The following is a 57,671-nucleotide window of genomic DNA, read 5'->3' as shown; positions in this document are numbered from 1 at the left end:
GTGTGTTGGTTTTTGCGGGTTCATCTAATTTATTATTGTTTGATTGAACCTTTTCATTCTCCGTGTTATTGCTCGTATCTACTGTGGTAGCATCAACGTTAGTTGCTTGAATTGACAATATTGACAACGTTGCACTTATTAATAACATATATTTTGTTTTCATCAATAAACCCTCTCTGTATTTCTACCTATAAATACTAGATAGTAGTTTTTAAAGAATATTTAAAATGACTAAACCATTGTATATATTCAAACCAATTACAAAAATAACAACTATTCGATATAACTTAAGAACAAATTTATTAGAAACTGTTCCACTGATTGTTGATCCAATATAACCGCCTAAAATGGCAGAAACGATTATAAATGGTACTAATTTCAAGTCCAACGGCAATGAACTAAGTTTAGGAGTCATTGATGCTAACTTCATAAATTGAGAGAAGAAAATCGATGCAATTGAATAAACGGCTGACTTTTTAGCATCAAAATTAAATAAAAATATCAATAATGCAACATTGATAGGTCCACCACCAATTCCCAAAAAGGTTGAAAGTGTCCCCAGAAATACACCACTTAGTAAAAACAAAACAGCCCTTTTTTTGGAATCGAATTGTAATCCACTTTTTTTGGAATAAAACAGTGCCAGAATCAAACTGATTACTACGATAATAATCTGTATTAAATTAACTTTGCTATCATTTTTTATCACAGAAGCTAGGGTCATAAACAACCAATCACCAAGTTTGCCACCAAATAATGATCCAATCGACAAATAAAGTATTTCAATCCAATTAATATCAATTGTTTCCTTTCTAGCATTTTTTAACGTCGAAACAATTGACATTACGAATACTGCCAGGCTTGAATAAAAATTAATTGCTACTAGTGGTTCATTACTAAGCGCATCTAAAACTGGTTTAATGATGACTCCACCACCCATACCTGATATTGCACCAATCGTATTAGAAAAAATGATAACTAAAACATAAAGAATTATTTTTCCCATAGCATAAATCTCCATAAAAAAAGCACCCTAATTATCGAATTTAAATTCAAAAATGAGCAGAGCGCCAAATATTAAAATTTCAACGACTATCTTCGTTTAACTAATGCCTTTAATCTTGTGAATGTTTCTTTTATTATCCTCAAATATTATCTTTGCCGAATCATAATCTATATCTAGTTTAAACATGACCAAACCTATGGCAATATTTCTATGCGCATCCTTAAATAGCTTTTCTGCATCTTCTCGTTTGATATTTAATATTTCCTCAATGATATTAATTGATCTAGCGATAAGTTTTTCATTGGTGGGCTGAACATTTATCATCAAATTTTCATAAACATAGCCTGCTTTGATCATTATCCCTGTAGAAATCATATTCAGAACCATTTTTTGCGATGATCCAGCCTTCATTCTAGTAGATCCAGAAATAGGTTCTGGCCCAACCATTGGTGCAATAGCAATATCACTTATTCGTGACATTTCACTATCATTATTACAAATTACTGCAATGGTCAATGCTCCAATCTTTTTAGCATATTCAATAGCTGAAACAGCATAAGGCGTCCTTCCACTAGCTGAAAGGCTAATTACAATGTCTTTATTATTCAACTTAACTTGTTTTAAATCCTCAACAGCCAATTCCTTGGAATCCTCTGCACCTTCAACTGCGGCAAACATGGCCTTTTGTCCACCTGCTAGAATCCCAAAAGCTCTTGTTGGTGGTACTCCGTAGGTTGGCGTTAATTCAATCGCATCCAAGGCACCTAATCTTCCGGACGTACCCGCCCCAATATAAATTAGTCGTCCCCCATCGTTATATTTAATGGAGGCTTTTTCGATTGCCTCACCAATCGAATCAGTTACTTCACTAATAGCCTTAGGAATACTAAAATCTTCACGATTAATGGTAGCAGCAATCTCATACCCATCCATTGTTCCAATATTTGTTGTATTCGAATTACGGGATTCTGTTTTTAGATGGATTACCTTTTCTACATCCATTGAACTTCACCTACTTATCCTTCAATTTATTAACTAATTGATTCGTCCGTATTGCTGAATCTTTCATCATCCCAAAACGCTCTTGCATGATGCTAATAAATAACAAATCAGCTACGTACATTGTCGAAAGCTTCGAAGCAATTGCGGCAACTCTAATTGTCCTCTCGTTATCAGGTACACCTAAAACAACGTTACTGGAATTGATTAAGTTTGAATCTGTCCTTGTAATTGAAATTACTGGTATTTTATTTTCAAAGGCATATTCCGTTCCCACGGCAACTTCTTTTGTTTTCCCAGAATATGAAATAGCAATAACAACATCATCCTTGGTAGCACTTGTCAAAAACTCAAGATTCATGTGTGAATCTGTTTCATAAAAAGTTTTAATTCCATAACGATTAAATTTATGATAGAGATCGTATGCAATCAATCCTGACGTCCCTACGCCGAGAATGTAGATATTATTTGCTGCATTAATTAACTTAACTGATTTATCAATATCAGCAATTTTTAACATTGCATAAGACTTTTGGACACTCGATGCATAAACCTGTTCCAATTTTTCAGACATAACTTTAGTTGAATCATTTCTATCAATAACTGCATCGACTATTACTTTACCTGATGACAATTGACTGGCAATTGCTATTTTTAAGTCAGCAAAAGTATCTAATCCTTGTTGCTGTGCAAATCTGACAACCGTTGCTGTTGATACATCTGCTTTTTCTCCAACTTCCTTTGACGTTAAACTAATGATATCGTTTGGATTTTTGAGAATAAAGTCTGCTAGTTTCTTTTGTTGTTTACTCAAAGATTTATATTGCTGTTCTATTTTTTCTAAGATCACTGTAACCACCGCCTATTATTTTAAGAAAGCTTCAATAGAAACATCACTTTCACCTGGTAACATTTGTGCGGTAATTTGTACTCCATTATCAAGCAAATGTTTAATATCATTAATATCTTCGTCCGTTAATGCGACTGACTTTTTAATGGCCTTTGATCCAGGCTTAGCTGATATATTTCCAACATTGAATTTTTCAAGTTCAATTCCGCCATCAATTAATGTTCTCATATCTTGAATATTTCGTGTAATTAAAAATGCATTATCTTCATCATATTTACCATTTTTAATATTTTCAATACCCTTTCTAACTGATAATATAGAAAGTTTAACCCCAGTTGGTTTAGCTAACTTTAGAGCACCAATTTGCATCTTATCATGTACTACCTTGTCATTAACAACAATGATACGACTTGCTCCAATTAAGTTTGTCCAAACTGTCGCTACTTGTCCGTGAATCAGTCTTTCATCAACTCTTGCATGAATAATGCCCATAATAATATCCTCCTAAATAAATTACATTCCAAAAATGCGTTTCAAATTACCTAATACCATCCCTAAAGCAATTAATACAAAAATCAATCTTGTTGAATTCATCTTCTTTTTTCCTAATAACCAATATGAAAACATAACAATTGCTAACGGAACGAGTGAAGGAAGTATTTGATTCAACATGTCATCAATATTCAAGGTCACCTTACCCATTTGATATTTAAGATCCAATGAATAATTAATGACTGAAGGAATCAGAGCTCCAACTACCGTCAAGCCAAGGATAGATGCCCCTTCTGTCAAAATCTTCATTCTACCAGCAAACTCCGTGGCCAATTTAGTTCCTTGTTGATATCCTATCCATGTGAACTTATACCTTACCCAAAGAATTGCCGCTCCAGCAATAATTGGTAATAACAGACCTAAAGCAGATCCTGAAAGAGCCATATATGATGCAATTGAAAACACAATAGCTCTGTATATTGCTAAGAAAATCGTATCCCCTACTCCAGCAAATGGTCCCATCAAACCAGTTTTCAGACCAACAATTGCTTCTGGATCTGACATCCCCGTTTTCTCTTCAATACCCATATCAGCTCCAATAATCAAATGCGACATTGGTTGACTTGTATTAAAGAAACCTAATTGAGTCTTTAAAGCTGTTTTCATTTGTTCTTTATCGTCTTTATACAATCTCTTTAATGCTGGCATAATAACCCAAGAATATCCTAGTCCTTGCATACGTTCATAATTCCACCCCCATTGAAGTCCAAACAGATTACGCCAATATACTTTTTTTATGTCCTTATCAGTTAATTTATTCATCAATTTCTACCTCGTCATCATCAGAATCATCATTTTCACTACTATCTGTTCCAGATGTTGTTACGGGACTTGTTGGTTTGTTTTTAAAAATGACATAAATTGCAGCCATAGCCAAGCCAACAAGCGCGGAACCAAGAATTGAGAAGTTCTTACCACCGTATGCCATCATTACAAAACCAATAATGAAGAATGGGAAATATTTTTTAATTGGTAAGTACCGCATTAAGATTGCAATTCCCATTGCCGGAAGAATTAAGCCAGCCGTTTTAAGACCATCCATGAACCAAGCTGGAATAAAACTGTTGATGGCCGAAACAACGCTTTGACCAAAGAATAATCCTATTGCAACGGGCAGTATTCTTGAAAGAATCCAAGGAATCGTACCCCAAATATTTTGTAATTCAACTTTTCTATAATTACCTTCTTCAGCAAAACGATCAGCTCTGTGTTGGAAGAATGTATTTGCCATACGAGCCAAAATATCCGTTTGGGTCAGTAGTAAACCAATTGGCACCGCTAAACCAATACCATATGATGCTCCTTTATTGGCTAAAATTGCATATGCCGTACCCATAACTGAACCTGTTAAGAAATCTGGAACTGTTGCTCCGCCAAATGTTGCGACTCCTAATGTCATTAGTTGTAAGGTGGCTCCAACCATCAATCCAGTTTTTAAATCGCCCATAACTAATCCTGTAATTGCTCCACCAAACAGTGGTGAGTATGGTCCTAACTGTAATGAAATCTGATCCAATACAGCCAACGCTACATAAACACATAAAACAATAATAATGCCAAAAGAAACTGTCATAATATGTATCTCCTTTTCATTTTTTGTAAACGTTTTCTACAAAATGAATTATAACCTCACTTTAAATTAAATGCAACATTTTTTCATATTGTTTATATTAAGAACAAAAAATGAAACATTCGTACATTTATACTTTGAAATAATAATTTTAATAATCAAAAAAGCACCCTTTAAATTTGGATTACTCCAATCTAAAGGGTGCTTTATATTAGTTACTATTATTTCTTTTCAGAATTCAATTTAATAATTTCAAGGACAACATCAACAGCTTTTTCCATTGCTTCTTCAGAAACATATTCGAAGCGTCCATGCATATTTTCGCCACCAGCAAACAAGTTTGGTGTTGGTAGACCCATGAAGGAAATTGTTGAACCATCTGTACCACCACGAACAGGAGCTTCATCAGGTTCAATATTAAGATTCTTCATAGCTTGTTCAGCAATCTTAACAACGTCCATATGATCTTTCATAACATCGATCATGTTGTAATATTGATCAGCCATATCGATTTTAACAGTACCTTCACCGTACTTAGCATTTAATTGTTTAACGATTTCAGTGACCTTGTTCTTACGATCTTCCAAACCAGAACGTTCAAAGTCACGGATGATATATGACATATCAGTATGATCAATTGAACCGGCTTGATCACATAACAAGAAGAATCCTTGGCGACCATCAGTCCTTTCTGGCACTTCGTCAGCTGGTAAAGCACTTTGGAACTCATTAGCAATCAATAACGAGTTGATCATAATATTCTTAGCACCTGAAGGATGAACATCCTTACCAGTAATATGAACTTTTAAACCAGCAGCGGAAAATGTTTCGTATTCAAGTTGACCAACAGGTCCACCATCAACTGTGTAAGCAAAATCAGCTCCGAAGTCTTTAACATCAAAGTTCTTAGCACCAGTACCAATTTCTTCATCTGGTCCCAAACCAATCTTGATCTTACCATGTTTGATTTCTGGATGAGCTAGCAAGTACTCCATGGTTGTGATAATCTCAGAAACACCTGATTTATCATCAGAACCTAAAAGCGTATCGCCACTGGCAGTAATTAAAGTTTGACCAGCATAGTTTTTCAATGAAGGGAAAATAGCTGGGTCAAGAGTATATTGACCATCGGCATCAAGTTTAATAACACTCTTGCCATCATAATTTTCAACAATCTTGGGCTTGATATTTTCTGAATTAAAATCAGCTGTATCAATATGTGAGATCAATCCTAAAACTGGAACATCATAATCTAAATTAGAAGGCAATTCAGCTGTTAAATATGAATCAACTTTACGAATTTTAACGTCTTTCAAGCCAATTTCATTTAATTCATCAACCAACTTCTTGAGAAAAACAGTTTGTCTTTCAGTTGAAGGAATTGTGGTTGAATTCTCGTCTGAACGAGTATTCTGCTTAACATATCCCAAGAAACGAGGAATCAATTTTTCATATTTTATTGACATTTTTATACTCTCCCTATAAAAAATTATATGGTTCTGTATCTACATCCGATTGTACTATATCTAAGTCCCATTTACTGGACTTTTTCCAATCATTTAATAGATCAGCCATTTCTTTTATAAAGATTGCTTCAACATGGTGCCCAGGATCAACTACATTCAAGCCATTAGCCATCATATCGTGCGCTGTATGATAATAAACGTCACCTGTAATAAAGGTATCCGCTCCGGCTTTTAAGACCTCAGGATAGAATTTACCAGCGTCTCCACCAATAATCGCTACTTTAGAGACCTTTTGGCCAAGATCTGACTTAACATAACGCAAGTTCTTCAAATGATAAGCATCACGAACCATCTTAGCAAAATCAACCAATTCCATTGGTTCCTTTAAATCACCCATTCGACCAATCGAATAATCATCGTCTTCATCCAAAAAACGCACGTTTTGTAGACCCAATTCTTCCATCAACCAATCATTCATCCCCCCATGAGCTTTATCAAGGTTGGTATGACTAGCATAAACTGAAATATTATTAGCTAACAAATCACGATACATCTTATTTTGTGGTGAAGCCAAATCTAAATTATGAGCTGCATGGAACATCACTGGATGATGTGCCAAAATCAAATCAACTTTTTTATCAATAGCTTCAGTAACCACATTGGGACGAACATCTAAAGTGGTCATTACTCGATGGACTGTCTGTTTTCGGTCACCTATTTGAAAACCAGTGGGATCACCGTCCATTTTAATTGATAATGGAGCAAATTCTTCCATTCGATTAATAATATCTTGAACATTAACTATCATAGTAACGTCTCCTCAATATATTTAATAGATTGGTTCATTGCATCAATTTTTAACTGATCGACCTTTTTAGCATGCAACATATTAGCAGTTGCTTTGTGGTAACCATCTAACTTATGTTGCCATTTAGCGACAAAAGTTGGTGTTTTCTTTTGCATCAAAACTGGGCCCATCAAAAATTCAGGTTCAGTCAAAGAAATTGGTTCAGTGACTTTGTTAGCCTTAATGATTTCATAGACGTGATGATCTTCAGCAATAATATCTTCATCGACTATTTGAAAATTATTCTCAACTAACCAATGACGCACAAGGGGTTCGCCAATATTAGGTTGTAAAATCAGCGTTTTAACATTTGATAATTGTTCAACGGTTGCTCGAGTCAAAATACTTTGAATTAAAATTCCACCCATACCAGCAATCACTACCGTATCAATCTGATCGTTAGCTTCGATAACAGCTAAACCATCACCTAGACGAACATCAATTTTGTTACTGAGCCCAAACTTTTCCACGTCCTCTTTCGAACGTGACATTGGTCCTTTAGCAACTTCACCAGCAATTGCATATAGAGCAACTTTTTGCTCAATTAATTCAACTGGTAAGTAGGCATGATCCGATCCAATATCAGCTACTCTAGAATTATTATCAACCATTTGGTAAACGGCTTGTAATCTTTTTGAAAGTAAAGTCACTTTAACCTCTATTCTGCAACCTTAGCTACAGTCTTTTTGTCTAAATCTGTCATATATTCACGTGTCATAGGCATAGCTGAACCACTAGGTCCATTTGTTAGTAAGAATTGAATTACATCAATGTTACCACTTTCAAATGATGCGGCACAGGCTTGAAGATACAAGTCCCACATACGGACAAAACGATCACCATACATCTCATAAACTTGATCTTTAACCTTATTGAAATTACGATCCCAAATTTCAACTGTCTTTTGATAATGACGACGTAATGGTTCAATGTCATCAATTTGTAGTTTAGCATCCATAATATGACCAACATTTTCTTGAAGATCAGGAATGTAACCACCTGGGAAGATATATTTAACTAACCAAGCATCGACACCAACACCGTAATGCTGACCAGTAATACCATGGATCAAAGCATTACCATTTGGTTTTAAGAGATCCTTAACTGTTTGGAAGTAACCAGGCAAGTTTTCCTTACCAACGTGTTCGAACATCCCTACAGAAACAACGTGATCGAATTTTTCGTTAACTTCACGATAATCTTCAAGCATAACTTCCATCTGGTCAGTTAAATTTTCATCTTGGATCTTTTGGTTAACAAAATCATATTGTTCTTGACTAAGAGTAACACCCTTAGCTTTTAAACCATACTCTTTAGCAGCAGTGAACATCATTGTTCCCCAACCACAACCGATATCAAGAATAGTTTCGCCAGGTTTAGTATTTAATTTATTCAAAATATGATGAACCTTGTTCATTTGAGCTTCTTCCAAAGTATCTTCAGGAGTTCTGAAATAAGCACATGAATAAGTCATTGTATCGTCAAGCCATAATTTATAAAAGTTATTACCAATATCATAGTGTTCTTGAATTTCTTTTTTATTTCCTTCTTCAGTGTGACTGAACTTAGGAATATATTTTTTTAATTTCAAACTGGACATAAAACTTTCTGATTGAGTATAAGCAGAAGTAATCAATTTTTGAATTGAACCTTCAATTTCAATCTTCTTGTCCATATATGCTTCACCCAATGTTAGAGTGGCATGTTTTACAAGTTCAGAAACAGGAACTTTCTCATTAAACTTAATCGTTATATCAGATTTTCCTTCTGGTCCATAAGTCTTCTCTTTACCGTCCCAAAAAACTACCTTAATCGGAATAGTGAATGAGCGTGAAAATATTTCGTCGTAAATCTTTTTATCTAACATAACATCCTCCAAAAAAATAGATATATTAATTGTAAATCAAATTCTGAAAAAATATAAACGAAAAAGCTTAATTTTCAGAAACATATTTATAAATATGTCTTGTTTTCTAACAATCAACGGCTTTTAACATGAAAAAGAGGACCACCCATGGGCAATCCTCAATTTTTTTACTATATTATTCAAGAAAATCTTTAAGTTGTTTAGATCTTGATGGATGACGTAGCTTTCTCAAAGCTTTGGCCTCAATCTGACGAATTCTCTCACGAGTAACGCCAAAGACTTTACCAACTTCTTCAAGTGTTCTAGTACGTCCGTCATCTAATCCGAAACGAAGACGTAGAACATTTTCTTCACGATCAGTTAATGTATCCAAAACATTTTCAAGTTGTTCCTTCAACAATTCATATGAGGCATGATCTTCAGGACTAGTTGCATCAGAATCTTCAATGAAGTCACCTAAGTGAGAGTCATCCTCTTCACCAATAGGTGTTTCCAATGAAACTGGTTCTTGAGCAATCTTCAAGATATCACGGACTTTACCAGTAGGCATATCCATTTCGGCACCGATTTCTTCAGGAAGTGGTTCACGACCAAGATCTTGAAGTAATTGACGTTGAATTCTGATCAATTTGTTGATAGTTTCAACCATGTGAACAGGGATACGAATAGTTCTAGCTTGATCGGCAATAGCACGAGTAATAGCCTGTCTGATCCACCAGGTTGCATAAGTTGAGAACTTAAATCCTAGTCGATAATCAAACTTTTCAACGGCCTTCATTAGACCCATGTTACCTTCTTGAATTAAATCCAAGAATTGCATACCACGTCCAACGTATCTCTTAGCAATTGAAACAACCAAACGAAGGTTAGCTTCAGCTAAAGCTTGTTTAGCAACTTCATCACCTTGTTCGATCTTCAAAGCAAGATCAACTTCTTGTTGAGCATTAAGCAATGGAACCCGACCAATTTCCTTCAAATACATCCGAACTGGATCATTTACTTTGATATCAGTAGCGGCTGCAGTAGCTTTTTTAGCCTTAGTAGCTGCCTTACTTGCTTCTTTCTTTTCTTTCAAAAGTGCAAGTTTACTAGGATTACCTTTATCATCAACAACACCGATACCGACATCTTCAAGTTCACTAACAAAGTTAGTTAAAGCATCACCCTTAAGTTTATAAGGCTTGATGATTTTTTCTTGAAGATCATCTTCAGTAATCTTACCGGTCTTTTTAAGATCTTTGATAAGTTTTTTTGTAGCAGTTTTTAATTCTTTTGATACTGCTGGTTTTCTTGTAGCCATATATTATTCCTCCAGTATGCTTAATTGCTAAGGATTCTTCGAACCTCAACCAATTGCTTGAGTAAATCTAATTGCAATTTATTATCACCGACCACTGCTGCCTTCTTCAATTGTTCATTGATATCAGCCAATTGCGACTCCAAATCAGAATTTTTAATATTGTTGATATAGTCTTCAATTTCTTGATCACTATATTCATCAGGCATATTCATCATTTCTAATTCAGCCAACAAATTTTTATCGTCATTATCTAAAACATTCATGAAATCGGAGACATTAACTTCATCATTAATATCTTCTTGCTCCACATATGCTAATAATGCATCAAATATTCGCTGATAATCCTGATGAACAAAACGAAAACCGTCACCCTTCAAATTCACTCTGACTTCTGGATAGTTGATTGCCCAATACAGCAAGTATCGTTCCGATTTCTCCAAACGATTGTATTTAGGCTTAACTGTCGCCGTAACTTGTTGCAAGGCTTTCTGTTGAACATCTTTATAGTTATTAGCCGGTTTCTGAATTGCTTCTTGACGACGCAGTGCATCTAATTCTTTATTGATAGCTTCCTTAGAGACTTGCATTTCGTCAGCCACTCGGCCAACATACATATCGATTTCAACTGGTGATTGTAATTTCACAATTTCATGCAAAGATTGATTCAAAAATTCTAACTGATCATGTTCATTATTTAAGTTATAGTTACGCTTAAAGTAATTCAAAATAAAGGAAATTGGCGTTTGCACACCGTTATTCGTTAAATTTTGAAATTTTTCAGCCCCTTCACTCCGGATATATTCATCAGGATCCTTTTTATCAGGAATACTGATAACACCATAAGTGAAACGATCATCGGTCAACTGTGTCAAAGCACGATATGTGGCTTCAACTCCCGGATCATCACCATCATAACAGACATTGATTTTATCCGTTAAGCGGCTCAAGACGTACAGTTGTTGATCGGTCAAACTAGTACCCATAGATGCAACACCATTGGTCACACCGGCTTTATAAGCACTAATAACATCCATAAATCCTTCAAATAAAATCACATTACTTTTTTCACGGATTTCTCTTTTGGCATTGTTTAAATTAAACAATGTTTTACCCTTATTAAAAATTGGCGTTTCTGGACTATTAAGATATTTGGCTGTTGAAGCCTCCTTATCCAAAATCCGACCAGAAAAAGCAATGATATTTCCTGACTCATCAGTAATTGGAATCATTACTCGATCCCGAAAACGATCAAATAACTCACCCTCCTGATTTTCAGCGAACAGACCTGACTTACGTAGGACATCTTCACTGATATCACGATCTTTGAAGAATTGTAATAATAAATTATTATTATTAGGTGCATAACCAATGCCAAAGGTATCAATCAAATCATCACCAAGATCACGATCATTCAAGTACTTTAGAGCTTGCGTACCATTTTCAGTCTTCATCAAAATGTGACTGTAAAGCTTTGCCGCATCAGCATACATCTTTAATAATGTTCGACTGTCAGAATTTTCGTATTGAGTATTCTTGGATTCGTATTGATCTGGAACTGAAATATTACCCATCTGTGCAACTTCAATTACGGCTTCTGGAAAACTTTTATTCTCCATCTCCATAATGAACTTATAAACATTACCACCACGACCACAACTAAAGCAGTGAAAAATCTGCTTGTCCTCTGCGATTGAAAACGAAGGAGTTCGTTCTTCATGAAACGGACAGAGTCCAAACAAGTTCTTACCAGACTTCTTTAATTGCACGTACTTACTAATAACATCAACAATATTAGTCTTTGAGGTAACTTCATCAATGAATTCCTGCGGAATTCGAGTTGCCATGGCCGTCACCTCCTCATAGAATGTTTATAAAAATAGAAAACATAATCTAACACATCCAATTAAGGAACACAAACATGTTGAATTATTCCACCAGTGACGATAGAAATAAAAAAGTAACCCCGCCAAAAGTGCAGACTGGGGTCACTGGTCACTTGTCAACTTTTAATTATACACACTATTTTTTAAAAGTCACGCATATTACAATTAAATTTTAAATATTTTATTTCAAAATTCAATTTAGTATTTAATGCTTTAATTGGACATTCTAATTATTGAGCTCAGCAACTAAAACAGAAAAATCCTCTGTATTTAATTAACTTAACAGACTCTATTATCCGTATTGCTAATTAATACAAAGGATCTATTTTTTATTATTAATTATCACGATCCTGTATGGCTACACTAGCATCACCATAGTAACCATTTTCTATTTTAGCCGCTATAGCCCTTTTATAACCTTGGGAATAAGCATCAAATATTTGTTCTACAGTATCATCTTTAGAAAATTCCACATTAACAGTCACATCTATATCATCAGTATAAGAAAACCACATTGTCTTATGAGATGTTACATCATCATTTACATAAAACTGTGATCGACTATCTAAATGATCAACGTTATCCAAAACCTTTGACAAATATCCATCCATCAATTTGAAATAAATATCTGCCCCAGTGACTCCCTGTAATTGGACGCCACCCTTTTGATAAGTGATATATTCATCGCCAACACTATCTATATTCTTGATGAAATATTCATAACACGCTTCTCTACTAGCCAACACATTCTGATCTGCCATTACTTATTCTCTCATTTCCTTATTTCTAGTTATTTCATCATAATTAAAAAGAAATAATCGCATATTCCAATAGTTATGATACCCCTTTATTCAAATAGTAAAAGAATTTTGAATAAAATCATTATTTTAAAATATTCAACGATTGATACAAAAAAACGTTTTAACCACTTGTTGTAAATGGTCAAAACGTTTTTTAATTCAATTATTATTATTTAGTAACAATCTTCGAAAGATCACCCAGGTTAGCAATCAAATGGTTAGCAATAACCAATTGTGTCAAACGATTATTCTTAACAGCTTCGTTCTTATCCATGATCATATTCTCATCGAAATATGAATCAATTGTAGGACGTAATGCAGCCAATTGATTGAATAATTCTTCTGCACTATCATCACTGACTTTAGCAACACCAGCTTTAAGAGCCTTTTCTGAAGGATTTTCAAATAATGAATCATCAACTGCTAAGTCATCTGAGTAACCAAACTTAGCTTTCTTAGACAAGTTAACAATCCGTCCAAGTGCCTCCATGATAACTTTGAAATCATCATCTTTAGTATGATTTTGAAGAACCTGTGCGACATCGATCATAGCGATTGGATCAGCGTTTGACCCTGAAGCAACGACATCAACGATATCATTCTTGATACCCTTCTTGTTCAACAATTGACGAACACGATCAATCATGAAATCATCAATAGCTTTTTCATTCTTAGCCAAATCAAGTTTAGCTGGAACGGTCAAGTTAGTCTTCAAGTAATCTTGTAAATCATTCAGATTTAATGACCATTGATATTGATCGAGAATTCTAACGATACCATAAGCTTGACGGCGCAATGCATATGGATCATTTGAACCACTAGGAATAAGGTCAACTGCATAGAAAGTAACTAATGAATCGATCTTATCAGCAATAGCTAAGGCAGCACCGACTTTACTTGCAGGGACATCCCCTTCAGCAGAAATTGGCATGTAATGTTCACGAACAGCATGGGCTACAGCTTCAGTTTCACCCATAATTTCGGCATATTTTTCACCCATAACACCTTGTAATTCAGGGAACTCATCAACCATGTTAGTTACAAGGTCAAATTTGTAAATGTCACTGGCACGAAGTAAGTCCTTCGTTTCAGTAGCATCTAGTTTGAATAATTTAGCTAAGTGTTCAGCAATTTGGTGAACTCGAGCCATTTTTTCAAACATTGTTCCAATCTTAACGTGGAAGTTAACTGACTTCAATTTTTCAACATAATCAGCAATAGTCTTCTTCTGATCTTCTTTAAAGAAGAAATCAGCATCTTCTAGACGGGCTACAAGAACTTTTTCATTACCACGAACCACATTTTCAATATGTTCAGTATTTCCATTTCTAACTCCAATAAAGTAAGGAGCTAGTTTGCCAGCTTGATCACGAACATAGAAATATCTTTGGTTATCTTTCATTGAAGTGATCAACACTTCCTCGGGAATTTCCAAATATTTCTTGTCAAATGAACCATAGAAGGTAGTTGGATATTCAACTAAATTATTAACTTCTTCAAGTAGATCAGGATCAACATCAATATCCCAGTCATTATCTTTAGAAATTTTATCGATCTGATCAGCAATGACTTGTTTTCTTTCTTTAGCATCAACGATTACGAATTGTGATTTTAATTTTTCAACGTAGTTTTTAGCATCATCAATTTCAATATCTTGGCCTAAGAATCTGTGTCCACGAGTCATACGACCAGAAGTGACATCAAGAATTTTAACCGGAACTTCCTCACTGTCAAGCAATGAAACTAACCAGTGGATTGGTCTGATATATTCGAAATCGTATGAACCCCAGCGCATTCTAGTTGGAAAAGTAATTGATTTGATAACCTCATCCATGTGGCTCAATACAGCTTCAACCTTTTGACCGTCTTCATGCTTTTGAATATAAGCATATTCAACACCCTTTAATTCTTCAAAGAAAATATCATCAGGAGTCATCTTTTGTCCACGGGCAAAACCTTGAGCAGCCTTGGTCCAGTTACCATCAGCATCTTGAGCAATCTTTTTGGAAGGTCCTTTAGCTTTAACATCGATATCAGTTTGTTTTTCAGCAATATCTTTAACAAGAATCGTTAAACGGCGAGGAGTAGAGAATTTTTCAACTGAATCAAAAGAAATACGATTTTCTTTCAAATACTTTTCAGCCTTTTGAGCTAATTGGTCAACACTCTTTGTAACAACATGAGCTGGCATTTCTTCCAAACCAATTTCTAGTAAGTAATTTTTAGTCATTTTCATTCTCCTTTACCGCTTTACTGTTGGCCAAAAGTGGGAAACCACGTTTCTTTCTTTCGTCAACAAAGGCCTTAGCAACCTTGTGGGCCATCTTTCTAATTCGTGATAAGAAAGCAGCACGTTCAGTAACTGAAACAGCACCACGGGCATCAAGTAAATTAAATGTATGTGAACATTTCAAAATGTAATCATACGCTGGATGAACCAACCCAAGATCCATCAAACGATTAGCTTCGGCTTCATATTCATCAAAAAACTTAAATAACATATCTTGGTTACTCTCTTCAAATGAATACTTTGAATGTTCATATTCAGGTTCCTTGAAAATATCACCATAAAGAACGCCGTCGCCCCATTCAAGATCATAAACTGAATTAACATCTTGGATATATGATGCTAGACGTTCAACACCGTATGTAATTTCACTTGTCGTTGGGTGACATTGAAGTCCTCCGACTTGTTGGAAGTATGTGAATTGTGAAACTTCCATACCATCAAGCCAAACTTCCCAACCAACACCAGCACAACCCATTGATGGGTTTTCCCAGTTATCCTCAACGAAACGAATATCATGTTCCAGTGGTTCAATTCCTAAAGCACGAAGTGAATCTAGATAATATTCTTGAATGTTTTCAGGAGCTGGTTTCATAACAACTTGGAATTGGTGATGTTGGTACAAACGGTTAGGGTTTTCACCATAACGACCATCAGCTGGACGTCTTGAAGGTTCAACGTAAGCCGCATTCCAAGGTTCTGGTCCGATAGCACGAAGGAATGTATAAGGACTCATCGTTCCGGCACCCTTTTCTGTATCGTAAGCTTGCATCAACATGCAACCTTTATCACCCCAAAATTTTTGAAGTGTGAGAATCATATTTTGTATATTTAACTTCTTAACCATTGTTTCTCCCTTCAGGCAAAAGCACAAAAAAATCCCTTGCAGTGTACACTTAGGCACTTTCTGCAAGGGACGAGTATTCGCGGTTCCACCCTAATTCAGGACTTACGCCCTGCTCTTTTATATTCAAATGAATAATACGCCATAAATCTAATCGAAGCTTTCACTATTCTCCGTCGCTGTTTCAACATTAATCAATATAACCATTTTTTGATAAATTGTCAATTGACTATATATGCCAACGTTTCATCTTATCGATAAAAGTTTTACTTTTAGGATAATAACCAACAGTCCCCAGATAAATGGCATCAATTGCATGTTGAATCAAATCTTTGTTATTCTCTTTGATCTCAATTTTACCAACCTGATCAAAGCTGATTTTACTAAACAATCGCAAGAAATAAACAATTCTTTTGGGTATATGCAATCGATGAATGTCATCATCAAAATGTTTCGAACAAATCAGTCCTCCTAAGAGAACTGAAAAATCAAACACACCTTCAGTTTCGCCACCAACAACGCAGGAGTCCATATTGGGAGCAACCCCAAAGGCCTCTAACAGCTGCATCTGCATAATATTAACGATAATTTGCGCATCGTAGCCATTGTCAATATATAACAAGGCTTTAAAGAGTTTACGATACCAATAATCTGGTACTGGATCATCAATAAAAGCCTCATGCAACAAATCAAACAAAAATGTGGCATAAGCATTCAATTCAATATCTTTAACGATCTCATCAAACTGCTTGATATTACTGGCTGAATTCAAATATGATAATCCATCATTTTTAATAATCCCAGAATATTCACCGTAAGAAAAAGTTATCACCGAACCTGATATTTTGGATTTTGCTGTTTGAGTACTTCTCACTAAGAATGTTTTAAAGCCATATTCTTTTGTCAGAATCGTCACCAAAGCATCCCTTTCCTTATATCGTTGTCTTCTGACAACAATACCAAAGAAATTAGTTGGTGTTTGGGCCATTAACTATTTAAATCCTTAGCTGAATAACCTGCACTAGCTAGGAAGGCTGGATCATCACGCCAATTTTTCTTAACACGAACCCAAAGTTTTAGATTGATTTTTTCACCAAGCAAATGTTCGATTTTAATACGTGAACCGATACCGATATTCTTCAGCATTGAACCGCCACGACCAATAACGATAGGTTTTTGACTATCACGTTCAACATAGATATTAGCTTCCACTTGAAGTTTGCCGGCTTCACTACGTTGATTCATTGATTCAACTACCACCGCAATTGAATGAGGAATTTCATCACGAGTATCCTCCAAGATTCTTTCACGAATCAATTCACCAACAATAAAGTATTCAGGGTGATCAGTAATTTGATCATCATCGTAGTATTTAGGACCTTCTGGCAAATCTTTTGTCAAGGTATTCATTAAATCATCAACATTGATTCCAAGTGAAGCTGAAATAGGAATAACTTCAGCGAAGTCCATCAAATCTTTATATTCATCAATTTGAGGGGCAATATCGTCGGGACTGATCAAATCAATTTTGTTAAGAATCAGAAATACTGGTGCCTTAACTTTTTTTAGTTCTTCAATAATAAATTTATCACCAGGGCCTGATTTTTCACCCGCCTCAGTCATAAATAGTACGGCGTCAACTTCTTTAAGTGCAGAAATAGCAGCCTTATCCATGTATTGATCCAAATCATTATGTGGCTTGTGAATACCAGGTGTATCCAAGAAAATAATCTGACGGTCATCGTCAGTAAAAATCCCCTGAATTTTATTACGTGTTGTTTGGGGTTTTGGTGATGTAATAGCAATTTGCTCCTGGATGATACGATTCATAAATGTTGATTTACCAACATTAGGTCGTCCAATAATTGCTACAAATCCCGATTTAAAAGTTTTATTATCCATAATTACTCCATGTCCTCATCACTGAATGCTAGTGGCAAAATTTCTTTAAAGCTAAATTCTTTGTAGTCATTCTGACTATTTGTTAAAAATACTAGATCGTCTGGTCCCATAAACTCACTCATAACCTGGCGACAAGCTCCACAAGGCTTCGACATTTCAGTTGTACCATTGACAATGGCAATCGCCAAAACATGCTTAGCTCCTTCTGAAACAGCTTTGAAGATAGCCGTTCGTTCGGCACAATTGGTTAACCCATATGAAGCATTTTCAACATTAACACCAGAGTAAACTTTTCCATCATCACAGAGAATAGCAGCGCCAACTGTGTAATGTGAATAAGGAGCATAGGCGTTTTCCATGGCCTTATTTGCTACATCAAATAATTGCTTCTCATTAATTTCCACTAGATTCAGTCTCCTTTTTTGTATATCTCAACTATTAATTATAATACAAGAGATTGGTCAAACTGTATAACAAAATGCTAATAAAAAAGAATATAAGATATTTCTCCTTATATTCTTATTAAATCTTTTATTTTTCTAGGCCATAAGCACTAAGAATTTTTTCTTGTAAACCAATCATAACTTTTTCCTCTTCAGGTTTGATATGATCATAGCCATTTAAATGTAAAATTCCATGAACGATCGTATAACCAAGTTCACGATCAAATGAATGTTCATAATCTTTAGCATGTTCATCCACAATTTCAACACTAATAAATAAATCGCCTAAATCAAGTGGTAAATCAGGAATCTGTGCTTCCAAATAATCTAGTGAATCTTCACCGTCATTAATAGCAAAACTGATAACATCAGTCGCACGGTCAGTATCACGATATTCCTTATTGATTTCATGTATCTTATCTTTAGTAACAAAATGAATCGACAATTGTGTATTATCTTTAAGATTCAAATTGTTGAATGTGAATTGAACGATATCTTTGACCCAGTTTTCTCTGGTTTGATCAATTAAATTATCATCATTGTAAATTTCTAAGTCCATAATAAAAACCCCAATAGTTATTTTTCTTTTTTATCTGAATCCTCATACGCATCAATAATTTCAGCCACTACTGGATGTCTAACCACATCAGCGGAACTAAAGTTAACAAATTCAACATGTGGTAAATTACCCAAAATTGCCTGGGCCTGTACTAAACCACTTCTGGCATGTCCTGGAAGATCAATTTGTGAGATATCACCATTGACGATCATCTTAGAACCAAATCCCAAACGAGTTAAGAACATCTTCATTTGTTCACGCGTTGTATTCTGGGCTTCATCCAAAATGACAAATGCCTCATCCAACGTACGGCCTCTCATGTAAGCTAAGGGAGCGACTTCAATCACACCACGTTCCAATAGGCGACTAGTATGATCTGATCCCATAATAGCGTATAGAGCGTCATAGATAGGTCTCATATAAGGATCAACCTTTTCCTTCAAGTCACCTGGTAAGAACCCTAAACTTTCACCAGCCTCAACTGCTGGACGAGTCAAAATAATTCTTTGAACTTTGCCTTGTTTCAAAGCCGCAACAGCCATAACTACTGCTAAATAGGTCTTACCAGTACCAGCTGGTCCAATACCAAAGGTAATATCATTATGATTGATGGCATTAACATATTGTCTTTGACCAAAGTTTCTCACTCGAACTGGTTTACCACTGAAATCTTTGATTAATTCGTCTTTGTATAAATCACCAAAGTATTCCAAAGTGCCACGTTCGATCATTTGCAAACCACTGACGATATCAGCTGAGCCTAGACTGACTCCTGAATGAGCCAATTCCATTAATTTCTTGAGCAATGCTACAGCGTTATTAACATTACCATCAACACCGGTTACGTCTAAACGATCACCGAATGCATTAATTTGGACATCTAAGCCTTCCTCAACTAAATGTAAATTACTATCATTTACACCAAAAAGGTTAATAGCATTTTGAGGATTTTTGATTTGAATGCTTTTTTTAGTTAATTCTTCTTTTTCTGCCAAACGCGAAACCTCCTATTATTACCTTGAATGATAGCACATTGGACGATTTTTTTGACAAAAAAAAGGTTAAAACATAAATGTTTTAACCTTTTCGAAACAGTCTCTTAACGACGTTTCTTATTGCGCTTGCGAGCAGCCTCTGACTTTAACTTCTTCTTGACGCTTGGCTTTTCGTAGAATTCACGTTTTCTATATTCTTGAAGTGTACCACTCTTTGATACGGAACGTTTGAATCGACGAAGAGCATCATCAAGCGACTCGTTTTCACGAACGACGGTTTTTGCCATATGATAATCCCTCCCTTCGATTGTTAACGTAACTGTCTATGTCTCTTGCAGTTCATATGTTATTATAACAAAAAGATGGCAATGTTCAAATATTTTTTTAAATTTTTTTGGAGGAATTTATTATGAATCAAAAATTGAACGTATTTGTTTTATCAGATGGCGTTGGAGAAACGGCCCTGAGAGTTGCTAGAGCAGCATTCGCACAATTTCCAGAGATGGATACTACCTATACAAAATATCCTTTCATAAAAAAGGATGAACAGCTAAAAAACATCTTAAATCTCGCAAAAAGTGAAAAAGCAGTCGTTTTACACACAATTGTCTCGACTGAAATCTGCGATATTATCAATGAGTTTTGCCAAACTCACGGTATTGTTTACTACGATATTTTAAATCCAATTATCGGTACCTTTTCACAAATGACTCACCAAAAGCCACTTCGTAAAAAGGGACTACTTCATGAACTTGATAAAGATTACTTCGATATGATCTCAGCCATGGAATTTACCGTCACAAATGATGATGGTCAAAATCCTAAAGGATTTCTCGAGGCGGATCTAGTTCTCTTAGGGATTTCTAGAACCTCTAAAACGCCCCTATCACTCTATCTAGCCAACAAAAACATCAAGGTGGCCAATTTACCACTAGGTCCAACAACAACGCTCCCAGAGCAATTATGGAAGGTTGACCCTAAAAAAATCATTGGCTTAACTAATGATATGAATGTTTTAATGAAAATTCGTCGCCAGAGAATGATTGCTTATGGTTTAAATCCAGACACAACTTATTCCGATGAGAGTGAAATTCAAAAAGAATTAGACTACTCAAATAAAATTTACGCTAAACTCGGTTGTCCAGTGATTAATGTAGCTGATCGTTCAATTGAAGAAACCGCCGCTATTATTATGGAGAAACTTAATTTTAACGGTTATCAAAAGAGTTAATCATTATTTTAACAAAATAGCACATCAATTTTTAAGTTGATGTGCTATTTTTTATGCTTTAATTAATTTTTCACGCATCTGAGGATCAAATTCCTGTGCGCGTAACATCGTAATCTCTGCTTTATATGGTGCAATACCTTTTTTATCGTTCTCATCTTTCTTAACGTAAGGTGTTTCCATAATCTTAGGAACATTTTCCAATTGTGGATGATTGGCAACGTAATTCAAAGCTTCAAAGCCAATTTTACCAAAGCCAATATTATCATGTCGATCTTTGTGTGAGCCCATTTCATTCTTGGAATCATTTAAATGAATCACTGATAATTTGTCTAAACCAATAATATGATCAAAATCATTTAAGACACCATCAAAATCATTTTTAACATCATAACCAGCATCGCTCATGTGACAAGTATCCATCGTAACTGATAATTTATCATTTTGTTGACAATTGTCAAAAATTTCAGCCAATTGTTCAAACGTAATACCAACTTCAGTACCTTTACCAGCCATTGTCTCTAAAGCAATCGAAACTTTTTGATCCGAACTAATCGCTTCATTCAACGCTTGACCAATTTGTTTAATAGCAACTTCTGGACCTTGTTTTAGATGGGCACCCGGATGGAAACTCAAGGCTTCGATACCCAAGGCGTCAGCTCGAGCAATTTCATCATGCATAAAAGAAATGCCAAACGGTAATTTCTCCGGCTTAACCGTGTTACCTAAATTAACAATATAGGGAGCATGACCAATAATGTGATCAATACCATATAGTTTTAGTAGACGCTGACCTTCTTCAATATTCATCTCTGAAACATCCTTACGACGGGTGTTTTGAGGGGCACCGGTAAAAATCATCATTGCATTAGCACCATAGCTATGGGCCTCTTTGGCTGAGCCCGCTAACATATTAGGAGCTTTCATTGCCACGTGTGAACCAATTATCATTTAAATACACTCCTTTTACTTAGTTTACTAAATTATAGCATTGATTATTTTTGTAAAAGGACTGTTTTAGGATCAACAAATTCATTGGTCGAGACTCGATAAAAACCAGTCGAATCATTGTTAGTACCTAAATAGCCAGCTAGATTTTGGGCCTAACTCACGCTCGAAAATAGTACTGCCATCAGAAGCTTTGACCCATTCATTCGTGGCAACATGGTAGTATTTAACCGCATTATTCTCTGAACCAATCGTCGCCACCTTATCGGAATACCAAGCACTTCCCGCTGACAATCCCCCGTCGTCCACTGGTTCAATATTATTACCATCGATGGTATATAAACTTATCTTTCCTTAATGCTAAAAAATAGGCTAACCACAAAAAATGGTTAGTCTATTTTTAGCATTAAGCTAGTATATATGGGCCTGGTAGAACCTTCCCATAACTTTAACAGTATCGGTAACACTCACGAAAGCATGTTGATCTGATTTATACATTGCTGTTTCCAGATCACCTAATTCAGCCCGAGAAATAACTGTAAAGAGAATGGTTTTTTCTTCGTGCTTATAGGCACCTTCAGCATCATGAACGATCGTAATACCACGTCTCATTTCATTTTGAATCTGAGTAATAACATTTTTGGGTTTAGATGTGACAATCATAACTTGGAGTTTTTGATCTTTGTTATAAATCATATCAATGACTTGACCATTAATGAAAATACTGACCGCACTATAGAGTGCATGGACCCAGCCGAATAATAGTCCTGCTAAAGCTACAATCAAAATATTGAACATGATATTAATAGTTCCGACACTCTTACCGGTTTTTTTACGTAAAATAATTCCTAGAATATCGATTCCACCGGTCGAGATACCATTTCTCAATGCCATACCAGTACCAAATCCATTCGCAACTGCACCAAAGATGGCACAAACTAATGGATCAGCCGTAATTTTAATTGGTGGCAGCAGATGCATCATCATACTGGCTAAAGCGACTGCAATTACTGTAAAAATGGTAAATTTATGGTCAATCTTGCGCCATGATAATACAAATAGTGGTGCATTTAATGCAAAATACATCACGGCTGTCGATAGATTAAATGGCAACCAACGATGTGAAATTGTTGAAATCAATTGGGCGGCACCGGTAACACCAGATCCATAAATTCCACCTGGTGTCCAGAACATGTTAACCGCAATTGATACCGCAATTGAATATAAAAATGCTATTGAAACTTTGGATAAGTACTGATGCCGTTCGATCAGCTTATCTAATTCACCCATACTAAAAGTTCTCCTAATTGTCTTAAGTTACCTAAACATATTAGCACAACTGATATTTTTTTCAGCTTATTTCCGATGTTTTTTCATAAAATCAGCTCGTCCGCCACTCTCTTCAAGTTCAAAACGTTCAGGATTTTTCTTATAAAAGCCTTGGTGGTAGTCCTCAGCTTCATAAAATGGTGTAGCCAGTTGAATTTTAGTGACAATTGGTCCATCAAATATATTAGATTCAGCTAATTCCTTCTTAGAAGTTTCAGCAATCTGTTTTTGTTCATCATTAGCATAGAAAATAATTGGACGATAACTATCGCCACGATCTTGAAATTGTCCCATAGCATCAGTTGGATCAGCCACTTGCCAATAAATCTCAACCAATTGCTTATAAGAAATAATATCAGCATCAAAAGTTATCTTCACTGATTCAGCGTGACCAGTTGTTTCAGTACAGACCTGTTCGTAAGTCGGATTTTCAACGTGACCCCCACAGTAACCAGAAATAACCGAGATAATGCCTGGTTGCTCGTCAAACGGTTTGACCATACACCAGAAACAGCCACCAGCAAAAATTGCAGTTTCTTGTTTCATTATTCAACATCCCCGTCCTCAACGTATTTTTTATAATCTGAGTAACCCTTTTCGTCCATCTCTTCATAAGGAACAAACTTCAAAGCAGCAGAATTGATACAATATCTCAAGCCACCCAATTCTTCAGGACCGTCAGTAAAAACGTGACCCAAATGTGACCCAGCATCTTTACTTTCAACTTCAGTCCGTTCACGGCTTAGGCGAGTGTCACGTTTTTCTTTTAGCTTAGCAATTGGTTCACTGAATGATGGCCAACCACAACCAGCATCAAATTTTTTAGCTGACGAAAATAGTGGTTCACCACTAGCAATATCAACATAAACACCTTTTTTGTAAAAATTATCATATTTTCCAGTAAATGGACGTTCTGTGGCAGCATGTTGAGTTACTTCGTACTCCTCATTAGTTAGATTGGTTAGATCCTTTTTATACTCGTTTGACATAAAATCACTCCTTCTCAAATTATATAAATAAGTATAAACCTTCCCAATATTAATTCCATAACTATGCTCATAAACTTACAGGCACAATCAGTTCGGTTGATAAATTGTACACAATTTAAATTTACATTTAATGTTTTTCTAATTTGTTAATCAAAGTCGTTTCAACACTATAACGAGCCCATTTGGAAATCACTTCGATAAATTCATTAAGTCGTTTAGGTGTAAAGTGAGCAATTATCAGATAGCAAGCCTGACCACTAACTTTGTCAAAACTTGTAATCTCTTCAAAAGAGTTGACTAACTTTTCAACGGCAGAAAAGGACGCTTGATTCATAAATAAACGAATATATTGCGTATTATCGTAATTAATTGCAATGGTAAAGTTACTAATAATATCATCATCCAATAAACGATTAATGCGATTGCCCACCGCTTGACCAGATAAATGAATGCTCTCACCAATTTCTTTATTAGTTAGACGACTGTTTCTCTGGAGCAATTTAATAATTTGTTGGTCAATTTGATCTATCATCATCGGTCCTTTCATCGTGAAAGTAAAATCTTCAGAACTGTTTCACGCGCTTATTTCAAACTATTGTATTCCCTTTTATAATTAAATCAGAAAAAATGAAAGTAGGGAATTTTAATGAAACAAGGCCTTTTAGTAATCGATGTTCAAAACGACTATTTTCCGAATGGAAAACTTGCACTCCATCAACCAGAAATAGCATTACAACGAATTAATCAATTAGAAAAATACTTCTTAGAACGTAATTTACCGATCATTTATATCCAACATGTCAAATACTCAGCAAGTGCCACTTTTTTCAAAAATGGCACCTCTGGAGTTGAATTACATCCCTCATTAATGAATAAATCAGATTCGCTTGTCATTGAAAAACACTTCCCTAATAGTTTTTATCAAACTAACTTAGAAATGACCTTACAAACTTTAGAAGTTCAACAGTTAGTAATTTGTGGCATGATGACCCACATGTGTATCGATTCAACTACTCGAGCCAGTAAGGAACTACAATTTAATCCTGTTTTAATTCAGGATGCGACTGCTACGAAAGATTTAGAAATTAACGGCCATTCAACTAAAGCAGCCGATGTTCAAAATTCTTTTATTGCAGCATTAGCTAACTTTGCAGAGATAGCATCAACCAAAGAATTTCTTGATTAATTTTGTACAAAAATAGTCCCATATTAATTGGATTAAATTCACACCAATTAATATGGGACTATTTATTTATAAACCTAAATAGTTTATATCATTTTTAATCGTCAAAAAGCTATAACCTAGCCCGGAACAAAAACCGTATTAGCTGATTCATTTTCAGTTAATACGGTTTTTAATTTAAATCATTTCTCACTGATAAAACAATAAAGAAATCAGCATTTGTGCGGACGACGAAAGCCTAAAGAACCTAGTCTTTTTTACTTACTTCAATTCCTAAATCAACTAATTGTTGTTCAGAAACTTCAAGTGGTGCATGTGTCATTGGTTCACTGGCATTAGAATTCTTAGGGAAGGCAATCACGTCACGGATATTGTCCTTTTGTGAAAGCAACATTGCAAATCTATCCAAACCAATAGCCAAACCACCATGTGGAGGACAGCCGTATTGTAAGGCATCTAATAGGAATCCAAATTGTTCATAGGCTTTTTCTTTAGTGAAGTCCAAAGCTTTGAGCATCTTTTCTTGAATCTTGTAATCGTGAATACGGATTGATCCACCACCAAGTTCATAACCGTTCAAGACGATATCGTAACTTTGAGCATAAGCCTTGTGAGGATCTTCACCATCGTCAAGATAGTGAACATCTTCTTCATTAGGCATTGTGAATGGATGGTGAGCGGCAGTCCAACGTTGGATTCCTTCATCATATTCGAACAATGGCCAGTTAACGACCCATGTGAAGGCAAATCCATTAGGATCATACAAGTGTTGTTCTTTAGCAATAGCTTTTCTCAAGTAACCTAGTGAGTCAGCTACGATCTTCTTATTAGCAGCAACAAATAGCAACAGATCATCATTTTCAAGGCCAAGTTTTTCAACTAAAGCAGCTTCTTGATTCTTGATGAATTTGGCAACACCACCAGTAAGTTCGTTGTCATTGTATTTAGTCCAAGCAAGACCTTTAGCACCAAAACGTTTGATGTATTCTTGGTAAGCTTCAATATTCTTTCTTGAATACTTGTCAGCTCCACCCTTAACAAGGATAGCTTTAACTTGACCACCGTTATCGATAGCACCCTTAAAGACTTTAAATTCAGTATCTTTGAAGATTTCGTTCAAATCTTGGAGTTCCATACCAAAACGAATATCAGGTTTATCGGAACCATAACGCGCCATTGATTCATCCCAGTCGATTCTTGGGAATGGCAATTTAACGTCGATACCCTTTTCGTCCTTCATAACACGGGCAATTAGACCTTCAGTAACAGTTTGAATTTCTTTTTGGTTCATAAAACTTGTTTCAATATCAATTTGAGTAAATTCTGGTTGACGGTCTCCACGAAGATCTTCATCACGGAAACAGTGAGCCAATTGGAAGTAACGGTCAAAACCACCAACCATCAACAATTGCTTGAACAATTGTGGTGATTGAGGAAGGGCAAAGAAACGTCCAGGATAAACACGTGAAGGCACAAGGTAATCACGAGCACCTTCAGGTGTTGATGGTGTTAAGTTTGGTGTTTCGATATCAATAAAACCATTTTCGTACAAGTATTCGTTAACAGAATGCTTGATTTGAGCACGAGTTCTGATAGCTTTTTGCATCTCAGGTCTACGTAGATCAAGGTAACGATACTTTAACTTAGTTTCTTCTGAAGAATCAATACCATCTTTAATTTCAAATGGTGGTGTCAATGACTTGTTAAGCACTTCAACGGTTTCAACAACAACTTCAACTTTACCAGTTGTCATATCATCATTAGTAGCACCCTCGCCACGAAGTCTAACTGTACCAATAACATTGATAACATATTCTGAGCGCAATGTTTCAGCAGCATCAAGTGCCTTTTGGTTATCGGTATTAAATACCAATTGAACGATACCTTTATAATCTCTAAGATCGACGAAAATCAATCCACCTAAATCACGACGTCGTTGAACCCAACCGTCTAAAGAAATCTTTTGACCAACATACTTTTCAGTAATGTTGCCACAATAATCTGTTCTTTCTTCCATGTTTATCCCTCGATTTTTTTCAATTCTTGAGCTAAGTTTTCTAATGATACGCTGACTTGTTCACCAGTGGCCATGTTTTTAACATTAGCCGTATCATTTTCCAACTCTGTATCACCAATAGTTACCGTGTATTTAGCATTTAAATTATTAGCGGTCTTAAATTGTGCTTTAATCTTTCGTTGTAAATAATCTTTATCCGCAGTGAAACCAGCTCTACGTAATCCAGAAAGAACTTTAACTGAAGCTCGTTCAGCCTTTTCACCAATTGTTACTAGATAAACATCCAAACCATTTCGGCTAGGAACATCTTCATCTTTCAACAACATCATCAAACGTTCAACACCAAGTCCAAAACCAATTCCAGGTGTTTCTGGTCCGCCAAGTTCTTCAACCAAACCATTGTAACGGCCACCTGCCAAAACAGTGATTTCTTTGTTATCAAACGCAGGATCAGTAACCATAAATTCAAAAATCGTATGGTTATAGTAATCAAGTCCACGAACCATTGTTGAATCAATTTCATAGTTGATATCAAGATCATCTAATAATTCTTTTAGATAGTCAAAACGTCTCTGTGAAGCATCATTAAGATAATCTAGAATTGAAGGTGCATTGGCAACGATTTCCTTGTCACCCTTATCTTTACTATCAAGGATTCTCAACGGGTTCTTTTCCAAACGAACTTTTGAATCATCACTTAATTGATCTTTAAACGGAGTAAAGTAATCAACCAAAGCTTGGTGATAAGCTGCTCGAGACTCAGGATCACCCAAGGTATTCAAAGCAACTTTTAAATTCTTAATCCCTAAACGATTTAAGAATTCCAAACCAACTGAAATAATTTCAGCATCTAATTCAGGAGAATCAGATCCAAAGGCTTCCAGACCAATTTGATGGAATTGACGTTGACGACCTGATTGAGGACGTTCATATCTAAACATTGGTCCCTTGTACCAAACCTTGTAAGGTTTGATATGTTCTGGTCCATAAAGTTTATTTTCAACATAAGCTCGAACAACACCAGCTGTTCCCTCAGGTCTCAAAGCAATGTGTCGATCACCCTTATCTTTGAAGTCATACATTTCCTTTGAAACAATATCAGATGTATCACCTGAAGATCTTTCAAAGACATCGTATGATTCAAAAATCGGTGTTCTGATTTCGGAAAAGCGATACTTGTTAAAAGTATCTTGTGCAATGGATTCAACATATTGCCATTTCTCAGAATCTCCTGGCAAAATATCCATTGTCCCTTTTGGTTTTTGATAACGCATAAAATCCTCCTTAATAAAAAACACCCTTGTCTAAATAAGACAAGGGTGCATTCTGCACGGTACCACCTAGTTTTTTTGCTGCAGTTAACGCCTGCCGGACGAATGAAACGTCACACAAATGGTTGTTATCTGCTCTCAGCCGCCAGATTCTCTGTAAAACAACTCTATTTGATTTGGAATATAGTTATAAATTAATCAAAATCCCGTGAATTGTCAAGTTTTCTTGAAAAATTTACATTCTATTCTTTCATGTTCAGTGATTATTAAGTAATATATACATATAGAAATGTCAGTAATTAGACAACAGAGGAATCAGTTAAATGAAAAAGATTATTACATTTTTTATTAAAAACCGGATTCTTGTTGCTATTTTGTTATTACTCGCCTTGTCGAGTTGGTCAACTGTAGCCTTAGCAAGTGCCAATGCTGTAGTTGTTGAATCTAACTCTGTAAATGTTCGTGTTGGTCCTGGATTAGCTTACGCTAACATGGGTCAAGTAAAAAAAGGTGACAAATTAGCCATCCTGGCTGAGAAAAACAAATGGTATCAAGTAAGATTATCTGGAGATAAAATTGGCTGGGTCGCCAGCTGGTTGATCGACAACACTGATGTTAGTTCGACAACCAATAAAGTTGGCATCGTCAAAGTACCTAATACAACTGTTTTCAAAAACGCTGATGCCAACAGTAACGTTCTAGGTACAATCGAACAATCTCAAAAAGTTACGATTATGTATCAAGAATCAGATTGGACGCAGATCCTCTATAATGGGACTGCCGGTTGGGTCAAATCGGCCTTCATTCAAGGAACCCAAGAAACTTCCGGCTCGTCCACTACTTCTAATACCTCCAACACTACTTCGGACAACGATATTAAAACTGTCACCGTCACACAACCTAACACTAAGTTGAGAATTGACCCTGATCAAAATGGACGAGTCATTAAAACTGTTAAGGTTGGTAAACAATTCGATTATCTCAGCAAGGATGGTAAATGGTACAAAGTTCGTGACTCTGACGGTTCCATCGGTTACGTTGCTAGTTGGGTCGTTACTGTTTCTGGAACTAAGAGTGCTGTCAAGTCAGCTGCTACCAATATCTCTGAGGCCACGATCGTGATTGATCCGGGACACGGTGGTGACGACTCTGGAGCCGAGTCCAAGCAGAGCACTTACGAAAAGAGCTTTACCCTTGCATATGCTAAAGCCATTAAACAGCAACTTGAACAGACCGGAGCTCGCGTTATTCTAACTCGTTCTGGTGATGATTCCCAATCTCTTGGCGACCGAGCAAGACTTTCCAGTAAAAAACAGGCAGATGCCTTTATCAGTCTTCATTTTGATTCTAGTGCCCAAGCTGACGCTGGATCCGGAGTAACAACTTATTATTATAATAAAGATAAGGATGGCCAACTAGCTGACAGTCTGAATAGTCAACTCAAAGGTTTAGCCATTGGTAATCGTGGAACTGCTCAAAAAGATCTTTATGTTTTACATTACAACAGTCAACCTTCAGTATTAATTGAGTTAGGTTATATTAACTCTAAAGAAGACTACAAGTACATCAACTCTAATACTTACAAGCAACAAGTTGCTAAAGATGTGACAAATGGTTTAAAGAATTACTTTAAATAATATAAAAGAGAACCCCTATTGTTTGAAAATAGCGGTTCTTTTATATGAAATAAATCATTTTTTAACAGCACTAAATAAAGCTACTCGAAAATACAGAAAAAATCTTGTATACTGTATTTGCTAGCTAGCTATATTCTTTATAAGTTGACCGACGCAAGTGCCTTGCGTTGGTCTTTTTTATATTCTCGATAAGTTTTTCCACTTTTTATTAGAGAATATATTATCCTTAACATCTTATGTGCTAGTGCTATCAATGCCTTTTGGGCACACATACGAGATTTCAATCGCCAGAAATAGTCCTTAAGTCCTGTCTCTTTAGTTATTTTGGCACCCATCGCAGCGGTTACTAGAGCACGTTTGAGATATACATTTCCGTGTAGTATCGCCGAGCCGTGTTTCACGCCGGCGGATTCATAATTTCCAGGGCATAGCCCTGCCCAGGAAGCCAAATGATGTACATCTGGAAAAGGACTTACATCTACGCCGATTTCCGCAATAACAATCTGTGCCGTTGTCGTACTTATTCCAGGAACGTCTTCTAAACGGTGACACAACTCGGCATATTTTACCGTTTGCCCACCAATAAGATTGTCCAATTCCGCGACACATTCTAAATAGCCATCCAATAGTTTCATATGGATCACAAGTAAATTACGGTCATTTCGACTTAAAACGCCGTCCATCGATTCTAATATTTGTTCAGGTGATGCTTTCAATCTTCCGTGCATATGTTTCGTAACAGAATCAAGAGTAAGAATCTCACCATTGATAATCATATTGAGTAATTTAAGAACTGAACCCTTGAATATATCGCTAATAAAACGGGTCAGCTTGATATTAGAGCGTTGAAGAATATTGTGAATTTCATTCTTGGTTCTTGTCATGGATTCTTTTATTTTCTTGAGAGTACGAGTAGATTCACGAATTTCTTGAATATCTCGAGGTGGCACGTAACTTGCCGAAACTAGGCCATATCTGGCCAGTTCCGAAAGCCATTCTGAATCTTTTTGATCAGTTTTCTTACCTGGAATATTCTTCGTGATCCTTGGGTTACATAGAATCATACAGAAACCATAAGATTCAAGTATTTGCCATACAGGTCTCCAATATTGACCAGTACTTTCCATGAGCACTTGTTCCACTTCGTGCTCGGACAACCATGTTCCGCATTCTTTTAACATACGGGTAGTGGTTCCGAATAGTTTAGAAACCTTTTTAGGTTTCTTCATATCTTCAGTACCTATAAGAATAGTGACTGTGATTTGTTTCTGGTGAACATCAATACCGGCAACACTTTCAGCTACAACTTCCATAAGTAATACCTCCAATAGATATTTAGGAGATCCACCTTCAGTCATTGAGGGTTGTAATTTTATATACGTGCACAAAGGCGACAATTGGTTAATCTCATGGACTAAAGGCCATCGGTTTTTTGTACGGGTTAAAAACACCAATAAAGATACGATGAACTGTGGATCACCTTCAAGGAAAGTATAACTGGATAAATGTTTTATTTCACTATATGGTTACGAGGGAGAGTGAAGCGAACCCTCAGATCGTTTTTTGTATAGTAAAACTATTCATAAGGAGGCTTTTTATGAAAGTTTACCTAATTCGTCATTCTCAACCAGATTTTACTCAGGTTGATAAGGCTGGCTATGTGGGCTATGGTCGCGACTTAACTAGACTAACTACCAAAGGCATTCAGATAGCTGATAAAGTGGCTCAGAGCCCTATTTTTGATAAAATGCAGCTACTTTTGGTATCACCATATACCCGGACTATGGAAACAGCAATGGAATTTGTCAAATATAATGACGTCCCCACTCAAGTTGAGTTATTACTTCATGAGTGGCGACCTGACAAGACTGGGCGCAAATTGGAAGGCTATCAACAAGTTAAGAGCGCTTATAATGATTATGTTCACGGTACCCATAATTCTGGTTTTGATTATGAAACACCACAAGATATAATTAACCGAGTTGAATCGGTGCTCGATAAATATAAAAATAAATATAGCTGTATCGGTTGTGTTACTCATGGTCAAGTCATTCGTCAAATGGTAGGTCTTAATCTTAAAACTCAGATTCCTTATTGTGGTATTTATCAAATTGATTATGACTGAGTGCAAGCTTGAGATATATCTTTGCTATAATATGCTTAATTAAAAACCAGAAGGATATTTATTATGCATAACTTTCAACCACTATTAACCAAAAAAACGGCCCGTGAAGTTTGGAATGAAGATGGAACTCTACCCAAATTATTTAGAACCTACAACAAACGACAATTTATCGAATTATTGATTGGTTTAGTGACCTTGATGATTCATGGTATTGGCGTACTCTTTTTGGTTGCCTCACTTGTCGATCTTTATTTACTCTCTAGTGTTTATAAAGTTCGCAATATGCAGACTGGTGAATCTTTTCTAATGGAACATGGCGAATGGAAAAAATATCGTACTGATTTCAAAAGAACCAACCATTAAACTACTAAGAATAGTTTAATGCTGAGCCAATATACTTTGTTATTCCAATCAAAAAATCACACCATACTATTGGTAGAAGCCTCCTTAATTGAGGGTTCATAAACAATAATGTAGTGTGATTTTTTTCTATCTTTGGAAAACAATATCCTTCAAATAACTAAATCAATTGTTAAAAATTCTTTCGTTACTCAATATCTTCCGTAAGCGGATGAATGCAGGTTGCTAAGATGCCTTGAATATTCTTCAAATCATCTTTCTTCAAACCATCGGCAGCCTTGATTGTTTTGATCAAACCTAAAATAGTTGTCTTATCGACATCTTTTTCTAAGTCCAAACAATAACCATTGTGTCTTAAAAAGAAATCCAATGCCGCAATTGTTGTTTCAACATTGTATTTTTCAAAAATGTCATCACAGATCATTGTACAAAGAAAATGTGTTGCATAAAGTTCTAGGTCTTCAAATTGATTTAAGAATTCTAAATTACTCTTTAAACGTTTTTCACTAAAAGTAATTTCTTCATTCTCTTCAATTGCCAAATGAATTGCCACAATTTGGTCGTAAGTTAATCTTTCAAGTTTATTATCCATGTTTTCATCCATTAAATTATTTTTTCAATCTCAAGTAAATCACTGACTTTATGATCATAATCAAAATCAACCTTAGCTGAATTCAATAAAATCGTATTAGCACCAACACTTCTACCAAAATCAACATCAATCTGACGATCACCGATAACCCAAAGATCTTCTTTTTTAAGATCATATTTAGCCATCAAATAATCCAACATATTAGAATCTGGTTTCCGTTTATATCCATCAGCAACACTGACGATTTCCTTAAAGAAAGGTTCAATTCCCAACGATTTAGCCAAGTCAAAAATTGACTGATCCCGATGCGTCACAATAAATTGCATATCGTGCTCGTCATCACAATATTTCAAAACATTTTTAATATGGGGAATCAGTGTTATTTTATCGTGATATTCCTTTTCATAACGAAAATATGTCGTATAAAAAAGTTTGACTGCTTGGGCTGTATCATCTTCATCTTTTAATAAATCAGTTACAAATTTTCTAACTGAGGTTTTTTTTGATTCCTTAAAAATCGTGTCCTTCGACAAACTGATATCAAAGTTCTCTCGTAAAGATCTTTGTGTAGCCGAAACGATCCCGGGATAACTATTGGCAATCGTGTCATCGAAGTCCCATACAATACTTTTCATTATTATCGCTCCATCAAAATAGTTACTGGTCCATCATTGGTCAGTGATACTTGCATATCAGCTCCAAATTCACCAGTTTCAACTGTCAAATCATTGGCACGTAACAGATCATTAAAATGATCATACTTTTTACTAGAAGCTTCAAAATTTCCAGCTCCAGTAAAACTTGGTCGATTACCATGCTTAGTATCAGCATACAATGTAAATTGCGAAATTGATAGGATTTGTCCACTCACATCTTTAATTGATAAATTCATTTTATCGTCAGCATCCGAAAAAATTCTCATATTAGAAATTTTTCGGACCATATATTCAAGTGTTTCTTCCGTGTCTTCATCCGCAAAAGCTACCAACAAACAAAATCCCTGATCAATTTGACCAAGGATTTTATTGTCCACGGTAACCTTAGCTTCAGACACTCGTTGTATAACAACTTTCATCTAAGCTACCGTCCTCTTAATTTCATAAACATTTTGAATATTTTTCAATTTTGAAATAATATTATCCAAATGTTCTTTATTGTTAACTCCAATACTGACATGAATGATCGCCATTTTATCTTTATCCAGGCGACCAATTACATTATTCAATGTATTGGTATTTGAATTGATCACTTGTAAAACTTCATTGATCAAACCATTACGATTAAAGGCATAGACATCCAAATCAGCTGTATAACGCTTCTCTTTGGTAACATTATCCCAATTAACATCAATGAAACGTTTCTTGGCTTCTTCACTTTGAACATTTGGACAATCAGCCCGGTGAATCGTCAAACCACGTCCTTTAGTGATATAACCTACAATTTCATCCCCAGGAATCGGATTACAACATTTAGCCAAGCGAATCAGTAGATTATCAATTCCCTGAACAGAAATACTGGTATTAGCATTATTACGTTCCTTTTTGAGTTTAGGACTGTCAGCTTGTGACTGAGTTGTCTTCTCATCAGTATTAGTAATAACTTGCTCTTCAAGCTCTTTTTTCTCAGCTTGCTTCTTACGATCAGGATCTTCACTAAGTAACTTGTGAACCACATTAATCGGTGAAAGTTCGCCATAACCAACAGCATTAAATAATTCATCTGGTTCAGTATAGTTAAAAATCTTCATTGCTAATTCAAGATGTTTTTTATCAAGATATTTTTTACTAGAAATTGAACGATTTTTTAATTCGTTTTCAATTGATTCTCGACCAAGCACAATATTTTCTTCACGATCTTTGGTTCGGAAATAACGTTTGATTTTGTTCTTAGCTCGAGCTGTGTAAACGACATTGACCCAGTCACGACTTGGTGATGAATTAGAGTTCGTCAACATCTCTACGATATCGCCATTCTTCAACTGATAATTCAAAGGTACCATACGACCACTGATTTTAGCACCAACAGAGTGATTACCAACTTCAGTATGCACTTGATAGGCGAAGTCCAACGTAACCGCACCCTTAGGCAATTCAATAACTTCACCTTCAGGAGTGAAGACATAAACCCGATCATTAAAAATCTCACCTTTAACAGATTTCATAAAATCAGCTGCGTTGTCAGAATTTTCCTGAAGCTCTAATATTTCACGGAAAACATCGATTTTCTGTTCATCATTATCCAGGTGAACGCCTTCGAAATTACCTTCTTTATAAGCCCAGTGAGCTGCAACACCATATTCAGCAACTTGGTGCATTTCAAAAGTTCTGATTTGAACTTCTAGTGGTTGACCACCGGGACCCATAATAGTCGTATGCAATGATTGGTACCCATTGGCCTTAGGAACAGCAATATAATCCTTAAAACGTCCAGGAATTGGCTTCCACTTGGAGTGAATTGAACCCAAAACGGCATAACAATCTTTAACTGAATCTACTACGATCCGAATAGCTAATAGATCATATAATTCAGAAAATTGCTTATGTTTATCACGCATCTTCTTATAAATTGAATAAATATGCTTAGGACGACCATAAATATCATACTTAATTCCTAAAGCGTCAACACTGGTTTTGATATAATCGATAGCCTCAGTAATATAGGCCTCACGTTGATCACGTTTACTATTCATCAAATGTACGATTCGATAGTATTGTTGGGGATTAATGTAATGTAACGATAGATCTTCTAGTTCCCATTTAATCTTACTGATACCTAGACGGTCTGCTAATGGTGCATAAATTTCCAAAGTTTCATTAGCGATTCGACGTTGTTTATCAGGACGAAGTGCCTTTAAAGTTCGCATATTGTGTAAGCGATCCGCTAATTTAACCATAATAACTCGTAAATCTTTAGCTGTTGCTAAAAGCATCTTCCGGTGATTTTCAGCCAAAAGTTCTTGATGGGAATTATACTTATACTTGCTAATCTTAGTTACGCCATCAACAATCGTTGCAACTTGATCACCAAAAAGTTCTCTAACATCCCCTAAAGTAACATTAGTATCTTCCACAACATCGTGTAAATACCCTGCTGCTACTGTATAAGGATCCATATGTAAGGATGCCAAAATTTGAGCTACTTGAATTGGGTGAATAATATAAGGTTCACCAGTAGCACGCTTTTGTTCCTTATGAACATAAGCTGCGAAATTATAAGACTTATTAACGAACTCGACATGTTCTTCATTCATATAGCCCCGACAAATGTCTAAAACTTCCTCAGGCGTATAATCTTTAATTTTCTTCATGAAATATTCACCCCGTTACAATAAAAAGCACTCATTGAGTGCTTTTATTTTACATATTATTATGATTGCTTTATCGCAAAATGTACAATTATTCTTCTTTTTCAAACAAAAAATATATTAAAATACTTAAAACCAAATAGATTCCAGCTAAAAAGTATCCATAACGACCATATTTAACAAACACGCTGATAACAAATATGACCGGAAAAATAACTAAATTGTAAAACGACAGACCATATTTTCTTGAAAACCAGCCAATAAAACTGGCAAATAAGATATTGATAATAAAAAATAACCAAATGATTCGGTTAGTTCTTCCTAAATGAAAAAGATTAAACAAAATTGGCATAATGAACACCAAAATAATTGAGATTAAAGCAATGTAAGTTGTTTTTGATTTTTCAACTTTTTTCCAAATGTTTTTCACGATTTGTTCCTCATTTTACAGTTAGTTCGTACTTATATGATAGCACTGATAGGAAGTACATGGGTGCTGTTTCTGCCCGCATGATCCGTGGTCCTAAACCAACTGACAAAAAGTCATTTTGATTCAAGAAATCAATCTCCTCTGGAGCAAATCCACCTTCTGGTCCAAACGCACATAGAACTGACTTAGGAGTTTTAGCCAGCGTTTGAGCTAACAAACTAATTTCACCCTGTTTAGCCGATTCTTCATATGCTACTAAACTTGATTCAGCTTTATAATCAATTAATTTTTGCAAACTGTCGATGTAAATGACTTCAGGAATAATGCGTCGTTTGGATTGTTGAGCTGCATTTTTAGCAATTTCCTGTAAACGTAGTAACTTTTTTTCAACGACATTCTTTTTCCAATTCATAATTGAATACTTGGAATCAAAGAAAATTATCTTTTTAGCACCTAGTTCAGTTGACTTTTGTGTAATCCATTCGATTTTATCTTTTTTGGATAATGAACAAGCCACTGTCACATCAACTGGCATTTCTGAACTGGCGGTGGTCATTTTTTCAAGTTCAGTTTCAATCAAATTTTGTTCTTGATCGACATTCTTGATAGTTGCCGCAAATAAACTCTCAGTTGTATCAACTAGATAGATCACATCACCAGTCTTATGACGTAATACCTTTGCCACATGCTTGAAAGTTTCTGGATCAGTTATTTGATAATTATTACTATTAATTGTCTCTTTAACGAAGTATTGCTCCATCTTCGGCCTCGTATTCTTCTTTTCTTCTACAGATTAATGTTGACCAACCTTTCAAATGGAAGGCTTCTAAGACTACAAATCCAATCTTAGCCATTTTTTCGGTAATTAATGCTTCTTTTTCATTAATAATTCCTGATAATACTACAAAACCATTAGCATTCAAGTGACGATCAATGTCCGGTATAAATTGTAAAATCACATCGGCCAAAATATTTGCCACAATAACGTCAACTTTACCATCAACACCGTCTAATAATGAATTTTCAAAAACTTCAATATCTTCACATCCAGGATTCAAAGCAATGTTCTCTTTAGCTGCTCGGACGGCTTCTGGATCAAGATCATAAGCTTTAATATCTTGCACACCCAATTGACGTGCTTGAATTGACAATATCCCTGAACCGGTTCCAACATCATAAAGTGACTTAGCATCACCCAAAATCAATTCCAAAGCCTGCATACATGAATACGTTGTTGGATGAGTTCCAGTACCAAAGGATTTACCCGGATCCATTACAATTATATGTTCATCAGAATACTTTGGCTGATAATCGACCCAATTGGGAACCACTGTTAGATAACGACTAATTTTAACTGGATGATAATATTGTTTCCATTCATTTTCCCAGCTACTATCATCTATTTCACTACTGGATATTTCCACACCAGTAATATCAAAACCAAAATCAGGTAGAGTATTTAGTTGTGTTTGTAGGTCCTTGAGAATCTTTTCGTTATAGTTATTCTTGTCAAAATAAGAATTAATTTTTGTTTTAACACTATTATCTTCATCGTCAACCATTTCAGTTCCTTGTGCACCAACACGCATAAAGATGTCCGAAATGATTTCAGGATCGAAATCGTTTGGGATTGCGACCGTTATTTTTTTCCAAAGCATAGGCGTTCCTCCATTATTATTAAGATTACTAGAAAAAGTGTATAAAAAAAAGACGTTACCGTCTTTATTTAACTAAAAAATTAATTGTATTCATAAATTCAACTTCACTGCTTTTAATTTTGGCTTTTGATTGCTCTAAGCTCAAGTGGTCAATTGAATCACTATCAATATCCAAACAGTTGATAGCATCGATCAAAACAACAAAGTATTTATTCAAACTTTCAGCCATCACGGTTTCCTCAAAGTGATATTTAGTGATATACGAATCACAAACTTTAATAAATCGATGAATATTAGACATATAATTATCAGTCAAGCGAGAATATGTTTCATAACGCAGTGCCTCTCCACGTTCAATCACCTTCATCGTCTTAAAGTATTCCGTGAATACTTCCCGATAAGTTAAAAAACTTTCTAATAGAACATTAGTTTCTAAAACTAGATACTTATTCTTTTCTGGCTTCATAATGCCCCACCTCATTTCTTTTTAAAATCATACCATACGATAATAATTATTAAAAGTATTAGTTTTATATAATGATAATGGCAAAAAAAGAACAATCTAATTATTATCAGATTGTTCTTTCTTATCAAACGCCTTTTTTCTTAAAGATTCATTATTTTTAAATAATCGTTGAGCCTCAGATAATTTTTTGGGATCATTCTTAATTTCTTGAGAAATTTTAATAAAATCATTATCGGCAGGATCTTCCTGGTGTCTTCTAAATAAACTCATGTCTAGTCACTCCTTATCCTGTTGTAGCGTTAGTTATTATATAACATTTCCTAATAAATATACTTATATAACAAAAATAATTTTCAATCGCTGATGGTTCAATGCTTTTAAAAACCATTGGCTTTGTTATTATATACTAAGTAAGTATTAAGTATTAGAGATTGGGTGACAAAATTGAGTAAAAAGAAAAAAATTCAAAAAACACTTGTCGAAAAAATATTAGACAAAGAAAAAATTAGTTATGAAGGTATGACTTTCGCAACCGAAACTGACGGCGATACTCAGGAGCTAGTTACGGATGATAACAGTCGTGATGGCTATAAGATTTATAAAACATTAGTTTTAACTGGTAATAAAACTGGTCCTTTGGTTGGAATGCTTCCATTAGATAAACATCTGAGCTATAAGGAACTAGCCAAAATCTCGGGTAATAAAAAAGTTGGTATGGTTCCTCTGAAAGACTTAGTTAAAACCAGTGGCTTTGAACACGGTGCTAATAGTCCAGTTGGAATTAGATCACTGCATAATTATCCTATCTATTTCTCTAAGGAAGCTGATGAGGCTGAAAAGATCATCGTTTCTGCTGGAAAAGTTGGTCAATCTCTCTTAATTGAGCCACATGACTTAGCACGGGCTGTTAATGCTACCTTTGGCGATTTTGCAGTCGATAAACCTGAATAAATTTGGGTACAAAAAAACTCCAGTGACGAGAAATCACTGGAGTAATCATTTTTATTATGCAGCTTTATTTTTCAAATTAGCGACAGCTTTTTCAATGGTTGTACCGTTGCCATAGTTGTTACTATTATTGATATCAACTGCTGTGAATAATTGATCCTTAAGATCTAACAAAATTCTGTATTTCATATTATTCACGCCTCCTTTATGTTCCGTATTTCTTAGAGGTAGCGACAACTGTTATATTAACAGGTTTTTGAATAAAGTCAACCAAAGTACATTTGACTTGACTTTATAGTAAATATGAATAGAATTTAAGTCACAAATAGAAAAGGAGAACTAAATGAACAACATTTGGAAATACATTTTAGGATTTTTCATCGCCCTAATCTTATTCTCATTCTTTATCCACATTATTTTGCCACTAGTTTTCATCGCAGCAATTATCGGTGGAATCTACTATCTATATAAGAAACACCAACGTGGTAAATATACTCCTGAGGGACGTCGAAAAGTTAACTAATCTAACCTAAAAGCTAAGGATAACTCAATTGAGTTATCCTTTTTTATTTGTTCGGTTTATCAATGTCAGCGGTAGCTGAAATTAATAACAATACTCCCCCAGCCACAGCAGCCGAAATAAGATTACCCTGACTAAACCATTTAAAAACAAATCCTAAAACAGCCACGACCAACAACAGAATACCTAACCAACGATCCAATTTCATTAATAAATTCATTATGCACGACCTTTTATTATTAATTTTAAAGAAAGAATACTAAAATAAAGAGTGAATTATTTATTAAGGATATTATACATTATCTTGGAGGGATACAGAAATGGACAAAGCACAAAGACTAAGTATTTTAGATGACTTACTTAAATTAGAAACTGTTAATGGCGATGAGGAAAAAGTTGCTAACTACTTAAAAACACTTTTTGAAAAAAATGGTATTAAAGCTGACTTAAATAAATACGCTGATAAGAGATATAACTTAATTGCAACTATCAAACATAATGATGGACCTATCTTAGGATTCACGGGACATGAAGATGTAGTCCCCACTGTTGATGATAGTAAATGGAATTATGGTCCCTTTAATCCTAAACATATAGATGGTAAAATCTTTGGTCGTGGATCATCTGATATGAAGAGCGGTCTCGCTGGACTTGCTATTGCCTTGATTGAATTGAATGAAGATCCTAATTTCAAAGGTAATATCAAATTCATCGCGACTGTTGGTGAAGAAGTCGGTGAAATTGGTTCTCAAAAATTAGCTGAAGATGGTTATGTTGACGACTTAAAAGCTATTGTCGTTGGTGAACCAAGTAATTCATCATCAAGTTTAGTTATGCAACAATTGATCAAAGCTGGTTTGATTGAAACTAATGGTGTAACCCCTGAAACCCGTATGGCCGCTTTTTGTGCCCACAAAGGTTCCGTCACTTACAAAGTTATTTCACGTGGTAAGGCTGCCCACAGTTCAATGCCTGAGGTTGGTATCAATGCTCTAGATAATTTGATTGCCTACTATAATAAGCAAAACGAATACTTTACTGATTTAGTTAAAACAGAAGATGATATTTTGGGTACAACCAAACCTTCAGTTACGATCCTAAATGGTGGTAAACAAGAAAATACAATTCCTGATTACGCTGATATGACCGTCAAGATCAGAACCATCCCTGAATACAACAATGATAAAATCATTGTTGTATTCAAGAATATGATTGATAAACTTAACCAAGAGAATCCCAAAATGAGTTTGGAATTTAAACTTTTGAGCAGTAACTGGCCTGTTAAAACTGACATCAATTCTGACTTTATCAAGCTTGTTAAAGAGAGTTACAAAGACGTTCTCGGCGTTAATATTTTGACCGTTGGTGCTCCTGGTGGAACTGATGCTTCGAAGTTTGTTCAAGCTAACCACGATTTGGATGTTGTTGTTGCTGGTCCCGGTAATGAATCAGCTCACCAAATTAACGAATTTGTCTTTGAAGATGATTATCTAAAGTATATTGAGATTTATAAGACTATTGCTACTAAGTACTTTGCTTAAGGAAAAGTAGAATAATCAAGAATATATTTTATAAATAGAATTAATTTATATATACGAAAAATTTAATGGTAGGTATATACATGAATTTAAAAGACAAATATCACCTGACTAAAGATCAAAATCGCCGATTTTCTAGAATGAACTTTACTCGTTTAGTCCATACCAACGCTCGTTTTGAAGGAATTAATACCACCCTTCCGCAGACCCAAACTATTATGGATGGATTGGGCGTTGATGGTGTCAATATTGATGATATTAATACTATTGTTCAGATTAAACTTGGTTGGCAATTTATCACTGAAAGTAATGCGTCACTTGATATTAAATTCGAAAAAAAGATAAATGCTATTGTGGCAAAAGATGACGCCTTGATACCGGGAGAATTTAGAACTGGCCAAGGTGGAGTTAACATTGGTTCTGATGCAGACTTTATCCCTGATCCGGTTGATGATAACAATGAAGAACAATTCCTTAATGAGTTATTAAACGACAATTATTCTGTTACTGAAAAAGCACTCCGTTTGATGTATCACAATATGCGTGGCCAATTATTCTGGGACGGTAATAAACGCACTGCCACCTTGGTAGCCAATAAACTAATGATTGACAATGGTGCTGGTTTAATCAATGTTCCACTCGACTTGTGGCCTGAATGGAATAAATTGATCAGTCAATACTATCTTACAAATGAAATGGATAATTTATTGTCTTGGACATATGATAACGCGATTCAAGGCATAACCATTTAACTTAAAAATATTAACCTGCAAATTAAAAGAGATACAAATTCAAGATTCTTAAAATCCTGATTTGTATCTCTTTTTTAATATTCTCAACACGAGATAACCAACAATATTAGATAAACCTGCAAATTACGGTGTTTGTTAATCAATTAATTTAATTAAATGTGTTTACTAGGTATCCACCCTTACCCACCAAAGAATTGAAAATTCACGATTTAAAAGTTTTTATAAAGAATGACACTCTTTATAAAGCTATTTAACATGTCATCCAAATTATTTTGCCACCAAAAGGGGATCTCCAATAGAGGTACATTATTTTGATAACACCATTTTTTTCAAATTTTGTATACCTTGCACCTTACTCATAATAATGATGAACGCCATTATACTCAATTGCACAGACATGTCCTTGCAGATAAAACACTATATCGACGGCAAGTCTAGTACTGTCATCATTAGTTAAGCCTTTAAAGTGTCTTTCACGAGAATATTCATATCCTAAACATTTCAAGCGTCTACAAATATGTTGAATTTGCCAACTGGCTATTCCTCTAAAATATGGAAAAGTTTTACATCTCATTTTGGCATCCTTTTCATATCCTAATCCTATTACTGTAATTTTATTTCTATTTCCTTTTGTATCAATTATTTCAACATCACCAATATGAATTTGTTCTTGTATGTTATATGGCAAATACCATGAATAGATTTTATCGTGACTTTTGAATCTTCCTTGAATTACATTTTTACGGTCACAAATAAACTGTAGTTCATTCAAAGTTAAATCCTCCAATGATCAATAGTAACCAAATCAAGTAGACATGGGATGAATTCTTATATCGCGTCGCCTTGCTTTTGAAAACGATTTCATCAATAATTATATGATAACAAACTAAAATGTTTATATGGGGATAATAATAATGGTTAAAAGTCTACGTCGTTCCGAACTTTATAAAAAAATTTGGGAAAATGGTATCAGTAAAACAGCTTCTGAGTTAAACACTACTACGTATAAACTAAAGGATGCTGCAAAGTCTGGAAACATCCCACTGCCTGATAATTCTTATTGGAGTAATCTTCATGTCGGTAATTCAGTATCAAAGTTAAAACTTCCAAACTCAAAAAATGATTATATTATTGATATAATTGAAAAACACAAATCTACAACTAAAATTGAAAAAAGCATTCTGATTGATATTACAAAAAATGAAGATAGTTTGACAAAGAACAAAACTATCCAAGAATACTTTCCGAATATTGATTTTAAAAATCCTCGAATGATTAATAAAGCAATGAATAATACAACTGTTCCAAAAACAATGCCACAAAAGAAAGAACGTTTTATTAATGATTTTATGGACGAAAGAAAAAAAGAAAAAAATTCTTATTTTGGAGTGCGCGAATCTACGGAATACATTAATTCTAAAAATTACATTGGAACTCTATATTTTCATAAACGTGACAATATAGAAATTTCAACTAATGCTTTAATTGTGACAAATACCTTATTAAAAGTTCTCAACAATGCAGGCGCAGTTGTCACTTTGGATGACAAGAATCTAAGGATTTTATTTGAAGATGCCAAACTAATTCTCGGTTGTCATGTACCCAGCAGGCAGATACTTGTTGGTCCGGAAGACAAACGTTGGAATGAATGGAACAACAAAGTCTATATTCCAGCAAATGAAACTATTTACTTTAGTTTAAAATTAGACAAGTTTTGGGGAGAGCTCAAGCCCATACGCCATGAAATAGATGAATCTGACTCAGACTATATTAGAAGAGTACTTATTAAAATAATCAGCTTTATTCCTCAAAGTAGAGAGCAAATTGAAAAAGACAGATTGCAAGCCATTGAAGCCGCTAAAGAAGAAAAGCTTAAAGAAATTCAACGGGATAAACATGAACAAGCCTATAAAGAATTAAATTCTTTACTAAATAAAACTAGAGCTCACCAAATTGCGGTTCAACTCAATTTATACCTGGAGGATAGCAATATAGAAAACGTCGAGAAGTTAAAATACTTTTTCGAACTTTCAGATTGGATTGATGGAAAAACTAATAACAATATTTTGACTGATTCTGATCGTCAAAAATTGATTGATGATTTTTTTAACGTTCAGAAATCCTATAACAATCCATTTTATTAACACATGAGAATCAGGAAAACAAAATTATAATGCACATTATCAAACTACTGAATATCACCCTCCTATGACTTCAACACAAGCTTTAGAATTATTTTGTTAGTAGCTAACCTTTATGGTTAGTTTTTTCGTTTCTAACTTTCTAGTACAAAAATCAAAATTCAGTAATAAGACTTATTCCAAATTTTTTATAAATTTCTTGATTCATAAATAATAACAACTCATTTAATTCATTTAAAATTTCTCTATATTCATTTTGATTTTTTCCAATTTTATTTGAACCCTTTTTTAAATGTTTAGTACTAAGACTTGAACCATCTCTCAACAATTCATTTTGCATACTACATAAAACATCTGCCAATTGAATACCTAAATAGTCTTCAGATAAACAATTTGGCTCTATTTTGCTTATATTCTTATAACCACCTTTTTCATTGGACTTTTTATCTAAAAAGACTTCATTTAACATTTTCCAATAATCATCAATATAATTCTTATTAGAATCGGAATCAGGATAAATTATAATCTTATCTAACCCTATGTTTAAATTCAAAATATTTTCTATACTATCGAAAAGTGTGCTTATAACAAGAGGAACTACTTCTCTCTGATATCGAGAACTACCATTACTATTTAAATCATCAAATACATCATTTTTATTTATATGTTTCAGAAACCCAACATACATCGGGTTTTCAGAATATGGCGACACTTGCAAGAATTCATTAATACAATTATCCAAATAGTCGTTATATATAGGATCACAATCACCACTAAAATTAAATAGTTTCTCCGCCGATTTCAAAAACGTTCTATTCTCTCCAAGCTTACTTTTAACTATATGAACAAATTCTAAAAGTTTTTCATCATTCAATAAAAACGAAGAATCAATATATTCTTTATACTCTTTTGGACCGAATTGTGAATCAAAAATCGAATAAATCAGACGGTCTATCAAAAGATAATCCTTTCGCATTCGAACAAATATCGGTAATACAAAATCATCTTCTTCTGGATTGTTAAATAAAGACATTGAATCAATAATCATCTTGACCATAATTCCAAGTGATTCTTTAGCTAAACCCATAGGGAGCTTTTTATAATGTATCTCGGATTCGAAATCTAGAGTAGATACATACTGATTCAATTTTTTTATATATGAATCATTCATCAACCATCCGCCTGTCACAAAGAACGGTTGCTCCTTATTTAATAAATTTCCTCCAGTGTTTCCACTTTCGTCCATATAAAACTGAAGACCTTGCTTATTCATAATTTCCTCCACGAAGAATGGCTTTCATTTTCAATTTATTTAATTTTTAAATACTTATTCAAATGCAAATATTTAACCAGTTTTTTCGATTTTTTTATAAATGTACTCTATATTGTATTCTTTTTATTATTTCTTAATTTACATTAAAAGATTCAAGTTTTAAAAATGAATTTTATATTCAAAAATTACGGTTAAATCAATTTCCATAGTAATTGCTTATACTGTATAGTTAGGTAATTATATAAAATAATCAGATGACAATATGGCAAAAAGTCAATTAATAAAAAATATCGTTCAACAGTCAATATCCATTGAGGAAGGTCTTGAAAGATTGTTGGTTATTTCATATCCATTGGATGATCAAGACATTAAAACATGGATCATACATGAATTAAAAGGTTATTCTAAGACGAATCGTATACCATCCTATAGACAAAATCCTAATTATGAAATTAAATATTCCGGTATTAATGGGAGCTTTAAAGTTGAAAACTAATTATTCCCATCTGGTTGTTTACCAAGTGATATGGTTAATGAACTAAATAAACTTACGATAAACGATAGCATACCCTTTATTCAAGATACTATTTCAGAAGATAAACAAGCCGGAATGAATTTGATGCAGTTTGCAAAAACAATATATGATAACGGTGGCATTCAATGCTATAGAGTAAAAATGATTATTAACACTTCAACTTTTGTTGCAATCCTAAGTAATGTAAAAAATCAAAAAAATAGAATATGATGATAATATTGAATGTTTGTAATCCCGCGATAAATAATAAAGCATGGGGATTTTTTAAATCAAATGAAGAAATAATCTTTCAAATGCCACTTTGGATAGAATTACAAAACGCCAAGCGCGTTAATACAATTTTTCGGGATGTCAATTTACATCTTTATCTAAACAATAAGGAAGTTGGGGTCACGAAACAGATTACTACTTCTGAAGGTGAGTCCTTTGGGAATAATGGGAGTTATTCTTTTCTGATTCCTCCTGCTTCAATATCGCGTGTAAGAACATACTTCATTCTAAAAAAGGATGACTCGGCAGAGCTATTCGATGAAATCAGATTAGAATTCTACGACACAAAAAATTCTTACAATGAATATAAAATATCTGACATCCAAAATTGCTGAAGTATTCAAAGTAATAGTATTGACCACAAATGGCAAAAAATTAAATAAAATTGTAAATATGATAATTCACGGATTCGGTTGATAAGTATTGCTTTACCAGATTGTATTTAATTTATTTGTTTTATACTAACACCCGTTTTGAAAGAATTAATACTACCTCTACAGACTCTATTATGGACAGATTAGGCGTCAATGATATTTCACAGTTAACTATACTGATCAATCAAAACGGGGTAGGCAACCAAGTTGGACTGATTAGTCTATTCCACTTAATCTGTCATCTTATTGGAATAAACCAATCAGCAAGTATTACCTCTAACTAATGGTATGAATGATTTGTTATCATGGACTTATGAACATGCAGTTTAAAGAATTAAATTTTAATTTAGATATAATCTGATTCGGTATTTAATTCCATTTCAATTTCCTCGGCTACTCTTGTTGCACCGGGATAAATAAAGTTTGGTCCAATACCTAATTTATATAATTCGTACTTTATCTTTTTTTTCGACTGTTTATCAATAGTTAGGGATTCCCTTTCCCCTTGTTTATCATGATATTGGAGTAAGCCAATTAAATTATCTACTTGTTTTTGATATACTTCCAAACTTGATGGTTCAGTCATCCCTTGTTTATTTTTATAATAATTTTGTATAAATGGTACAAATAACAGAACTCCTGATTGATTTTGTATTCTTTTATCTATAACTCTTGGTTTCACGATTTTGGGCAACAATATATCAAACGGATTTATCACCATATCAAATGCCCCTATATCACTTTTTATTTCATGATAAAGTCTCTTAGTATCAGAAGCTCTATTAAATTCATCATATGCAGACTTCATCAACTTAGATTCTAGATCCTTATTTCCGTTTGATTCATCTGATAAAACTATTAAATTATTATAAACTTCCATCCATTTTTCTATTCTCTCCACTGAATTCGAATCTTGATACGAATCTTCTACAATTGACTCTCCAAATACTTCTAAATCATCTAAAAAATCCTTCCTATCACTATCGCTAAGGCTCACCAAAGATGACATGATTTCGATAGTATCACTAGATGTGCTTAGTTCGATTCCTACTTTTTCACGCACAACACTAGTATTCATCTCGATTAATACTTTAGTATAATTCGATAGTTTGGATTCCATTTTGTCCTCCACTTGATATCTTTTAACAAAAGGGTATACAACACCATCTTTACTATCATCTTCATCTTCTACTGCAAAATACAAGGCAATCAATGGGTTAGTAGTAAGATCTAATAATCTAGTGGGTAATTGATGATGTTGCATCAATGCAAGTCTATCAAAATTATTATTACAAATTGAAAACAAATTCGGATCCATTCTTAAAAAAGAGTTGAACAGACTCCCTTCCTTTTTTATGAATTTTTCATTTCGATAAATACCAGGAATTATAGAAGGGTGATTCTCTCCTTGTCCTCTAAAGTATGATAAACGAGAACTACTCTTTTTAGTGTTCTTCAAATAATCATCGATTTGGTTTATTTTGATAAGATATTCCGATACACCTTTAATACTTTTATTTTCTTCTGACAATATAATATCCTCACTTCAATATCATTTTATCCATATAAGACAATTATATAGTATATCCCTATAACCATTGTGAGAATGACACTTTTTTACTAATCAAATCTACATGTATTAAATCCATACGTTTTATTCATTGATGTCATTTTTCTATATAAATGGAATATAAGACTGTGACAAAACAGAGTCATAATCAAAAATTAAATAAAAGCCTCTTAATACAATGGCATATATTTTTCCCTTTATTCATTAATATCCACGCCCTTTAACTAACCATTTCGTTTAACCACAAAAGAGCATACTTTATTAAGTGCACTCATAGTGGTTATCTATTAAACTTTAAAACACATTATTTTTTCTATAGAAGTTAAGTAATCCACAAAGTATGAACAACAGTCTTTTTTCCAAGGTACGCCTGATCTATATACTATATACTTTTTCCTGACAAAACCTTTGTTGTCTTTCTGGCAATTGATTGAATTTAATTGACTCCAATCTCCTATCAGAATGGTTATATTTTTAATTAGTTAATTTATCCTTATATTAAATGTTACGTTACATAACAACCAGAGTGTAGGGAATAATGAGTTTTAACAGTGTATATTAGTATATTGAATTTTCTTCAATTTTTCGAATAATCCCTACTAATGAATAATTCATTGGTATCTTTATTTATTGTAACCTCATAGAAGAAATCTTTCTTTGGGGAATAATATTGATATTTATTTATACCCGTCTGTTCCTTGTCTTCAACATGAACATCGTCCTCTACAAAGCCTTGAATATAATCGCTAAAAAACTCTTCATCCTTATCAAAATCAATAAATCCAGGTAAATGAATCTCTACTTGATAAATTACATTATTCCCTGGTGTAACCATATACGTAGCATTGAATTGATTTTCCTTATACATTAGTAACGATTCACTATCGGAAGTTTTTTCCATCCCTTTAGGATCTATTACTGACCCAATAGCATTCTTCTTCAGTGAATGCGTTCTATTGAATAACAATTCTAAAATAAACACTACAAATCCCTCGGCCATGAAAACCGCATATTTAGCTTCAGGAGCTGAAACTTCAATAGTCCTTTTCGCTGATCCATGCGAAACTGAAGTTGCATTTCTGATTTTCCCAAGTTCCGTTATTGTATCAATCATATTTGAGGACAATTTTTTATAGGAGTTTGGTAAAGACATTTCTTTGCTTAAAACATCTAAACACTTCTCAACAATATTGGGTAACGATAGAAATTTAAATTTATCATCCATATCTGAATTTTTAATTTGCTTATAAACATACTTACAAGCAGACTCAACCATACTTCTAGCATAGTTGACTGTTTCTCCATAATCTTCCTTGCTATAACTATTATTCATTTTTTGATATCTTTCAGAAACACTAGCAATATTGTAAGAATCAACTTCCGGTCTAAGAATTTTGATTGGATATTTCATTAGTAAAGCTCCTCTCTTTTCAACTAATTATTTGAAACATTACCTTTATCTACGTTGAAATCATATTCCAGAAAAAAATTAATCTTTTTCTCGATATCATTACTTCCGATTCCATGTTTAAATCCATTGCTAATATTTAAGGATTGATTCATTACTCTTTGAAGTTTATATAACGATAACTTCTCTTCATAAGCAACTTGTCCAAAAACGTTTGATATTTCTTCAACACTCCTCCCATCAAGAAATGACAGCCAATAACGCAATATTCCCAGTATTAAATCCGATAACTGGATAAATTTGTCATTTTTCGAGTCTTCAAATAAATAATTCTCCAACTTTTTCCTATTACTTGTTAACGGATCTTTCTTTAGATATTTCTCAATATTGAATTCATGATCCAATTTGCTCGTGGCATTTTTAAAAATTGATAAACTACGCCAATATAAAAGGGAATAGTCGCCTATTAATATATCATCTTGATTATCCTTTAGAAACGGCAGTTCTTTTGTCCTGTAACTTTTTAAAACTTGTCGGAAATACTCCAAATAAAAATCGTCATTGATATTAACCGATTCTATCCAATCTACAACCTTTTCAATAAATAGCCGGTGGCTTTTAATATTGGGATAATCAAATTCTATAAGGAGTTTGACAAATGTTGTTTGGTTCTCTTTTGCTAATAAATAAAGACTATTTTTTACTTCTCTGTTAAAACCCCAATTCATGATAGCGGAGTCATCTAGAGAATCCACTATATCTACAATTGAATAGTATAGATTGTCCGTAAACGAGTAATGAATTACTAGCTTATTGTCCAATAACCATTCAATAAATATCCTTACTCTATCGCTCTTCATCAGATCAATAAAGTTCTCAGCTCCTCTTCTTATATGTTTAAATTTTATTTCTGTTGAATTCTGTTGTAATTTAAATTCTTCAAACAATTTATCAGTGGATACATTTTTCAATGCTTTCTCATTTTTGAATCCAATACCACCTAAGATGAAAAAATCACGTGTGTCTGAATTAAACCCTTTTTCCGTTAATCTAAACGTTCTGGGATTATTTGTCTCATCAAAGAAGAGTATGAATGGTTCATCCCTATTATTTATAATCCAAAGTGGATCGTTACGGAAAGTGTCTATATCCATATCTTACGCACCCCTATTTCCCTTTGCCTTTTAATATTAGCTACATTCTTGAAAAAGCAATTATATGTAATCAGTTTAATATCGTCTTTAATTTTTGTATACTCTGCACCTATATCACTTCAACGTTTTTTAATATACTGCTTTTCGAACAAATCAATGCAGACGTTTTCTATTTGTCTTATAGGAGAGTATTTAAAATGTTATTAATGATTCTTTTATTACTTGCAGCAATGTATTTTCTATCTATCCGTCCTCAGAAAAAACAAAAGGCAAAGCGCCAAGGAATGTACTTTATTTTTTTCAAAACCATTTAATTCTATTACCGTATTTTGCACTTTATTATGCCTAAAAAAATAAAGTACATATAAGAATAAAGTACATTTTTGAGTTTGTGTACTTTATGGGCCTTATCTCTTACTTACCAAAGGATTGTGAACTCAAAATATAAAGTATAAAAAAATTTAGTTTCGTTGTTTTAAATAAATAAGTAAAATATCAACTGCACATGTATTTATTACAATCTTTTTATACTAATTGTTTTGGTTAAAAAATAGTCTTCACAGACAATAGTTTGCACTCATTTACTATTCTTAACATCACCTAATTTATCAATAAGTATCTCCAAATCGACATTATCAGAATCATTCATTACTTCAATCATTTGTTGCGTAACATTTTGCAAAGATTTGTAAAAATCAATCTCCTTTTGAAATTCAATATTCTTTTGTTTAATTACCTTCAACGTTTCATCATGACAGTCTTTGGTTACAGGTTTATTTTTTAATAATAAAATCATTTTAATATCAGAAAGCAATAGCCCTGCTTTTTGTAAATTATGAATTATTCGAAAATCCTGAATATCATTCTCGCTATAAAAGCGATAGTTATTCGAGGTTCTTTTAGGTACCAAAATCTCTTTTTGATCATAAAATCTCAAAGTATCTCGAGTAGTATTAACTGCCTGACAGAATTCTGAAGTATTCATATTTTTTCCTACCTAATTCCTTTATTTGACTTGGTTGTTAGGCCCCATGTTACTTTATTTTTAAATAAAGTCATAGGAGATGTACTTGATGACAAAAATTTATCGTTACGAATATGCTTCACTATCCATTGCTCTATTGATCGTTTATGGTCATATGGGGAATTGGGTGTTAATGCCAATTCTATATTTAATTCCTGATATTACTGCATTGGGATTCTTTATTTCTACCAAGACTGGTGAGAAAACTTATAACTTATCTCATACGTTGCTCTTACCAATTGTTCTATTATCGGTAAACCTAATAACTAAATCAAACAATCTATTTATCAGTATCATGATTATTTGGTTACTCCATATTTCGATAGATCGAACCCTTGGTTGGAATTTATTCCCAAGAAAAGCAATGTAGTTCAGACACGTCGCATTTTTGATTTTGTAGCGATTGCCTTTCTCCTTATTCACGGAAATATCTAATGAACTGGATATGGATGCTTTTTTTCTAGCATCCATATCCAGTTCATTCTTTCAACTATTGAAAAGTTTTGGTTCCAGCCAAATTATTAAATAAATAGTTGGAGATAATTCCAATAACTTGTCTATTTTCTGGCAAATCTGAATGGCTTGTATTTTCTCCTGTTACGGTGATCTCAGTAAAGTATCTAACTCGAGATTGATAAATATATTTTCCACTATAAACAGAATTTGACTTTACAAGGCCATCAGTCGAATAGTTTTTAGCACCAGCAATTGAATAAACTGTGGTATTATAAGGAATTTTATTGCGGTTATGAACCAGCTCGTTTAACATTTTTGACCCATGTAAATTATAAGGTGTCGCAATCGTCATCAAACAATCGAGATGTATTTTTGAAATGTTAATATACTTTTCAATTGCTAACGTCCAAATCAAACCACCATTTGAATGCCCAAGGGCTCTAAAATCTGTAAAGCCATACTTATTCTGTAAACTTTGCATTACTTTCCCAAGCAATTTAGCCTGTTGATTGATGTTCTGATATCCATCACGATTATTTTGAAAGGACACTACTATGATAGGCTGATTATCTATTCTTGAGATTCCACCTTGAAATCTCATTTTATCGTTCTCGTTCACTTCGACTTTTAAAACACTGTGTTTAAAATGATTCTTTTCTCTAGGCAAATTGGAAATCAAATAATCAAAACGATTTTCTCCCGCTGATGAACCAGGGACCATGACAATTGGCGACATATAATTTGGATTGAATATTGGCATTTCTCTGACCGATGACCGTTCCTCAAAACCACTGATTAATAAAATAAAAAAAATAAGGTAAATTATCCATTTTATATTTCTCTTAAGCATCGTTAATTACCTCAACTTTAATAAATAATATTAAAAGATAACCTTTTCTTATTTCAATACAGATGATAGAACCTAGAGACCAATTCAACAATAATCAAAAATAAACACTCTGTTGATTAAACAATTTTTCAAATCGCTTACTAATCAGTCATTTATAGACAATTTCATGAATTAAAACTGTTCATTTATAAAAAAATAAGGCTAGACAAATTCGTTATAAATTTGTCTAGCCTTATTTGCATCGATTAGAAAGTTGTTCAGGATTCAAAGTTCTCGTATAGATAAAAATATCGTAAATTTTCTGAGGCTTTAATACTGGAGTGCCTTCGAGCCAATAGATCAAAAAATCCAATATTCCCTGTGCCAGAAGTTCATTAGCATAATTTTTTGGCAATTTATCGTCATCTTCTGTAGCGTTAGACGCAACCGATAACACCAAACCTTTGATATCTTTAACAAATTTAGAGTCATAGTCTTTCAATAATATTAACGATAATTCCTTTTGACGATAGAGATATTTGAATAGCTGCAAAAAAGCATTATTTTTATTTAGAGATTTATTGCGATGATCTAAGTCTGGTTTTTCATAATTAGAGAATATATTCTGGATGTCCAAAATTATTTCTTTTTCATATTGAGATTTTAAATCATATTTATCCAAATAGTGAATATAAAAAGTCCCACGATTAATTTTGGCATCTTTGATCAATGCACTGATCGTCAACTTATCAAATCCTTCAGCGCTAACAATCTTGATAAAAGCTCGTTGAATTTTCATTTCTGTCTTTAATCTTTTTTCATTTGATTCCATCAGAAATACCTCTTAAATAGACTGACTGTTTATTTAAAACCTATGATAATATAAAATAATTTGAATTCAATAAATAAACACTTCAAGTATTTTTGTCACCGATATAATGCGAGTGTCATCAATTTTATCCAAGAATACTGTCTTTATTTGCTCAACACTTTATCCATTTTTGCATATTGTCCCTTCAATATTAAGAATCTATTATGCAGTTATACAAAAGATTATTGAAGGAGATTTTAATCATGTTTAAATCAGAATGGAAATATCTCATAGATAATAAAAAGTTTTTAATAGTGTTATTGGCAATTGCATTAATTCCTGCTATTTACTGCTATATCTACCTTTCTTCAATGTGGAATACTTATGGGAAGCTAGATCATATTCCAGTAAACATTGTTAATGAAGATGAATCAGTAGCCTTCAATGGCAAGAGAATTGCAATTGGTGATAATTTAACACGAAATCTTAAAAATAAAGGTGTATTTAATTTTGAAGAGACAAGTTCAACAAAGGCTGAACAACGTTTGCGTTCAGGTAAATCTTATATGACTATTATTATTCCCAAAGATTTTTCTAAAACTGCAACCACTTTACTTTCATCACATCCTCAAAAAATGAAAATCAATTATCAAATCAATTCTGGTCAAAACTTTATTGTTTCTAAAATAACTACTGGGGCAGCGACCAATGTTAATCAAAGAGTATCAGAACAAGTAACATCTACATATTCAAAAGTTATTCTCAAAGCTCTTAACAGTGCTCAGGATGGTATGGTCAGAGCTGGAATAGCTACTAATCAGATATCCAGTCAATCACCATCTCCAAAATTAAAAGCTGGAACTCAACAATTATCAGGAGCTTTGCTAAGTGGAGCTGCTAAATTAAATACCATTTCTAAAAATGAACAAACAGCCGATCATTTGGCAACTCCAATTTCTGAACATTTAAATGATATTAACAAGGTACCTAATAACGGTACTGGAATGGCTCCATTTGCTATCGCACTTGGAATCTATGTGGGAGGAATTGCTTTAGGAACCATGTATGATAATGATCCCCATAAGAAACCAACTTCAGCTTTTGATTGGTGGTTATCCAAGGCCTCTGTTATTACAACAGTTGGTATCGTTCAATCAGTTATCTTATATTTAACTTTAATAAATTTGAATAATTTACAAGTTAATTCTCAATTTAACTTATTCGGTGAGTTGGCCCTTGGATCATTATTATTTCAATCATTGATTTTCTGTTTAAGTACGCTCTTAGGAGGTGTTGGGACTTGGCTAGTATCAATTATCCTAGTTACTCAAGTAGTTGCATCTGGAGGTTTATATCCAACGCAATTGGTCGGAAATTTTGCTCAAACTATGAATCAATGGTTACCAATGACCTACCTTATCAACTCATTACGTTCAACTATTTCTACCAATTTAAATATTCAGTCTGACATTCTAATAATGATAGCCATGATTGTTGGATTTAATGCTTTATCGATTGCTAAATTCCACTTTATAGTGATCCGTCAACCACTTGAACTATAATAATATCAAAATTATTATAGTTCGCCTTATGGATCAATCTTTCAAAGATCTCAAACAGTTTCTTAGACCGTCATTGAAGATTTTCAGGCTCGTTCGGGTTCAACTTAACTTTGCATAATCTTTTCTATGAAAACGGTGTTATAATATTCTTAGGATTTAAATGGATGTTTGAATTATTCCTAGACTTCCCCCTACCAGAGATAGACGCACACCTGCCAAGATTTTACGGAATCTGCCCGTTCCACACGCTACATTCGGTCAATGCACTATCTCTCGGAAGGTATCCTTAATTTCGTAAGTAATTCAGTGTATAGTCTCAGTTGGTTTCGACAGAACTTCTGAAGGGATTTGCAATGGACCTATGCACCTAATTGTCTCAAGACTCCGATAAAGCCGCGATTAGAAGGAAACAAAGGCTACCTAAAAATTCTACATACACAATGAAATCCTGGTTGAACTTATTCAATGTATATCAAATAGAGAAAGAAGTGACATCTGATGTTCTATTCATATTTTAAGTTAGGTCCCAGAGATGGAGTCATGTTAATTTCAGTAATTATTATGTTAGTTTTAACACTAGTTTTTAAATGGTCAGTATGGGAATTTCTATTTTCTATTGTTGCAGTCATAATCGCTTTTGCAGCAGGAAGAATGAAACCCGATACGAAGAACGTACTTGCTTTCTTGAAAAAATAGTTTGAATTGGGACAGGATGCCTCATTTCATGGATAGGTAATTTGAATAATATTTAAAACTCAAACTGTCCTTTATAATCGAGTAGGAGGTAATTTTTAATTAC

General features: G+C 34.1%; 64 protein-coding genes (1 of these 64 running past the window's edge). 14 read left to right on the top strand and 50 right to left on the bottom strand.

All coding sequences use genetic code 11. The features are described 5' to 3' along the window. The 22 genes from IV57_RS01880 to rpsU all read right to left on the bottom strand — a co-directional run. Positions 1-163: the 5' portion of a polysaccharide lyase 8 family protein gene (locus IV57_RS01880; RefSeq protein WP_057879796.1), read on the bottom strand. The gene continues 2,555 nt to the left of window position 1, outside the view; the window shows 163 of its 2,718 coding nt (coding positions 1-163); its start codon is at positions 161-163; its stop codon lies off the left edge, out of view. Positions 164-211: 48 nt separating this feature from the next. Continuing rightward, the gene (locus IV57_RS01875; protein ID WP_162261205.1) at positions 212-1,006 is read right to left on the bottom strand and encodes a sulfite exporter TauE/SafE family protein; all 795 of its coding nucleotides are present in this window, start codon (positions 1,004-1,006) and stop codon (positions 212-214) included. A 96-nt stretch (positions 1,007-1,102) separates the two neighbouring features. Beyond that, entirely contained in the window at positions 1,103-2,008 is a 906-nt protein-coding gene (gene murQ, locus IV57_RS01870; protein WP_057879794.1) for an N-acetylmuramic acid 6-phosphate etherase, read from the bottom strand. A 10-nt stretch (positions 2,009-2,018) separates the two neighbouring features. After that, complete coding sequence (locus IV57_RS01865; RefSeq protein ID WP_057879793.1) at positions 2,019-2,855, bottom strand: MurR/RpiR family transcriptional regulator; 837 nt, start codon at positions 2,853-2,855, stop codon at positions 2,019-2,021. A gap of 15 nt (positions 2,856-2,870) precedes the next feature. After that, on the bottom strand, positions 2,871-3,347 hold the full coding sequence (locus IV57_RS01860; RefSeq protein ID WP_057879792.1) for a PTS sugar transporter subunit IIB: 477 nt from the start codon (positions 3,345-3,347) through the stop codon (positions 2,871-2,873). Positions 3,348-3,368: 21 nt separating this feature from the next. Beyond that, on the bottom strand, positions 3,369-4,169 hold the full coding sequence (locus IV57_RS01855; protein ID WP_057879791.1) for a PTS system mannose/fructose/sorbose family transporter subunit IID: 801 nt from the start codon (positions 4,167-4,169) through the stop codon (positions 3,369-3,371). Next, complete coding sequence (locus tag IV57_RS01850; RefSeq protein WP_057879790.1) at positions 4,162-4,980, bottom strand: PTS mannose/fructose/sorbose/N-acetylgalactosamine transporter subunit IIC; 819 nt, start codon at positions 4,978-4,980, stop codon at positions 4,162-4,164. Before IV57_RS01850 ends, IV57_RS01855 begins: the two co-directional genes overlap by 8 nt. 218 nt (positions 4,981-5,198) lie before the next feature. After that, positions 5,199-6,443: a peptidase T gene (gene pepT, locus IV57_RS01845; RefSeq protein ID WP_057879789.1), complete on the bottom strand. Its 1,245-nt coding sequence runs from the start codon at positions 6,441-6,443 to the stop codon at positions 5,199-5,201. Between the two features lie 13 nt (positions 6,444-6,456). After that, positions 6,457-7,251: a Nif3-like dinuclear metal center hexameric protein gene (locus IV57_RS01840; RefSeq protein WP_057879788.1), complete on the bottom strand. Its 795-nt coding sequence runs from the start codon at positions 7,249-7,251 to the stop codon at positions 6,457-6,459. Beyond that, positions 7,248-7,940 carry a tRNA (adenine(22)-N(1))-methyltransferase gene (locus IV57_RS01835; protein WP_083488858.1) on the bottom strand — a complete coding sequence of 231 codons (693 nt, stop codon included), beginning with the start codon at positions 7,938-7,940 and terminating at the stop codon, positions 7,248-7,250. Before IV57_RS01835 ends, IV57_RS01840 begins: the two co-directional genes overlap by 4 nt. 8 nt (positions 7,941-7,948) lie before the next feature. Further along, on the bottom strand, positions 7,949-9,157 hold the full coding sequence (locus IV57_RS01830) for an SAM-dependent methyltransferase (RefSeq protein WP_057879787.1): 1,209 nt from the start codon (positions 9,155-9,157) through the stop codon (positions 7,949-7,951). A gap of 175 nt (positions 9,158-9,332) precedes the next feature. Further along, the gene (gene rpoD, locus IV57_RS01825; RefSeq protein WP_057879786.1) at positions 9,333-10,457 is read right to left on the bottom strand and encodes an RNA polymerase sigma factor RpoD; all 1,125 of its coding nucleotides are present in this window, start codon (positions 10,455-10,457) and stop codon (positions 9,333-9,335) included. Positions 10,458-10,477: 20 nt separating this feature from the next. Beyond that, a complete protein-coding gene (gene dnaG / locus IV57_RS01820; RefSeq protein WP_057879785.1) occupies positions 10,478-12,301 on the bottom strand; it encodes a DNA primase in 1,824 nt (607 codons plus the stop codon). 374 nt (positions 12,302-12,675) lie between these two features. Further along, positions 12,676-13,101: a hypothetical protein gene (locus tag IV57_RS01815; protein ID WP_057879784.1), complete on the bottom strand. Its 426-nt coding sequence runs from the start codon at positions 13,099-13,101 to the stop codon at positions 12,676-12,678. Positions 13,102-13,309: 208 nt separating this feature from the next. After that, on the bottom strand, positions 13,310-15,370 hold the full coding sequence (gene glyS / locus IV57_RS01810; RefSeq protein ID WP_057879783.1) for a glycine--tRNA ligase subunit beta: 2,061 nt from the start codon (positions 15,368-15,370) through the stop codon (positions 13,310-13,312). After that, the gene (gene glyQ / locus IV57_RS01805) at positions 15,363-16,274 is read right to left on the bottom strand and encodes a glycine--tRNA ligase subunit alpha (RefSeq protein ID WP_057879782.1); all 912 of its coding nucleotides are present in this window, start codon (positions 16,272-16,274) and stop codon (positions 15,363-15,365) included. Before glyQ ends, glyS begins: the two co-directional genes overlap by 8 nt. A gap of 226 nt (positions 16,275-16,500) precedes the next feature. Continuing rightward, positions 16,501-17,259 carry a DNA repair protein RecO gene (gene recO / locus IV57_RS01800; protein ID WP_057879781.1) on the bottom strand — a complete coding sequence of 253 codons (759 nt, stop codon included), beginning with the start codon at positions 17,257-17,259 and terminating at the stop codon, positions 16,501-16,503. Continuing rightward, positions 17,259-18,173 (bottom strand): GTPase Era, encoded by a 915-nt coding sequence (gene era, locus IV57_RS01795; protein WP_057879780.1) that lies wholly within the window; start codon positions 18,171-18,173, stop codon positions 17,259-17,261. Before era ends, recO begins: the two co-directional genes overlap by 1 nt. Before the next feature lie 2 nt (positions 18,174-18,175). After that, on the bottom strand, positions 18,176-18,577 hold the full coding sequence (locus IV57_RS01790) for a cytidine deaminase (protein ID WP_083488857.1): 402 nt from the start codon (positions 18,575-18,577) through the stop codon (positions 18,176-18,178). A 127-nt stretch (positions 18,578-18,704) separates the two neighbouring features. Then, on the bottom strand, positions 18,705-19,175 hold the full coding sequence (ybeY, locus tag IV57_RS01785; RefSeq protein WP_057879779.1) for an rRNA maturation RNase YbeY: 471 nt from the start codon (positions 19,173-19,175) through the stop codon (positions 18,705-18,707). Between the two features lie 17 nt (positions 19,176-19,192). Then, the gene (locus IV57_RS01780) at positions 19,193-20,170 is read right to left on the bottom strand and encodes a PhoH family protein (protein ID WP_057879778.1); all 978 of its coding nucleotides are present in this window, start codon (positions 20,168-20,170) and stop codon (positions 19,193-19,195) included. Positions 20,171-20,274: 104 nt separating this feature from the next. Continuing rightward, positions 20,275-20,457 carry a 30S ribosomal protein S21 gene (rpsU, locus tag IV57_RS01775; RefSeq protein ID WP_057879777.1) on the bottom strand — a complete coding sequence of 61 codons (183 nt, stop codon included), beginning with the start codon at positions 20,455-20,457 and terminating at the stop codon, positions 20,275-20,277. 122 nt (positions 20,458-20,579) lie between these two features. Between rpsU and IV57_RS01770 the strand changes: the two genes are divergently transcribed. Continuing rightward, positions 20,580-21,401 (top strand): pyruvate, water dikinase regulatory protein, encoded by an 822-nt coding sequence (locus IV57_RS01770; protein WP_057879776.1) that lies wholly within the window; start codon positions 20,580-20,582, stop codon positions 21,399-21,401. 51 nt (positions 21,402-21,452) lie between these two features. Here IV57_RS01770 and IV57_RS01765 read toward each other — a convergent pair whose 3' ends face one another. The 6 genes from IV57_RS01765 to IV57_RS01745 form a co-directional block, all read right to left on the bottom strand. Further along, positions 21,453-22,349: a deoxyribonuclease IV gene (locus IV57_RS01765; RefSeq protein ID WP_057879775.1), complete on the bottom strand. Its 897-nt coding sequence runs from the start codon at positions 22,347-22,349 to the stop codon at positions 21,453-21,455. A gap of 120 nt (positions 22,350-22,469) precedes the next feature. Further along, a complete protein-coding gene (locus tag IV57_RS13100; RefSeq protein ID WP_157051880.1) occupies positions 22,470-22,640 on the bottom strand; it encodes a hypothetical protein in 171 nt (56 codons plus the stop codon). Between the two features lie 117 nt (positions 22,641-22,757). Beyond that, on the bottom strand, positions 22,758-23,636 hold the full coding sequence (locus tag IV57_RS01760) for a YitT family protein (protein WP_057879774.1): 879 nt from the start codon (positions 23,634-23,636) through the stop codon (positions 22,758-22,760). A 66-nt stretch (positions 23,637-23,702) separates the two neighbouring features. Continuing rightward, positions 23,703-24,221: a peptide-methionine (S)-S-oxide reductase MsrA gene (gene msrA / locus IV57_RS01755; RefSeq protein WP_057879773.1), complete on the bottom strand. Its 519-nt coding sequence runs from the start codon at positions 24,219-24,221 to the stop codon at positions 23,703-23,705. Further along, the gene (msrB, locus tag IV57_RS01750; protein ID WP_057879772.1) at positions 24,221-24,664 is read right to left on the bottom strand and encodes a peptide-methionine (R)-S-oxide reductase MsrB; all 444 of its coding nucleotides are present in this window, start codon (positions 24,662-24,664) and stop codon (positions 24,221-24,223) included. The genes msrA and msrB overlap by 1 nt, the downstream gene beginning before the upstream one ends. Positions 24,665-24,791: 127 nt before the next feature. Next, positions 24,792-25,199, bottom strand: a complete 408-nt coding sequence (locus tag IV57_RS01745; RefSeq protein ID WP_236704301.1) for an Lrp/AsnC family transcriptional regulator — start codon at positions 25,197-25,199, stop codon at positions 24,792-24,794. A gap of 111 nt (positions 25,200-25,310) precedes the next feature. On the opposite strand from IV57_RS01745, the gene IV57_RS01740 reads away from it, so the two are divergent. Continuing rightward, positions 25,311-25,850 carry a cysteine hydrolase family protein gene (locus IV57_RS01740; protein ID WP_057879770.1) on the top strand — a complete coding sequence of 180 codons (540 nt, stop codon included), beginning with the start codon at positions 25,311-25,313 and terminating at the stop codon, positions 25,848-25,850. Between the two features lie 244 nt (positions 25,851-26,094). On the opposite strand, the gene aspS is transcribed toward IV57_RS01740, so the two are convergent. Continuing rightward, on the bottom strand, positions 26,095-27,864 hold the full coding sequence (gene aspS / locus IV57_RS01735; protein ID WP_057879769.1) for an aspartate--tRNA ligase: 1,770 nt from the start codon (positions 27,862-27,864) through the stop codon (positions 26,095-26,097). A gap of 2 nt (positions 27,865-27,866) precedes the next feature. Further along, the gene (hisS, locus tag IV57_RS01730; protein ID WP_057879768.1) at positions 27,867-29,138 is read right to left on the bottom strand and encodes a histidine--tRNA ligase; all 1,272 of its coding nucleotides are present in this window, start codon (positions 29,136-29,138) and stop codon (positions 27,867-27,869) included. A gap of 320 nt (positions 29,139-29,458) precedes the next feature. Between hisS and IV57_RS01725 the strand changes: the two genes are divergently transcribed. Continuing rightward, positions 29,459-30,772, top strand: a complete 1,314-nt coding sequence (locus tag IV57_RS01725) for an N-acetylmuramoyl-L-alanine amidase family protein (RefSeq protein ID WP_057879767.1) — start codon at positions 29,459-29,461, stop codon at positions 30,770-30,772. A gap of 137 nt (positions 30,773-30,909) precedes the next feature. Here IV57_RS01725 and IV57_RS01720 read toward each other — a convergent pair whose 3' ends face one another. Then, complete coding sequence (locus IV57_RS01720; protein WP_057879766.1) at positions 30,910-32,085, bottom strand: IS110 family RNA-guided transposase; 1,176 nt, start codon at positions 32,083-32,085, stop codon at positions 30,910-30,912. 284 nt (positions 32,086-32,369) lie between these two features. Here IV57_RS01720 and IV57_RS12925 point away from each other — a divergent pair, with 284 nt between their 5' ends. Together IV57_RS12925 and IV57_RS01710 are read left to right on the top strand one after the other, a co-directional pair. Next, a complete protein-coding gene (locus IV57_RS12925; protein WP_083488856.1) occupies positions 32,370-32,897 on the top strand; it encodes a histidine phosphatase family protein in 528 nt (175 codons plus the stop codon). Between the two features lie 63 nt (positions 32,898-32,960). After that, positions 32,961-33,260, top strand: a complete 300-nt coding sequence (locus IV57_RS01710; protein WP_057879765.1) for a hypothetical protein — start codon at positions 32,961-32,963, stop codon at positions 33,258-33,260. 184 nt (positions 33,261-33,444) lie between these two features. On the opposite strand, the gene IV57_RS01705 is transcribed toward IV57_RS01710, so the two are convergent. From IV57_RS01705 to IV57_RS13280, 9 genes are all read right to left on the bottom strand, one after another. Beyond that, a complete protein-coding gene (locus tag IV57_RS01705; protein WP_157051879.1) occupies positions 33,445-33,849 on the bottom strand; it encodes a hypothetical protein in 405 nt (134 codons plus the stop codon). A gap of 11 nt (positions 33,850-33,860) precedes the next feature. Then, positions 33,861-34,484 carry an HAD hydrolase-like protein gene (locus IV57_RS01700; protein WP_057879763.1) on the bottom strand — a complete coding sequence of 208 codons (624 nt, stop codon included), beginning with the start codon at positions 34,482-34,484 and terminating at the stop codon, positions 33,861-33,863. Positions 34,485-34,486: 2 nt separating this feature from the next. Further along, on the bottom strand, positions 34,487-34,924 hold the full coding sequence (gene dtd, locus IV57_RS01695; protein WP_057879762.1) for a D-aminoacyl-tRNA deacylase: 438 nt from the start codon (positions 34,922-34,924) through the stop codon (positions 34,487-34,489). After that, entirely contained in the window at positions 34,925-37,156 is a 2,232-nt protein-coding gene (locus IV57_RS01690) for a RelA/SpoT family protein (RefSeq protein WP_057879761.1), read from the bottom strand. A gap of 88 nt (positions 37,157-37,244) precedes the next feature. Continuing rightward, on the bottom strand, positions 37,245-37,583 hold the full coding sequence (locus IV57_RS01685) for a hypothetical protein (protein ID WP_057879760.1): 339 nt from the start codon (positions 37,581-37,583) through the stop codon (positions 37,245-37,247). Between the two features lie 10 nt (positions 37,584-37,593). Further along, on the bottom strand, positions 37,594-38,343 hold the full coding sequence (locus IV57_RS01680) for an RsmE family RNA methyltransferase (protein WP_057879759.1): 750 nt from the start codon (positions 38,341-38,343) through the stop codon (positions 37,594-37,596). Continuing rightward, a complete protein-coding gene (gene prmA, locus IV57_RS01675) occupies positions 38,324-39,241 on the bottom strand; it encodes a 50S ribosomal protein L11 methyltransferase (protein WP_057879758.1) in 918 nt (305 codons plus the stop codon). Before prmA ends, IV57_RS01680 begins: the two co-directional genes overlap by 20 nt. 64 nt (positions 39,242-39,305) lie before the next feature. Further along, positions 39,306-39,707 carry a hypothetical protein gene (locus tag IV57_RS01670; protein ID WP_057879757.1) on the bottom strand — a complete coding sequence of 134 codons (402 nt, stop codon included), beginning with the start codon at positions 39,705-39,707 and terminating at the stop codon, positions 39,306-39,308. Positions 39,708-39,803: 96 nt separating this feature from the next. Continuing rightward, entirely contained in the window at positions 39,804-39,977 is a 174-nt protein-coding gene (locus IV57_RS13280) for a hypothetical protein (protein WP_169790819.1), read from the bottom strand. 174 nt (positions 39,978-40,151) lie between these two features. Between IV57_RS13280 and IV57_RS01665 the strand changes: the two genes are divergently transcribed. Then, positions 40,152-40,658: an aminoacyl-tRNA deacylase gene (locus IV57_RS01665; protein WP_157051878.1), complete on the top strand. Its 507-nt coding sequence runs from the start codon at positions 40,152-40,154 to the stop codon at positions 40,656-40,658. Positions 40,659-40,712: 54 nt separating this feature from the next. Here the strand turns inward: IV57_RS01665 and IV57_RS13405 are convergent, their stop codons facing one another. Then, positions 40,713-40,844, bottom strand: coding sequence for a hypothetical protein (locus tag IV57_RS13405; protein ID WP_269083212.1), 132 nt, complete (start codon positions 40,842-40,844; stop codon positions 40,713-40,715). Positions 40,845-40,998: 154 nt separating this feature from the next. Here IV57_RS13405 and IV57_RS01660 point away from each other — a divergent pair, with 154 nt between their 5' ends. Next, complete coding sequence (locus IV57_RS01660) at positions 40,999-41,178, top strand: hypothetical protein (RefSeq protein ID WP_057879755.1); 180 nt, start codon at positions 40,999-41,001, stop codon at positions 41,176-41,178. Between the two features lie 43 nt (positions 41,179-41,221). On the opposite strand, the gene IV57_RS13095 is transcribed toward IV57_RS01660, so the two are convergent. After that, the gene (locus IV57_RS13095) at positions 41,222-41,395 is read right to left on the bottom strand and encodes a hypothetical protein (RefSeq protein WP_157051877.1); all 174 of its coding nucleotides are present in this window, start codon (positions 41,393-41,395) and stop codon (positions 41,222-41,224) included. 100 nt (positions 41,396-41,495) lie between these two features. On the opposite strand from IV57_RS13095, the gene IV57_RS01655 reads away from it, so the two are divergent. Both IV57_RS01655 and IV57_RS01650 read left to right on the top strand, forming a co-directional pair. Continuing rightward, complete coding sequence (locus tag IV57_RS01655) at positions 41,496-42,716, top strand: M20/M25/M40 family metallo-hydrolase (protein WP_057879754.1); 1,221 nt, start codon at positions 41,496-41,498, stop codon at positions 42,714-42,716. A gap of 80 nt (positions 42,717-42,796) precedes the next feature. After that, positions 42,797-43,465, top strand: coding sequence for a Fic family protein (locus tag IV57_RS01650; RefSeq protein WP_057879753.1), 669 nt, complete (start codon positions 42,797-42,799; stop codon positions 43,463-43,465). A 352-nt stretch (positions 43,466-43,817) separates the two neighbouring features. On the opposite strand, the gene IV57_RS01645 is transcribed toward IV57_RS01650, so the two are convergent. Further along, a complete protein-coding gene (locus IV57_RS01645; protein WP_057879752.1) occupies positions 43,818-44,237 on the bottom strand; it encodes a hypothetical protein in 420 nt (139 codons plus the stop codon). Between the two features lie 142 nt (positions 44,238-44,379). Here IV57_RS01645 and IV57_RS01640 point away from each other — a divergent pair, with 142 nt between their 5' ends. Beyond that, entirely contained in the window at positions 44,380-45,609 is a 1,230-nt protein-coding gene (locus IV57_RS01640) for a hypothetical protein (RefSeq protein WP_057879751.1), read from the top strand. 151 nt (positions 45,610-45,760) lie between these two features. On the opposite strand, the gene IV57_RS01635 is transcribed toward IV57_RS01640, so the two are convergent. After that, a complete protein-coding gene (locus IV57_RS01635) occupies positions 45,761-46,879 on the bottom strand; it encodes a DUF3800 domain-containing protein (protein ID WP_057879750.1) in 1,119 nt (372 codons plus the stop codon). Between the two features lie 262 nt (positions 46,880-47,141). Here IV57_RS01635 and IV57_RS13090 point away from each other — a divergent pair, with 262 nt between their 5' ends. Beyond that, a complete protein-coding gene (locus tag IV57_RS13090; protein WP_157051876.1) occupies positions 47,142-47,375 on the top strand; it encodes an AbiTii domain-containing protein in 234 nt (77 codons plus the stop codon). Between the two features lie 1,029 nt (positions 47,376-48,404). Here the strand turns inward: IV57_RS13090 and IV57_RS01620 are convergent. The 4 genes from IV57_RS01620 to IV57_RS01605 form a co-directional block, all read right to left on the bottom strand. Next, a complete protein-coding gene (locus IV57_RS01620) occupies positions 48,405-49,589 on the bottom strand; it encodes an FRG domain-containing protein (protein WP_057879748.1) in 1,185 nt (394 codons plus the stop codon). A 616-nt stretch (positions 49,590-50,205) separates the two neighbouring features. Further along, the gene (locus tag IV57_RS01615; protein WP_057879747.1) at positions 50,206-51,039 is read right to left on the bottom strand and encodes an abortive infection family protein; all 834 of its coding nucleotides are present in this window, start codon (positions 51,037-51,039) and stop codon (positions 50,206-50,208) included. A 23-nt stretch (positions 51,040-51,062) separates the two neighbouring features. Beyond that, positions 51,063-52,190, bottom strand: coding sequence for a DUF3800 domain-containing protein (locus IV57_RS01610; protein WP_057879746.1), 1,128 nt, complete (start codon positions 52,188-52,190; stop codon positions 51,063-51,065). 577 nt (positions 52,191-52,767) lie between these two features. Next, complete coding sequence (locus IV57_RS01605) at positions 52,768-53,175, bottom strand: MerR family transcriptional regulator (RefSeq protein ID WP_057879745.1); 408 nt, start codon at positions 53,173-53,175, stop codon at positions 52,768-52,770. Positions 53,176-53,263: 88 nt separating this feature from the next. Here IV57_RS01605 and IV57_RS01600 point away from each other — a divergent pair, with 88 nt between their 5' ends. After that, positions 53,264-53,584 (top strand): DUF4260 family protein, encoded by a 321-nt coding sequence (locus IV57_RS01600; protein WP_057879744.1) that lies wholly within the window; start codon positions 53,264-53,266, stop codon positions 53,582-53,584. Positions 53,585-53,704: 120 nt separating this feature from the next. On the opposite strand, the gene IV57_RS01595 is transcribed toward IV57_RS01600, so the two are convergent. Both IV57_RS01595 and IV57_RS12920 read right to left on the bottom strand, forming a co-directional pair. Next, positions 53,705-54,520 (bottom strand): alpha/beta hydrolase, encoded by an 816-nt coding sequence (locus IV57_RS01595; protein WP_057879743.1) that lies wholly within the window; start codon positions 54,518-54,520, stop codon positions 53,705-53,707. Between the two features lie 232 nt (positions 54,521-54,752). Continuing rightward, entirely contained in the window at positions 54,753-55,331 is a 579-nt protein-coding gene (locus tag IV57_RS12920; protein WP_083488853.1) for a TetR/AcrR family transcriptional regulator C-terminal domain-containing protein, read from the bottom strand. 242 nt (positions 55,332-55,573) lie between these two features. Between IV57_RS12920 and IV57_RS01585 the strand changes: the two genes are divergently transcribed. Continuing rightward, complete coding sequence (locus IV57_RS01585) at positions 55,574-56,872, top strand: YhgE/Pip domain-containing protein (RefSeq protein ID WP_057879742.1); 1,299 nt, start codon at positions 55,574-55,576, stop codon at positions 56,870-56,872. Between the two features lie 495 nt (positions 56,873-57,367). Next, positions 57,368-57,568 (top strand): hypothetical protein, encoded by a 201-nt coding sequence (locus tag IV57_RS13315; RefSeq protein ID WP_057879741.1) that lies wholly within the window; start codon positions 57,368-57,370, stop codon positions 57,566-57,568. The last annotated feature ends 103 nt before the right edge of the window (positions 57,569-57,671 follow it).

The organism is Companilactobacillus kimchiensis, from assembly GCF_001438805.1.
GTDB classification, from domain to species: domain Bacteria; phylum Bacillota; class Bacilli; order Lactobacillales; family Lactobacillaceae; genus Companilactobacillus; species Companilactobacillus kimchiensis.
This window is presented reverse-complemented; position numbering and strand designations above follow the sequence as displayed.

Coding starts and splice junctions, on each gene's coding strand:
- glyQ (WP_057879782.1), bottom strand. CDS start 16,274: ATGGTTAAGAAGTTAAATATACAAAATATGATTCTCACACTTCAAAAA.
- IV57_RS01770 (WP_057879776.1), top strand. CDS start 20,580: ATGAATCAAAAATTGAACGTATTTGTTTTATCAGATGGCGTTGGAGAA.
- IV57_RS12925 (WP_083488856.1), top strand. CDS start 32,370: ATGAAAGTTTACCTAATTCGTCATTCTCAACCAGATTTTACTCAGGTT.
- IV57_RS01635 (WP_057879750.1), bottom strand. CDS start 46,879: ATGAATAAGCAAGGTCTTCAGTTTTATATGGACGAAAGTGGAAACACT.
- IV57_RS13280 (WP_169790819.1), bottom strand. CDS start 39,977: ATGAGTTTATTTAGAAGACACCAGGAAGATCCTGCCGATAATGATTTT.
- dtd (WP_057879762.1), bottom strand. CDS start 34,924: ATGAAAGTTGTTATACAACGAGTGTCTGAAGCTAAGGTTACCGTGGAC.
- IV57_RS01860 (WP_057879792.1), bottom strand. CDS start 3,347: ATGGGCATTATTCATGCAAGAGTTGATGAAAGACTGATTCACGGACAA.
- rpsU (WP_057879777.1), bottom strand. CDS start 20,457: ATGGCAAAAACCGTCGTTCGTGAAAACGAGTCGCTTGATGATGCTCTT.
- IV57_RS01830 (WP_057879787.1), bottom strand. CDS start 9,157: ATGTTAGATAAAAAGATTTACGACGAAATATTTTCACGCTCATTCACT.
- IV57_RS13090 (WP_157051876.1), top strand. CDS start 47,142: ATGGCAAAAAGTCAATTAATAAAAAATATCGTTCAACAGTCAATATCC.
- IV57_RS01640 (WP_057879751.1), top strand. CDS start 44,380: ATGGTTAAAAGTCTACGTCGTTCCGAACTTTATAAAAAAATTTGGGAA.
- prmA (WP_057879758.1), bottom strand. CDS start 39,241: ATGCTTTGGAAAAAAATAACGGTCGCAATCCCAAACGATTTCGATCCT.
- hisS (WP_057879768.1), bottom strand. CDS start 29,138: ATGCGTTATCAAAAACCAAAAGGGACAATGGATATTTTGCCAGGAGAT.
- recO (WP_057879781.1), bottom strand. CDS start 17,259: ATGGCCCAAACACCAACTAATTTCTTTGGTATTGTTGTCAGAAGACAA.
- aspS (WP_057879769.1), bottom strand. CDS start 27,864: ATGGAAGAAAGAACAGATTATTGTGGCAACATTACTGAAAAGTATGTT.
- era (WP_057879780.1), bottom strand. CDS start 18,173: ATGGATAATAAAACTTTTAAATCGGGATTTGTAGCAATTATTGGACGA.
- IV57_RS01710 (WP_057879765.1), top strand. CDS start 32,961: ATGCATAACTTTCAACCACTATTAACCAAAAAAACGGCCCGTGAAGTT.
- IV57_RS01650 (WP_057879753.1), top strand. CDS start 42,797: ATGAATTTAAAAGACAAATATCACCTGACTAAAGATCAAAATCGCCGA.
- IV57_RS01740 (WP_057879770.1), top strand. CDS start 25,311: ATGAAACAAGGCCTTTTAGTAATCGATGTTCAAAACGACTATTTTCCG.
- IV57_RS01600 (WP_057879744.1), top strand. CDS start 53,264: ATGACAAAAATTTATCGTTACGAATATGCTTCACTATCCATTGCTCTA.
- IV57_RS01595 (WP_057879743.1), bottom strand. CDS start 54,520: ATGCTTAAGAGAAATATAAAATGGATAATTTACCTTATTTTTTTTATT.
- IV57_RS01615 (WP_057879747.1), bottom strand. CDS start 51,039: ATGAAATATCCAATCAAAATTCTTAGACCGGAAGTTGATTCTTACAAT.
- IV57_RS01585 (WP_057879742.1), top strand. CDS start 55,574: ATGTTTAAATCAGAATGGAAATATCTCATAGATAATAAAAAGTTTTTA.
- IV57_RS01605 (WP_057879745.1), bottom strand. CDS start 53,175: ATGAATACTTCAGAATTCTGTCAGGCAGTTAATACTACTCGAGATACT.
- IV57_RS01815 (WP_057879784.1), bottom strand. CDS start 13,101: ATGGCAGATCAGAATGTGTTGGCTAGTAGAGAAGCGTGTTATGAATAT.
- IV57_RS01610 (WP_057879746.1), bottom strand. CDS start 52,190: ATGGATATAGACACTTTCCGTAACGATCCACTTTGGATTATAAATAAT.
- msrB (WP_057879772.1), bottom strand. CDS start 24,664: ATGTCAAACGAGTATAAAAAGGATCTAACCAATCTAACTAATGAGGAG.
- IV57_RS01725 (WP_057879767.1), top strand. CDS start 29,459: ATGAAAAAGATTATTACATTTTTTATTAAAAACCGGATTCTTGTTGCT.
- glyS (WP_057879783.1), bottom strand. CDS start 15,370: ATGACTAAAAATTACTTACTAGAAATTGGTTTGGAAGAAATGCCAGCT.
- IV57_RS12920 (WP_083488853.1), bottom strand. CDS start 55,331: ATGGAATCAAATGAAAAAAGATTAAAGACAGAAATGAAAATTCAACGA.
- msrA (WP_057879773.1), bottom strand. CDS start 24,221: ATGAAACAAGAAACTGCAATTTTTGCTGGTGGCTGTTTCTGGTGTATG.
- pepT (WP_057879789.1), bottom strand. CDS start 6,443: ATGTCAATAAAATATGAAAAATTGATTCCTCGTTTCTTGGGATATGTT.
- IV57_RS01655 (WP_057879754.1), top strand. CDS start 41,496: ATGGACAAAGCACAAAGACTAAGTATTTTAGATGACTTACTTAAATTA.
- IV57_RS01850 (WP_057879790.1), bottom strand. CDS start 4,980: ATGACAGTTTCTTTTGGCATTATTATTGTTTTATGTGTTTATGTAGCG.
- IV57_RS01720 (WP_057879766.1), bottom strand. CDS start 32,085: ATGGAAGTTGTAGCTGAAAGTGTTGCCGGTATTGATGTTCACCAGAAA.
- ybeY (WP_057879779.1), bottom strand. CDS start 19,175: ATGGACTTAGAAATTTACAATGATGATAATTTAATTGATCAAACCAGA.
- rpoD (WP_057879786.1), bottom strand. CDS start 10,457: ATGGCTACAAGAAAACCAGCAGTATCAAAAGAATTAAAAACTGCTACA.
- murQ (WP_057879794.1), bottom strand. CDS start 2,008: ATGGATGTAGAAAAGGTAATCCATCTAAAAACAGAATCCCGTAATTCG.
- IV57_RS01765 (WP_057879775.1), bottom strand. CDS start 22,349: ATGATAATTGGTTCACACGTGGCAATGAAAGCTCCTAATATGTTAGCG.
- IV57_RS01670 (WP_057879757.1), bottom strand. CDS start 39,707: ATGAAGCCAGAAAAGAATAAGTATCTAGTTTTAGAAACTAATGTTCTA.
- IV57_RS01705 (WP_157051879.1), bottom strand. CDS start 33,849: ATGGATAATAAACTTGAAAGATTAACTTACGACCAAATTGTGGCAATT.
- IV57_RS01700 (WP_057879763.1), bottom strand. CDS start 34,484: ATGAAAAGTATTGTATGGGACTTCGATGACACGATTGCCAATAGTTAT.
- IV57_RS01875 (WP_162261205.1), bottom strand. CDS start 1,006: ATGGGAAAAATAATTCTTTATGTTTTAGTTATCATTTTTTCTAATACG.
- IV57_RS01840 (WP_057879788.1), bottom strand. CDS start 7,251: ATGATAGTTAATGTTCAAGATATTATTAATCGAATGGAAGAATTTGCT.
- IV57_RS01745 (WP_236704301.1), bottom strand. CDS start 25,199: ATGATGATAGATCAAATTGACCAACAAATTATTAAATTGCTCCAGAGA.
- IV57_RS01660 (WP_057879755.1), top strand. CDS start 40,999: ATGAACAACATTTGGAAATACATTTTAGGATTTTTCATCGCCCTAATC.
- dnaG (WP_057879785.1), bottom strand. CDS start 12,301: ATGGCAACTCGAATTCCGCAGGAATTCATTGATGAAGTTACCTCAAAG.
- IV57_RS01680 (WP_057879759.1), bottom strand. CDS start 38,343: ATGGAGCAATACTTCGTTAAAGAGACAATTAATAGTAATAATTATCAA.
- IV57_RS01855 (WP_057879791.1), bottom strand. CDS start 4,169: ATGAATAAATTAACTGATAAGGACATAAAAAAAGTATATTGGCGTAAT.
- IV57_RS01760 (WP_057879774.1), bottom strand. CDS start 23,636: ATGGGTGAATTAGATAAGCTGATCGAACGGCATCAGTACTTATCCAAA.
- IV57_RS13095 (WP_157051877.1), bottom strand. CDS start 41,395: ATGAATTTATTAATGAAATTGGATCGTTGGTTAGGTATTCTGTTGTTG.
- IV57_RS01690 (WP_057879761.1), bottom strand. CDS start 37,156: ATGAAGAAAATTAAAGATTATACGCCTGAGGAAGTTTTAGACATTTGT.
- IV57_RS13405 (WP_269083212.1), bottom strand. CDS start 40,844: ATGAAATACAGAATTTTGTTAGATCTTAAGGATCAATTATTCACAGCA.